The sequence below is a fragment of the Tangfeifania diversioriginum genome (assembly GCF_900141875.1).
Classification (GTDB): Bacteria; Bacteroidota; Bacteroidia; order Bacteroidales; family Prolixibacteraceae; genus Tangfeifania; species Tangfeifania diversioriginum.
Genome location: NZ_FQZE01000005.1, coordinates 115,344 through 173,014, shown reverse-complemented (window position 1 = coordinate 173,014; position 57,671 = coordinate 115,344). Strand labels below are relative to the sequence as shown.

Genomic DNA, 57,671 nt, shown 5'->3' with positions numbered 1-57,671 from the left:
GTTTTGCGTTTAATAATTTAACAAGTGGTTAATTTATTTTTAATGAAGGGGGAATGTGGCTGCATTTCCCCTTTTAAACATCCAGATATTAATCTGGTAATGGCTGGTTGTTTACCGTTTCACGTAATCAGTACCATAGGGATACCGCTGCGGCCGACTCAGCATGGAATTGGCCAGATCATTATTCACAAACCTTTCATTTTGAGGATCCCATTTCAAAATTCCGGGCGCTTTCATGGCAATGTGGCTGATCAAACAAACGGTGCAGGCACGGTGCCCAATTTCTACCGGTGAGATCGGTTGTTTGCGCGACTGCACACAGTCGAGCCAGTTGCCGTGTTGCTCTTCACTCACATATAAATGGATTTCATTTTCACCGATTTCTGAACGCAATATATCTTCACTACTGGCATCGAGTGCTTTTGTACTGCCTTCGGGAATCGGGTCACTGGCTGTTGCCCGGTATGCACCGCGGGTTACAAAAATCCAACCGTCGGTTCCTTCGTAGCGGATCCCGTTGGGGAAACCGCCGCTGGTATAAACCGTTATGCCGTTTTCGTATTCCTGTTTTACCATAAAATCGCCGTGTACGTTCCAGTCGCCAAATTTGGGAAACTGAGCCACTGCCTCCACTGAAACAGGACCTGTGTACTCGGTGTCCATTCCCCAGGCAGCTGAGTCGTAATGATGTTGCCCCCATCCTGTAATCATTCCGGCGCCGTAGTTTTCATGGCGCAGCCAACCCGGGCGACTATAGTCATTTTGCGGATGAACCAGTTTTTCTTTGTATTCTATTTCGGGAGTGGAACCCAGCCACATGTCAAAATTCAGGTTGGAAGGCACCGGGCCGGTTTCAAAGACAGGGCCGGAAGGATCACCCGGCAAACCAACTTTCACAGTGTGAACCTTACCAATTCTCCCGTTTCTTACCAATTCTGCAGCTCTTCTGAATTGTGGCGACGAACGTTGCTGGGTACCCACCTGCAGAATAGAGCCCTCCCGGTGAACGATGTCGCTTAGCAACCGGCCTTCGGTAACGGTGAGAGAAGTTGGTTTTTGCAGGTAGATGTCTTTCCCGGCCAGTGCAGCTTCAATCGCGGGTTGCGAATGCCAGTGGTCGGGGGTGCTGATTACAACTGCATCGATGTCCTGATTCAACAGCATCTCTTTGTAATCACCGTACATTTTTACGTCCACACTGTTTCCTTTTTCGTTGTAAAAATCTTCCACCAACTTTTTACCGTCGGCCATGCGTTTGCTGTCCACATCCGAAACGGCTACCATGCGGGCAACATCGTATTGCATCACTCCCGGCATATCATGGCTGCGGGCAATTCGTCCGCATCCAATTTGTCCAATATTAATTTTGTTGCTTGGCGCATTCTTGCCAAAAACAGAGGATGGTACAATGGTGGGAATTACCATAGCGCCTGCAGTTGTTGCGGCAGTGTTTTTTAGAAAATTTCTTCTTTTCATGATAATATTGTTTAAAGTTTAAAGTTCAAGGTTCAAAGTGTGGGTTTTATTTCCCCGTAAAATACTAATTAAATATCGCTCCACTTTTTTCATTCATTTGAATATTTTACAAATTCCTGTGCAATTTTAGCTTCTTCGTGATCTCCTGTATGCACTATTACACGGTACCGCAAGTTAATTTGTTCTCCTTTTTTCAGTATAATGTTTTTATCATTTTCCGGCCAGTACATGGGAGTGGGCGAGAAAAATCCGTAATCGCGGGTAAACCAGGGAGCCGGATACCAATCGTTCGACGGATGTTGCAAAATGGCCATTCCTTCGGTTTTACCCATTCGCTCTCCGTGATAATCCATCCAGGGCGAACGTTTGCCAAATGTTCCATCCTCGCTAATTTCACCTCTGGCGTTTATCACCGTTCCGCCGTTTACAACAGCCAAATCCATATCCATTCTTCCGCTGAAAAGGGAGTGGTTGGTTTTTTCGATCGTCACATCCATCAGCATCTCCATCGAAATTTCAAAATCGATTTGATATTTTTCGGATGATGGAACTGAAACACTGATTTTGCGTTTGTCTTTGATGGGCGCATCGGCACCGGGCCGTTTCCAGATGCATTCATTTTCAACTATGGCTTTTTCTCCGCCCGTTTCGAGAATATCGGCCCGCAGCGAAACAATCTGTCCGCGTTCCAAACCTTCCTGCCAGTAATTGCCGCCATTCACCTTGTCGCACCCAAAAAACAGCGAGCTGTGATGCGGATATAGCGAATTTCGCATGGAAGTAACATTGGCTTTCGAAGGGCCATTGACAGGAAAGAAAAACGGATATTTTTCATATTCTGAAATAATATAACTCGTAATCAAATTGCCATTTGCCCTAAACTCAATTTTATCGCCCACTTTTTCGGCGGTAACCTTCGGTTGTGCTGATGCTAAAGAAATTGTGGAAATAAGAACCAGGCAGAGTAAGATGAATTTTTTCATTTTATTTTTTGTTTTAAGTTTTTAATCTGTGAATCTGTGGCAAAAACAGGAGATGTTGCCACAGATTCACAGATTGTATTTCTTTTATGCAATGTCACAGATTATAAGATAACTCGTTTTGTTATTAATGAATCTTCTCCAAAATTTACAATTAAACCCAATTTACATTTCGATGCTGCAAGATAATTAATAACCCATTTGTAATGATTTTCAACAATTCCCTGTTGCGCTTTTACTTCAAGAATAATTTTGTTATAAACTACAAAATCGGCATAAAAATGATGAGGCAGAATAATGTCTTTGTACTCAATTTCATATTTCTTTTCACGCTCGTAAGGAATTCCTTTTTTTGTGAATTCATATTCCAATGCATCTTTATAAACAATTTCCAGAAATCCTTTTCCTAAAATCCGATGTACCTCCATGCAAATTCCGATTATTTCGTAACTCTCCTTTTGCAGCGGGTATTTTTTATCATCGTAGTTTCGGCTCATTTTTTTTTAATTCAATAACAATCAGACGATATTGCAATTAGTTATTAATCTGTGAATCGGTGGCTGTGATTTTTCTTTCGCCACAGATTCACAGATTTTTTTTATTCATCAATTGTAACTTGTGGCACAGTTGCAAAACTGTTCCAGTACATTTCGGCTGTCTCGGAATCCATTTTACCGTCGAAAACAACCATCCGGTATTTTAATGTGTAGTTTTGATTTGAGTTCAGTTTCCAGTCATCGTGCCTGATGGGTACAAATTCGAAATACATATCACCACGTCCGCCGTTGGCATCTAACGGCCAAACGCGCATGGGTTCGGGGTGCATCCGGTTTGACGGGTGACTCAGAAACAGGATTCCCGAGCGGCCTTCTTCGGTTTCCGATTCACCCTCAACAATACACCAGCGGGCGTACGAACCATCGGCATCTGCCCTGGTTTTTCCGTCGGAAGTCAGCACAGTACAATTGTCTTTGTGCCATTTTTCGGTGGCGCGGAAACCAATGCCCCCGCCGTAACGGTAAGCATCGAGCATAATTCCGTTTTCGAGCGGACTGTTCAGGGTGGTGGTGTAGTCGATTACTCGAATATCGTCTGAAATATTCCACACCCGCACGTCCAGGATTTCGTTCATGGCCACCTGGTCAGGCCCGTGTCCGCCAAAATCGATGTGTTGCTGCAACGCCTGAAATCCACTGAAAATTTCACCTTCCGATTCTGATAAAAAACCGGCAAACTTAACCGTGCCCTGTCCTTTCGCCAGGTTCCAGAAATCCACTTCCCGATCGCCAATGTGAGTTTTTGTCCACGGTCCCCAAATTCCGTAATGGTGGTAGTGGTCGGGTGGTTGAATGCGCGAAAGCACTTCGCCGCCGGGCGACCAAAGCGGATGAATAAAACCGGAACGCTTGAAAAGCGGATTCACTCCCTCGGGCGGGAAGGTGGTTTCAAAACGGTAATTTAAAATTGGTTTATCGTTTTGCAGTAAACTCAAATCTTTTTGATTTCTTTTTACTAAAACTTGTGATTCTGCGTTAATTGCTTTGTCCTCCTGCTTCAATATAAATTCGCGGGAAGATCCTTTTTTTGATTCCCCTTTTAAAAAAAACCAGAGTTTTGCCGAATGGCCGGGTTCAAGCTGACTGGCGATCAGTTTTTCTCCGCCGGGCGTTACTTCATAAAGCGTTAACTTGCCTTCATCGGTATTGTAGTTCAGTCCGTCGAGCGACAACGAAACCGGTGCATCGATACGCTCCTCATCAATATGAACTGAAAATTTTGTCAGCTTCTGTGCATTTAACTGCAAGCTAAAAACTACGAAAATCAAACAGAATATTTTTTCCATACTTTTACTTTTATGTCAATGATTCATTTAAAAGCCAATCATATTTTAACCACATAGGCACAATAGAGCACATAGGATGATTTTAAATTTCTAATGTGTCCTATGTGCCTATGTGGTTTTCTCTTATTCATTTTATTTCTTCATCAATTGTTTCCTTAAACGCTTTGATATTTTCGGTTGAAACACCGGGTGGCATTCCGCCGCCACACGACCAGATTACCCGGTTTTTGTCGCCGAAATCATGCACCATTTTACGGGTTTCTTCTCTCACATGCTCCGGAGTTCCGGCAGCCAGTACATCGCGGGGTGGCAGGTTTCCAATCAGCGCTACTTCAGGGCCGGCCAGCTCACGGATTTCTTTCATAGAATGTTCAAAACTGAAATTGAATAAATCAACACCCATTTCTTTCAGGTAAGGCGATGATACCAGTCCCTGCGCATCGTTATGGAAAAAGTTCAGTTTGGAATCGAAGGCATTGAAAATACGCTTGATATAGGGCACTGCAAATTCTTTGCACTCCTCTTCTCCAATAAAACCCACTATATCGTCAAGTACCAGAACTCCTTCTATTGACGGGAACATATCTTTCTGGTAATCAATCCACTGAACACTGAACCTGGTAATGGTTTCCAGCAGCTTATGGCTGTTTTCCGGATCCATCATAAATCCCATCATCAATTCAGTAGAACCGAGCAGAAATGAAGCAATATTCAGCGGGCCGCGGACCACGGCGAATTTTACTTCATGCCCCATTTCCTGTATCGGTTTGTGGTAATTCAACAGTCGCTGAATAATAAAAGGCAGCAAACCGTCGGTTTTCGGATTGGGAACTTTCAAATTTCCAGCCGCTGTAATTTCACTGATAATTTTGTTGGCATGGGGCAGGTTAAACTCGTTCCACACCAGTTTGGCACCAAATGCTGACGGTTCGGTACACATGCCAAACTCCGACCAAAATCCGGGGAGAAAAATGATGTCGGAAAAGATTTCAATGGCTTTTTTATTGGTTTCAAACCAAATTTTCTCGGAAGAATAAAACTGAAGTGTGGTCACTCCCGCCCATCCGGGCAGCCACGGACTGTCGATGATAAAACCGGTGACCGGTTTGTCCGGTGTTTTACCATTAACTGTTTCCAGCAGCAACTGCCATTGTTGGTTTGTCATAATTTCAGATTAGTTTTATTACCCAAATTTAGTTTTTTTGCCGTTGAAATGACAGTATTTTTTTAGCAGGTATTTGTACTGTTTTAACATTTTCAGTAATTTTATTTGATGAAAGTGATGCAGGAGCATATTGATTTCCCGCTTCGTTCGGCTGTTAAAGTGAAATGGCGGAAAATGCCGCATTTTACTTATCCCTGGCATTTTCACAGCGAATATGAGATTTTGTACGTGATTGAAGGTACAGGAACCAGTTTTGTTGCCGATAATGCCGAACAATTTGAGTCAGGCGATTTGGCCATGCTGGGCAGCAATCTGCCGCACTTTTGGCGAAGCGATGAAAAATACCACGCACCCGACAGCAATGAACTTATAAATTATATAGTCATTCAATTCCCCGGTGATCTGTTTCGCGCATCGCTTTTCGATTACCCGGAATTCCATGTCATCCAGGAGTTATTTAGTCGTTCGTCGCGGGGAATACGCTTCTTACCAAAGGTTGCTGAGGAAGCCGGCAAACAGGTGATTAAGATTGCCCAAAGCTCAGGGTTCGACCGTGTGATTCAGTTGCTGAAATTACTGCACGAACTGGCAAAAACCGAAGAATACAGGTTGCTGGCCGGCGAATTATACCATCAACAGAACCATGATTTTACAGATAACAGGCTGACTAAAGTGTTGCACCTGCTTACAACCCAATATCAGCAAAAAATTAAACTGGAGAAAGTGGCCGAAATTGCACATCTGCATCCGTCTGCCTTTTGCCGGTTTTTTAAAGAAAAAACAGGAAAATCGTTATCGGAATACGTAACCGATTTACGTATCAGCTATGCCTGCAAACTTATAATAGAAGGAAAACTCTCGGTTACCCAGGTATGCTTCGAAAGTGGTTTCAACAATTTGTCTAACTTTAACCGCACCTTCAAACGCCACACCCAAATGACCCCAACGGAGTATTTTCAGCGGTTTCATGAATAAAAAATTGTAAAACTGTGAAATTGTAAAATTGCTGAATGGCGGGTGAACTATAATCACTAATTTTATAGCTTTACTATCTAATATTAAACCTGATGTTATGAACCGTAATCTTTTTCTCACCCTGATTTTTTTATTTCTGAACGGAGTTGTTGTCCATTCCCAGGAAATTGAATTTCTTCCCGATGACTGGCAAAATCCTGCTGTTTTTGAAAAAGGGCAAACCGCACCACACGCTTTTCATGTGCCTTTTGCTTCAAAAGAAGCAGCGCTTGAGGACGATCCTTCGAAGTGTAAAAATCTTCAGTTGCTGAACGGCACCTGGAAATTCAAATGGGTAGAAACGCCCGGTGAAGTTCCCGAAGGATTTTGGAAACCGGATTTCAGTGTGAGCGAATGGGATGAAATTAAGGTTCCGTCCAACTGGCAAATGGAAGGCTACGGCCATCCGAAATTCCGAAATGTAGCGCTAACTTTTGAAAGTCAGCCTCCCAACATTCCCGATTATTACAACCCGGTTGGCTGCTATAAACATTCATTTAACTTGCCGCGCGATTGGGATGAAAAGGAAGTGATGCTTCGGTTCGAAGGAATAAAATCGGCCTCCTACATTTGGGTGAATGGCAAACGCGTGGGGTACAACCAGGGCGGTTTTGAGCCGGCAGAATTTAACATTACTCCGTTTATTAAAACCGGAAAAAACGATTTGTCGGTGCAGGTTATTCGCTTCTCCGACGGATCGTATCTCGAGAACCAGGACATGTGGCGGCTGTCGGGTATCTACCGCGATGTAAAACTGTATGCTCAGCCCAAAACGTTTACTCACGATTTTTATGTAACCACCGATTTGGATGAAAATTACGAGGATGCAAAGCTTGCTGTTGATTTGGATATTCTAAGCAAGGTCGAAGAAAATTCTGCCTTTTCAGTTGAAGTGGATGTGCTGGATGTTAATAATCGATCGATTTTAAACAACGGCATTCAGTCCATGAATTTTAAAATTGCCGAAAATGCATCACAAAAAGTAACCCTTTCATCTTTGGTTGAAAACCCTAAAAAATGGTCGGCGGAATTTCCGAATTTATATACACTGCTCATTCAGTTAAAAGATGAAAAAGGAGAAACCATCGAAGCCTTCACAAAAAAAATCGGCTTTCGCGAAGTGGAATACAAAAACCACATTTTAACAGTGAATGGCGTTCCGGTAAAACTGAATGGAGTGAATAGCCACATGCATCATCCTGACCAAGGGCAGGCGGTTCCGCTGGAAACCCTGAAAAAAGATTTGCTGATTATGAAGCAATTCAATATTAACAATGTCCGCACATGTCACTACCCGCCAACACCGGAATATTTGGAGCTGGCCAACGAACTGGGAATATATATTTTTGATGAAGTGGGCGATGAAGCGCATGCAAATACGCAACTATCGGAAAACCCGGCGTGGACAGAAATGTACAAAGACCGCAGTCGCAAACTAATTTACCGCGACCGGAATCACCCATCGGTGATTGTGTGGAGCGCCGGAAACGAATCAGGAAGTGGCGATAATATTAAAGCGGTGATTGAAACCGGCAAGGAAATCGATCCGAGCAGGCCCGCCTGGATGTATGGCGGCAACCAGTTTTTTATTCCTTTCGAAGATTTGGTGGGGCCGCGCTACTGGGTGCCCATCGATTATAAAAACCTGGCCGAAGGGAAAATTTTGCCCGAAGACGACAACCGGCAATCATACATGGATGAGTACCTGGCAGCTACCGGAAACGGTTTGGGCGGAATGGATGAATACTGGGAACTAATCCGAAAACACCCGCGATTGACAGGCGGCGCTATCTGGGATTGGATTAGCCCGGGGTTGACAACTCCCCGCTGGATTCTGCCCGATGCTTCGCCCGCAAAAAATGATGGCCAGATTATGGGTCGTCCAACATTTACCATTGGCAAAAATGGTCGGGGGCTCGAATTCTCGGGACATGACGACTGGGTGGAGTTTTACCGCGATCCCAGTCTCGATATTACCGACAACGAACTTTCAATCGGTTTTTGGGTGAAACCGTTTGAAATCCCCCAACCCAATGAGTTTCTGATGAAAGGAAAATATCAGTACGGAATCCGAATGGAAAATCCGGAAACGCTCGAGTTTTATATCCATTCCGGGAAGCGAATTTCAGCAAAAACAAAAGTAGGCGATGATTTTTACGGAAACTGGCACCACATTGCCGGAATTTACAACGGCGAAGAATTGAAACTTTTTATTGATGAAGAATTAGTTACTGAAACTGAATTCAGCGGAAATATCAGTTCCACACCTTTCCCGCTTTGTATTGGCCGCGAAGCTGAAACACAGGATCAGGGCGAACATTCTGGCCGAATGTCGAAAATGATAATCGACGAAGTGAAGGTTTTTAACAAGGTAGTTTCGGTTGGAGAATTTCAGATGGGGCACAACGATGCCGTGCTTGTGCTCGATTTTGAACAGGATGAAAAGGAGGGTGAATTTTACTCCGTTGGACTTGGAGGAAGAACCTACGGAATTATCTGGCCCGACCGCAAAATTCAACCCGAAATTCACCAGATAAAAAAATCGGGGCAGCCGGTTGGTTTTGAAATGGTTGATGCAAAAAAAGGATTGGTAAAAATTACCAACTACCATCATTTTAAAAACCTGAGTGAACTTGATGGAAGCTGGCAACTTCAGGTAGATGGTGAAGTTGTTCAGCAGGGAAAGTTGTTTATTGAACTGCCGGCACAGCAATCGGGCAAATTTGAAATTCCTTTCAATCCAACCAATTCGGAAAGCGAGAAAATATTGCTGGTGTCGTTTAAGCTGAAAGAAGATGAAAGCTGGGCAGATGCCGGACATGAAATTGCGTGGGAGCAGTTTGTTTTGCCATCGTCCGGTAAAACTGAAGAAAATGCAACCAAAACAGGTGAGGTTCAGGTAGAGGAAACGGAATTTGAAATCCTTTTGAGAGGAGATAATTTCAATTATACGATTGATAAAAATTCAGGAAGTTTCACATCAATTCAATTTGATGGAAATGAGTACATTGAGCAGGGACCTGAATTTATGGTGTGGCGCGCACCCATTGCCAACGATATTGACCCGTGGGGAAGCTACATGTTTGAAGAGGGTAAAATGACTCCCGGTTTTGGCCGAAGCATCGACAATCAACTCAGGACATTGGGTATGCGCGATTTGAAAGTGCAGGCAGATGATATTCAAATTAAAAAAGCGGAAAGTAATGTGGTGATTGGAATCAAAGCCTGGTCCAACTCATCGCTTCCGGCCAACCGCAGGTTAAACTGGGGAGGCAATTTTTCGGCATTCGAACGGAATGAAATCTGGACCATTTCGGCTGACGGAACCATTCACCTGGAACAGAAAATCATTCCACACGGCCCGATGCCCGACATGTTGCAAAAGGCCGGGCTGCAATTTCAGTTGCCAAAAGAATTTAGCAATGTGGAGTGGTATGGCCGCGGCCCGTTTGAAACCTACCCAGACCGCAAAACTGGTGCAAAAGTTGGCGTTTACAATTCGGATGTCGATGAAATGTTTGTGCCGTACATTATTCCGCAGGAATACGGCAACCGCACTGATGTTCGCTGGCTGAAAGTGGAGAATGAAAACGGAAATGGTTTGCTGATAAAAGGCGGTGAACTGCTAAATTTCAGTCTGCATAAATACTCAACCGACAACCTTTCGCGGGCAATGTACCAGTATCAGTTGGAAGAGGCGCCCAACACCATTTTAAATGTGGATTATGAAGTTTCGGGAGTGGGCGGAACAGCCATTCGGCAACTGCAACAATACCGGGTGATGCCGGGGGTGCGCAATTACAGGTTAACGATTAAACCGTTTTAGCTTTAATAAAATGTAAAATTTCCTGTAACCAGAGATATCTCATCATTTTTTATGGGGATGACAATTATACTTGCTGTAGGTTTTACCTACCTATTCAAAGAACCAATTATAAACCATAAAAAGTAAAGATGATGATTAGCAGAAGAAAATTTATTACTGCCGGGGCAGTGGGCCTTGGCGGTTTAGTTGTTACAGAAAGAGCCTTTGATTTTTTTTCAGAGAGCAAGGTTAAAGCGAAAATTGTAATTGTAGGAGGCGGTGCTGCAGGAATAACCATGGCCGCCTATCTTAGTGACCAACTCAGGTATGATGACATCACCATCATCGAACCCAACGAAATTCATCATTATCAGCCGGGTTACACTTTAATTGCTTCCGGAACTTTTACGCCGGATGAAATTTTAAAACCCACGAAGGAATTAATTCCCAGGGGAGTGACGTGGATGAAAGACAGGGTAACGGAATTGAACCCGGACAATAATTCAGTAATTACTGCCCAAAACGGAAAAGTTGATTACGACTTTTTGGTGCTTGTACCTGGTTGTGTTACAGATTATGAGCAAATCGAAGGATTGTCGAAAGAAATGCTTGGCGAGAGCGATGTTCATTCCATTTACGATTACAATGGAGCGAAAAAGTGTTATGAAGCGTTGCAAAAACTTACTTCAAAAAAAGAAGGAAGGCTCGTTTTCACGGATACCTACACCAAGTTGAAATGCGGCGGTGCTCCCAAAAAAATTACCCTTTTAACAGAGGATTTCCTCAAAAAGAAGGAGAGCAGGCAAGGTTTTCAGTTTGATTACTACTGCAATTCAACCAATTTAATGACACCTGCCATTTTTGGCGACCGGCTTCAGCATTTGTACGATGAACGCAAAATAGATGTGCACTACAAACGCCGGTTGGTTTCTGTGGACAGTGCAGCCCAAAAAGCAGTTTTTCAGGTATTGGAAGAACCCACCCAGGCAAAGTTGCCAATAAGTGCAGAAACCGAATTAGTTACAGTAGATTACGATTTTCTGCATGTTACCCCGCCTATGGGAACGCCGGATTTTGTGCGCAACTCACCGCTTCCGATTACCGAGGGCGAACTCCGCCACGGTGGCTGGGTAAAAGTTGACCAGGAAACACTGGTTCATCCCGATTATAAAAACATAATGGTTTTGGGCGATGCGGCAGGACTTGCAACCAGTAAAACCGGAGCAGCCATCCGCATGCAGGCCCCCATCGCTGCTGCAAACCTGGTTTCGATAATGGAAGGAAAAGAACCAACAGAAAAATACGATGGTTATACAGCCTGTCCCATTGTGACGGAATACGGCAAGGTGCTGATGTGTGAATTTGGCTACGGGAAAGAGCTGAATCCTACAATTCCGTTTATCGATCCCGGAGTGGAACGTGGCATGTGGTGGGTACTCAAGGCTCACGGCCTGAAACCAATGTATTACCAGGGAATGTTAAAAGGATTGATGTAACCGAAAGAATGCGCTGAGAACGATGAAGGATTATAGTGATTTTCAGGGTTCGCCCCCGCCAATCGCTATAATCCTTTTTCTTTCAGCAATAGTTCCATTTCCTGCTGAACCGCTTTGGCTGCTTCCCCCGCTTTTTTAGCAAAGTCTTTCTCGCCGGAAGCATAAATAATTCCGCGCGAGGAATTTACGAGCAAACCACAGTGGCTGTTCATGCCGTTTTTGGCTACCTCCTGCAAGCTTCCTCCCTGTGCACCCACTCCGGGAACCAAGAGGAAATGGTCAGGAACAATTTGCCGGATCTCTTTCAGCTTCTCGGCTTTTGTAGCGCCAACTACGTACATCATGTTTTCAGGCGTGCCCCAATTTTGGGATGTTTTCAGCACTGATTCAAAGAGCTGGTCACCAGATTCTTCATTTTTTAAATATTGAAAATCGGCAGCGCCTTCGTTGGAGGTGAGCGCCAGCAGAACCACCCACTTTTCAGTGTAGTTCATGAATGGTTTTACCGAATCCTCGCCCATATAAGGAGCCACGGTAACGGCATCGAAATCGAGCTTTTCGAAAAATGCGCGGGCGTATAAATCCGAGGTGTTTCCAATATCGCCGCGTTTGGCATCGGCGATCAGGAAAATTTCAGGATATTTCGATTTTAAATACTCCACTGTTTTTTCGAGCGTATGCCAGCCTTTCCAGCCCAAACTTTCGTAGAAAGCGATGTTGGGTTTATAGGCGACTGTATAATCCGCAGTGGCATCAATAATTTTTCTGTTGAATGCCAAAACCGGATCAGCCGCATTCAGTAAATTTTTCGGTACTCTTTGAATATCGGTATCGAGACCTACACAAAGGAAACTACGTTTTTTTTGGATTTGTTGGAAGAGTAGTTCGTTATTCATTTTTATGAAATTTAAGTCAAAGATTCAATTCTATCGTGGAATACGTTAATGAGTTTATGATTATCCAACTCTCCTAAAATTGTAGGCCAAACCCGATTCAGAAAAGCATGTAATTCTTTCATTTTCATGTTCCCAATCTTCAGGTGAACGACTTTGGGTGGCGGAGTTTTATAAAGAATTTTATTTGAAAAGTCGCCATCTTTTGTGACAATCACCAAATTTTCTTCTTTCGAATACTGCCAAATATCTTCATCAGTAGAAATTCCAGGTAAATCATGCACATGGATGCAACTCTTGTTATTCCAAAGTTCAAAATAGTAAGGAAGATTTGCATCAATAAGAAATTTGAACATCAGGCAACTGGTTTTATAGAATAGCTTTTCCCCAGCAAAGTTGCTGCAAATTTTAGTGACGCCTGAATGTCTTCCAACTCAATAGAAGGATATTGCTTTAAAATATCTTCAATAGTGTCACCTGCCGAAAGAAATTCCAGTAAAGTTTGAACTGTAATTCTAGACCCACGAATGGTCGGTTTCCCATTACAAATTTTTTCGTCAATTGTTATTCTTTCTGAAATATATTCCATTTTCCTCTTTTTAACAAAGCTAATGAATCATCACTCCAATTGCAATTTATTTTAATACCCTCCAATTGGGTCCAGTTTGCAATTTCAGATTAAATCTCCGCTTCCTTCAGTTTCTGGGCGTTCTCTTCAATCATCAGTTTTTCGATGATTTCGTCGATGTCACCATTAATAATTGCCTGCAGGTTGTACATGGTCAGGTTAATGCGGTGATCGGTAACGCGTCCCTGCGGCCAGTTGTAGGTGCGGATTTTTGCCGAGCGGTCGCCGGTAGAAACCATGGTTTTCCGCTTCGATGAAATTTCGTCGATATACTTTTGGTACTCCATGTTGTAAATACGCGTACGCAATTCGTTCATTGCCTTGGCCAGGTTCTTTAACTGCGACTTTTCATCCTGGCAGGTTACTACAATACCAGTGGGAATGTGCGTTAACCGGATGGCCGAGTAGGTGGTGTTTACCGACTGTCCGCCTGGCCCGGAAGAACAGTACGTATCTTTTTTAATGTCGGATTCTTTCAGTTCCACATCGAACTCTTCGGCTTCGGGCAAAACAGCCACCGTGGCAGCCGATGTGTGCACACGTCCCTGGGTTTCGGTTTGCGGAACGCGCTGAACCCGGTGCACACCCGATTCGTATTTCAGAATTCCGTAAACTCCGCTTCCGCTCACCTTGGTAACAATTTCTTTGTAGCCACCGGCTGTTCCCTCGTTTATATTTGTGACTTCCATTTTCCAGCCTTTTTTCTCGCAGAATTTGGAGTACATGCGGAACAGGTCGCCGGCAAAAATGCTGGCTTCGTCGCCGCCGGTACCGGCACGGATTTCCAGAATGGCGTTTTTATCGTCTTCAGGATCCGAAGGCACCAGTAACATTTTTATCTCCTGCTCTTTTTCCGGTATTTTTTCTTCGGCTATTTCCATTTCCTCGCGTGCCATCTCGCGCAGTTCTTCGTCCGATTCTTCGGCGAGCATCTCTTTTCCTGACTCAAGGTTGTCAATCAGGTTTTTATATTCTTTAAAAACTGCAAGTAATTTTTCCAGGCTTTTATATTCCTGGTTCAGTTTTACATAGCGCTTCATGTCAGCAATAATTTCCGGATCGGTAATCATTTGCTGCACCTCTTCGAAGCGGTGTTTTATCGATTCATGTTTTTCTAATAATGCGTATTCTGCCATAATTCACTCCTTTTCCTCATTCCCGCGAATGCGGGAATCTCTTGTTTAAAACCATTCTGCTGATAAATCAATCCAATCCGGATTTTCTTTTTCTATTAATTGAATTTTCCAGTCACGGTTCCACTTTTTCAATCTTCGCTCTCTTAAAAATGCTTCTTCATAAGTATCAAATTCTTCAAAATAAACTAATTTATCAACATTGTATTTATAGGTAAATCCTTTTAATATTTTGTTTTTATGTTCTCCCAAACGTCTTTCCAGTTCATTTGTTACACCTATGTATAAAACTCCGTTTGGTTTGTTTGCCAATATGTAAACATAGAAATTTGCCATGTTTGTTAATATCCGCTTTTTTAAGATTCCCACTTTCGTGGGAATGCATTCTTAGTTACTTTGTGCTGGTCATTCTCCGGCCTCATTCCCGCGCAGGCGGGATTCTCTCGCTATTGAGCAGAGATTCCCATTTTCGAGGGAACGCACTAATAATCAAACTTTCCCATTTTATTTTCAATCGTCAATTTTTTACCTTCGAAAGGTTCAACTCTGCCCACAATTTGTGCTTCAATGTTGAACGATTTAGAAATAGAAATAATTTCTTCAGCCACATCCGGACTGGTATAAATTTCGAACCGGTGGCCCATGTTAAACACCTTGTACATTTCCTGCCAGCTTGTTCCCGACTGCTCCTGAATAATTCTGAAAAGCGGCGGAACCGGAAACATATTATCCTTCACCACATGCACATTCTCCACAAAATGCAGCACTTTGGTTTGCGCGCCTCCTGAGCAGTGGATCATCCCTGAAATATTTTTTCTGAATTTTTCCAGTACTTTTTTAATCACAGGAGCATAAGTCCTTGTTGGCGATAAAACCAGTTGGCCGGCATCTAAACCTATTCTTTCAATTTTGTCTATCAATTTGTATTTTCCGGAATAAACCAGTTCCCCGGGAACTTCCGGGTCGAAACTTTCGGGATATTTTTCGGCGAGGTAGTTGGCAAAAACATCGTGGCGTGCCGATGTGAGCCCGTTGCTGCCCATACCGCCATTATAGCTGTTTTCGTAAGTTGCCTGCCCCGAAGAGGAAAGCCCGATGATGACATCACCTGCCGAAATTTTATCAGCAGAAATTACATCATCGCGTTTCATCCGGGCAACTACCGTGGAATCCACAATAATGGACCGGACTAAGTCGCCCACATCGGCTGTTTCGCCTCCGGTTGACCAGGCTGAAATTCCCAGTTCCCGCAAATTCGCGAGCAGTTCTTCGGTTCCGTTAATAATGGCGGAAATCACTTCGCCGGGAATTTTGTTTTTGTTCCGGCCAATGGTTGACGAAACGAGAATATTGTCGGTTGCGCCCACGCACAGCAAGTCGTCGATGTTCATTATCAGCGCATCCTGGGCAATTCCTTTCCACACCGAAAGGTCGCCGGTTTCTTTCCAGTACATATAAGCCAGTGCCGATTTAGTGCCGGCACCATCGGCATGCATGATGTTGCACCAGACCGGATCACCACCCAAAATATCGGGCACAATCTTACAGAAGGCATTGGGAAACAATCCTTTGTCGATGTTTTTTATGGCGTTGTGTACATCTTCTTTCGATGCTGAAACTCCCCTGTTGCTGTATCTCGATTCTATAACCATTTCTTTATTCGGTTTTTGCGGGTACAAAATTAACAAAATCTGCTCATCTAAAATAAAAAAGGAAAGCCGCATCGTGACTTTCCTTTTTTTCTTTAGCGCTAAGCGTATAAAAACCGTTTAATTTTTTGCGTTGGCGTTTTTTCAAACGGGCTGGGCTGAAGAACAACACGTTGAAGCCTTGAGAATTTATTCACCTCTGCATTTACTTTATTGTGAATTTCTTCCAGGACATCATCATATTTGTCAGAAAAATATTGTTGTGCATCGGCTCTGAGATTTTTAAAATGCTGCTCAACTTCGTCGGCATTCAGGTGAACCATTGCTACCAGTTTTCCCTTCTTTTCGATAACCAGCGACTCGAGCACAAATCGCATTTTATTTATTACTGACTCAATTTCTTCAGGATAAATATTTTCCCCACTGGCACCCACAATCATGGTTTTAATGCGCCCTTTAATATAGAGGAAATTATTTTTGTCGAATTTCCCTTTGTCACCGGTCTTAAACCAGCCATCTTCAGTAAACACTTCTTTTGTAATTTCCGGTGCTTTGTAATACCCTTCCATTACGTTGTTGCCTTTGGCCTGAATTTCGCCTTCACCGGTTGCCGGGTCAACATCGCCCAGGCGGAGCTGAACACCATCCATAGCAATTCCGGTTGAGCCTAATTTCCTGTTTTTGCCAACAGCTCCAGCAAGCAGCGGTGATGTTTCGGTAAGACCGTACCCAATGGCGTATGGGAACTTTCCTTCGTATAAAAACCGTTCAACCGTACCGTCCAGCTTTGCCCCGCCAATTCCAAAAAAGCGAAGTTGGCCGCCAAAAGTCTGGTATAGTTTCCGGGCTGCCACACGGTGTAAAACCTTCCGGATTGCCGGAATGGAATAGAGCGTGCGCATGGCTTTCGATTTCTGGAACTTAGGATTTATTTTTGCTTTGAATACTTTTTCGATAATCAGCGGGACCACCAGCATAATTGTGGGTTGAACTTTTTTGAGCGCCGGCAATAACACCGATGCAACCGGAGGTTTTCTCAGGTAGTGTACCGAAGCTCCAAACCTCACAGGAAAAAGAAAGCCAAGTGTATTTTCAAAGGTGTGCGACAGCGGCAATACTGAAAGGAAACGGTCGGTTTCACTAATATCCTGCAGGGTGTAACTTTTTTCGGAGGTCCACATCAGGTTTTTATGAGTGAGCATTACACCTTTTGAGTTTCCGGTAGTTCCGGAGGTATAGATTATGGAAGCCAGATCTTCTTCGTTTACTTCTGCCGGCAATAACTCAGCTGTTTCGGGTAATTCAGTTTCAAATGATTTTAATTTTTCTTTGGGAGTTCCTTTCGGTATTAAAGCAAAACAATCGACCAAAATAATTTTTCCGAGTTTGTTAATGGTGTTTTCATTCAAGCTGCTGTACAATGATTCTGAAACGAAAAGCGTTTTTGTTTCTGAATGCTCGATTATCGATTCAATTTCGTTTGAATGAAAATCGGGCAAAATAGGCACTGCCGTAGCACCAATCCATGATATCGAGAAAAAAGCAATTCCCCAGTTGGGCATATTGGGGCTTAAAATGGCAACCTTGTCGCCCGGTTGAACACCATGTTTTTTTAGCAAAGCGGCAACCCGTTTCACATCTTCTCCCAGCTCCTGGTAAGTATATTTGCTTTCACCTGCATAAACCAGTGAAATTTTATCAGCGAATTTACTTACCGATTCCTGCAGCATTGCGGGGATAGTATATTTTGTTGTATTATTCATCTTTTTACGGGTATTTAAATTCCTGCGTATTAATAAAATAACGCCGTCCCTCTATTGTTGTTTCCGGTCAAAAGTAACAATAAACCTGCCTGAAAGTTCTTTTACGGGAATTTTAAACTATTTTTAACATCTTGCAAAGAAATATTTTTTATTTGATGAAATAACAATCAAAGTTCAATAATTTTATATCCGGACTGATTTTGTTAATTTGGTAAATCATTAATTAACCTAAATATGAAAATAGACCATATTGCAATCTGGACATTTAACCTTGAATCGTTGCGCAATTTTTATGCGCATTATTTCGATGCTTCTTCCTCTGAAATTTATTACAACCACTCCAAAGAATTCAGGTCCTATTTTCTCACATTCGGTGGCGACTGCCGGCTTGAAATTATGGAAATGCCCAATATTCCAAAATCGAAAAACGACCCGGCAAAACAATATACAGGCCTGGCTCATTTTGCAATCAGTGTGGGCTCAAGACAAGCAGTTAACCAATTAACTGAAGAACTGCGAAGCGATGGGGTCAGAATTGTTGGCGAACCCCGCATCACCGGTGATGGCTATTACGAAAGTGCTGTGCTCGACCCGGACGGGAACCACGTGGAAATTATCGAATAGCAGGGATGAATTAATACCCCCGCTATTCGATAATTTTATATCAGGGAGTATAATATATCGGCCCTTCAATTCCCAGAGGAAGTTTGGCCCAAATCCACACCAGTAACATTGGTATTCTGACTAAAGCAAACGCTATGGCATAAGGCAACATCATGGAAATGAGTGTGCCAATGCCCACCTTTTTTACATATTTCTGTGCAAAAACAATGACCAGCGGAAAGTAGGGTAACAACGGTGTCAGAATGTTGGAGTACGAGTCGCCTATACGGTAGGCTGCCTGTGTTGTTTCAGGGGAGTAACCCATAAGCATGAGCATGGGCACAAATATGGGGGCCAGCAGGGCCCATTTTGCAGAGGCACTTCCCATTACAAGATTTACCAGCGACGACACAATTATAAAAGCGACAAGCAGCGGCCCTCCGGTAAAACCAATAGCCTTGAGACCATCGGAACCTTTAACGGCCAGCACGCTTCCCAGGTTCGACCAGTTGAAATAAGCTACAAACTGAGCTGCCACAAAAGCAATAACAATGTACATTCCCATGGTTGACATGCTTTTAGCGGTCATGTCGGCCACATCTTTATCGGTTTTAATGGTTTTGGCAACAATACCATAAACCAAACCGGCCACAAAAAACACAATAAACATTATGGGTACCAGCGAGTCGTAAAAAGGTTGGAAACTCCTGGAGCCGGTTTCAGGGTCAACTTCCCCCCGCAACAATCCATCGGCGGGAATGATTGTAAGCATGAACAGTGCAAGCACTGCAAGGGTAGCTGCAAATGACCATTTCAGTGCTTTAACTTCTTGCCGGGTGATGGGAGTTTCTTCATCAATTTCCAGGTCGGAAGAAGGTTTGTACGGCCCAAGCCGCGGCACCAGTATTTTTTCGGTAACCCACGTTCCAATAAGCCCGATAAACGGAACTGATGCAGCCATAAGATAGTAGTTGGAAAGCGGGTTCACGGTATATTCCGGATCGATAATTTGGGCCGCCGGCTCGGTAAAAGCGGCAATCATTGGGTCGAGCCCGGTGGGGAGAAAATTGGCTCCGAAAACTCCCGAAAACTCCGGCGAAAGCGGCTCCTATACCTGCCAGCGGATGTCGCCCCATTCCCAGAAAAATGGCTCCACCGAGCGGAATCAGCACAACATAACCTGCGTCGGCTGCCACAGAGCTAACCATTCCTGCAACCACAATAGAGAAAGTAATAATTGTTTTGGGCACTTTTGAAACAAAAAGGCGCAACCCCACCGATATCATTCCGGTATGTTCAGCAACACCAATGCCCAACATTACTACAAGCACTAACCCAAGGGGCGGGAAGTTGGCAAATGTTTCAACCATTCGGGTAAAAATCATTTGTACTCCATCGCGCGACAGCAGGTTTACAACATCTATTTTATCCACGGGGTCGCCATCGGGGCCAATCATTCCAGCTTCTTTGCCCGGGTGATCGACCGAAACGCCTCCAAAAACAAATGAAAGCAGAAGGGTTATTATCATCAGCAGGGCAAACAAAGTCACAGGCTGTGGCAGCTTATTGCCCACAACTTCAACTTTATCTAATATACGCTTGAAAAAATCATTTTTTTTCTTCTCGCTCTTTGCCATAAAGTCTGTGTTTTAACAATTTGTTACTCGCTCATTTTAGTAAAAAAGTGATTTATAGAAAACCACTTTTATCAGGTAATTTAATTGCATCAAATCACAAAAACAATAAATTTTTGTTCTGGCAAAACAAAAGTATTCGATTCATGAATATTTAAGTGCAGAAAGTCCTTTAAAAATCCATTTTACATCATTTCATGTATTAATTTTTTGGTTTCTTCCCAATTCGTTAATTTTGAATTCATTTCAACTAAATCAATTTGCAGCATGAAAACTAAAAGCCTGACCTTTGGTTTCCTTTTTTTCATTGTACTAATATCGGCTCAATTTTCAACCGGTTGTGGGGAAAAAGTACCTGAAGAACTACCCAACATTTTGTGGCTGACCAGCGAAGACAACAGTCCGTTTTTAGGCTGCTACGGCGATGAGTTTGCCACCACCCCCAACCTCGACAAACTAGCTTCTGAGGGATTTTTATACACACACGCCTACGCCAATGCGCCTGTTTGCGCCCCGGCCCGAAACACCATCATTACCGGTGTATATGCCAATTCGGGCGGAAATCAGCATATGCGCAGTTATTACCCCATTTCTGAAGCCATAAAAACCTATCCTGATTTTTTACGCGAAGCCGGCTATTACTGCACCAACAATTCAAAAACCGATTACAATACCAACAGTATCGATCCGGATGAAATATGGGACGAAAGCAGCCGCGATGCACACTACAAAAACCGGGAGCCGGGGCAACCTTTTTTTGCTGTTTTCAATACTACTATTTCGCATGAAAGTTCGCTGCACGATTCCATTCCCAACGAACAACTAAGGCACAACCCCGAAGAAGCACCAATCCCGCCACATCATCCGACCACACCGGCCATGAAACACGACTGGGCACAGTACTACGACAAAGTGGAAGATATGGATTCCCAAATTGGGAAATGGCTGCAGGAGCTGGAAGAGGCCGGACTTGCTGAAAACACCATCGTTTTTTACTACGGCGACCACGGTGGCGTTGTTGCCCGCAGCAAACGCTATGTTTACGAAACCGGAACGCGTGTGCCGTTTATTGTTCGCATTCCCGAAAAATACAAACACCTGTTTTCTGAAAAAAAACCTGGTTCAAAAGTGGACCGGCTCATCAGTTTTGTTGACCTTGCGCCAACTTTGTTGAGCATTGCCGGAATTAAAATTGCCGACTGGATGCAGGGCAATGCATTTTTGGGCAACCAAAAAACAGAAGATCCAGAGTATGCCTATATGTTTCGTGGACGCATGGACGAACGTTACGACATGAGCCGCGCAGTGCGTGACCAAAAATTTCGCTACATCAGGAATTATATGCCCTACCGGATTTACGGCCAGCACTTGGAATACTTGTGGAGAGCACCTTCCATCAGGTCGTGGGAGGAGGCATATAAAAATGGCGAATGCAACGAAACACAAAGCCGTTTTTGGGAGCCGAAACCTGCTGAAGAATTATACGATACGGAAAACGATCCGTGGGAAATCAATAATCTGGCCGGAAATCCGGAATATGAAAAGGTGCTGGAAAGAATGCGCAGCGCCAACAAAGAGTGGATGACCCGCATTTACGACACCGGTTTTATCCCCGAAGCTGACCGCGTGGAACGCGCCGGCGACCTTTCGATGTACGACTACATGCGCTCCGGGAAAATTGAACTCGAACCAATAATTGAAGCTGCGGAAACAGCCACCCTCGGCAAACCGGAAAATCTGGAGGTGCTGAAATCTTATTTAAAAAACAAAGAACCGGCTATCCGGTACTGGGGAGCAACCGGACTTTTAATTTTAAAAGAGGATGCCCGGCCTGCACTTCCTGAATTAAAAGAGGCGTTGAACGATGAATCGGCCAGCGTAGTTAATGTGGCCGCTGAAACGCTTTATAATCTGGGAGAAAATGAGGCTGCGAAAAAGGCATTGCTTTCAGTTCTGAAAAATCCCAATGAATTTGCACGGTGTCATGCATTGAACGTGATTGACTGCATCGGGGACAAAAGCCCTGAAATTGTGGAAGGGGTTGTACAAATGATTCACAAAGCAGAATCGAATACCCGCAACAAATACGATATGCGTTCAGCAAAATGGCTAATTGAAAAATGGGGACTGGATCCAGATGAATTTGATGTTGAATTTGCCTGGTAACTGCGACTGCCAAGGCAAACGAAAAATGACAGTTTATAGCTGACTCCTCTCTCAATCGTCATAAACGGTAAACACAACACGTGTTTCAAATTGCCGGGCCCCCATAGTAAGAGATGCACCACTCAATTTTAAATTCAGTGGGATGTTTAAAACACCATAACGCCCTCGAAAAAAAAAGCTGGGATTGTTAGTTATAGTTTGATAGTTTGTTCCACTGGTTACTACCGGATTAGGGCCCAATATAGAAGCTCTGCTTCCATTTCCATCTCTCAGGATTTGCAGGTCAAGATTGTTGTTCCATTCAAGATCTGATTTATGTATAAAAATCTGCCATGGGATATCACGCCCAAAAATACCATCCCAAATACTTCTGTAATTGAGAGAAAGATATATTGATGAACTACTGGTAATCGACGACGGGAAATCTTCGCCGGCCTCGGTAACAACATATTGGGCATTTTCGAAATTGGCGTCCCCTGAAACTTCAATTCTCAAATCCTGCCCCAAAATATAATTTGCCGTAAAAATAAACGCTACTAAAAGAATTGTCCTTTTCATTATGATGAGCTGTTTCATTAAAATAATCAATTATCGGTAATCGTGTACAATACAACAAAGCTGGATTCGTCAACTGAATAAACCCTTGAATAATCTGAAACGTCGATGGAAAATGAAAGCCGGTGCCCGTTATTTATCCCATCACCTGTGTAACAATTTCCGATATTCGTAATAATTGGCCGTGGCTGGCTGTTCAGTTCAATTCTCCCGGAAGGCTGCCCAACCTGGCCTGAACCTCCGGCACCGGAAAAGGTTGACGCTTCCAAATAAAATCGTATTCCTTCGGGAATATCGCCCTGCGAAATTTCAGCCACAATGGAGCGCGAATTTTGGGCAGTTGTCAGCGAGGAAGAATAATTTATCCACAAATCATTGTTTGCCGGCAATTCCAAAAAAGGAGACTCGCCCGATTCGGCCGATGTATTTACGCTGAAATGTATGCTGTTGTCCAAGTCTGGTTCAATATCAACGAGCGCAACCTGAGGGAGTTCAAAGTAAACATTAGCCTCTGCTTCTTCCACTTGCGCAGATGCTTTGGCACTCAGCAACAGTAAAAAATATGCGAACCAAATAAAAAATGACACTTTCTTCATTTTATCAGATTTATTCATTCCCATCCCAGGGAACAACTTTATTGTTTTCTATAATAACTATAAATGGATTCCTAAAGAATTTCTCCAGCCTTTTTCTTTCTTTTTCAGCCTCTTCAACTGAGTTGAACTTCCCCTTAAAATATTTATGAAAGTTATCAATTTGTTTCACGAAATCAAATTGTTCTTCTTCGAAATAACCTGAATCATCCGGCACTTTTCGGCTAAAAGCAGCAATTTGTACAGAATAAAACCTCGATTCTTTCTTTTCCCGAAGCTGATGGTCACTTTCATTTTTCGCTGAAGGAGAAGTTTCTTTACCTGGAGTAAGCGGGGTAAGCGTACTATCAGTCGATTTAAATATTATATTTCTCTTTTTTGATTTCAATTTTATTGGCAATTCCATTTTTTCTCCGGGTTGAAAATCCAGCTGATAGACTGATTTCTCAATTTCATATCCTCCCGGAATTGAAGTGGTGTAAATTTTGAAAGTCCATTCCCCGGGCCTGACGATGGGGAACGAAAAACGACCATCGTTGTTGGTTGTAATTCGGTATTCTTCAAAATCGTTTTTCAATTCTACAATAATATTTCCTGTTTCCACCTCTTCGTTTTTTAATACCGAAATACTACTTTTTTGTACCTCAAAAGAACCAGTTAGCTTTGCACCTTCAGTAATTTTAAAGTTCAGGCTAATAATTTCGTCCTCAATAATATCCACTTCAATCGGCAGAGGAATATTGGTAATCTCATTAATTTTCATTTTATCCCGATTGATTGAAAGCAGGGCACGTCCGGGTTGAATGGTTCGGAACCAGAATTCTCCATTTTCGTCGGTAATGGTTGTTTTATTACGCAAATTCAAAATAACTCCTTCTGCCGGTTCGCCGTTTTCGTATGTAATCCGGCCTTTAAGGTCGCCTGCCCTAATTATCTGTTTTAAGGGCACACCCAGGTTGAAAGCATAATTCAGAGAAAATGTAAAATCAGGATTTTCAGTTTGTTGTCTGAAAAGTGTATAAAAACTGCGCAACGAAAGTGTATGTTTCCTCAGAAAAGTATAATCCAGATTCAGTTGCATTAAATTCCGGTTTCTGAAATAATCGTCAATATTATAGGCATTTTGAAGGTAAAAGTTGGCATTGAAATTTTTCCCAATCTGGCTCGTAACCGAAAGACCGGCAGTCAGATTGCGTTGCTCCCCGGTAATAAAACTGTTTACATTCGACCAGCTTCCAAAAGCCCTCACTGAATGAGAAGGATTAAACTGGTAAGCAAAATTAGCTGAAGCCCGGTAAGTTTCCTGCCGGTTTTCGCCATCTCCCTGCAACAAGTTGGTGGTTTCACCAAATTCGCCAAGCAAGCTGTAATTTATTTTTCTGAAACGATGACTAAAACGGGTGTTTAAAGAACGTGTTCTGTAATGAAATTTATCCTGTACCAAGCGGTCCTTCCTTTCATACTCGCGCAGATAAAATTTTAAATGTGCACGGGTTGCAACATTGTAATTTAAAAAAGTTTGAAACGATTTCGAATAGGGTGCAGTAACAAAAAAAGTATCGAGGGCCGCATTTCTGAAATCTTCTTTGGTGTAAACACCCAGACTCAGCTTATCAGTGAGGTTGGCCGACAAATTTCCTGAATAAAAAGTGGAATTCGAATAATAACCGGGATAATTTTTACCAGTATAAAAATAGTTCCCCGACAAACTAAAAATTGAAAAATGGGAATTCACATTGGCACGGAATGCATCATCTGAGTTTTCCGGAGAAATCCCCTTTGAATATTCCAGATCGAAGCTCACGCTTTCAAAAGGTTTTAAGGCAGCTGAAATACTTGCCAACTGAACCGATTCGGGGCTGTCCTCCATCTTTTTCGAAATGTAATATCCCCTGAATTCATTGTCATCATTTATTTTATACCCAGTATAACCGGCAATTTCACTTTCAATTTTTTCGTAGTAACGAGGCTTCACCCATAAAAAGCCGAAAAACAAGCCGTTATTGAAAATTATTTTATTTTCGGCACCCATCCCAAATCGGGACGACTCAGTAAGCGGTGTAAACGAGTAGGCTCTTTCGCCCACAAAAAACTCCAGATTTTTATTTGAATAACCAATATAATACTGGTCATACAATCCCAAAAAACTGAGGTTTGTATTATTGGGGCCGCGCGCCAAAAACTCAAGGTGGTGGTTCCCTTCAGGATCGAGTGCACCTTCTCCCTGAAGCTCGAACTGCCAGGCCTTTTCATACTTTTCATTTCGATTAGAAGCCAGGTAAGTAGCAGAGGCAGTTACAGGATATCGGAAAAATAAATCTTTCCTTGTTGTTTTTGAAGGAAAAACTTTAAACGATCGGAAAACACTTTCTGCAATCTCTCCTGATAGTAAAGCCCGAACAGTGTAATTTATTTCTCGGGGCTCCAAAAGCTCTTCGGAAGTTAAATTGTAAACAGTAAACGGAACCGACTGCCCGGGTTCTACCTGAATTTCTGCGGAACCTTTCACGTCACAATTATAAGTATCGATGTACACCTTTTTAGAAGTATTGCCATTGTTTTGCAGGAGGTAAGTTGCTTCAAGCTGTTCCCCTGCAACAATTATCTCAGGTGCCTTTACAAAATGCAGCGACACGCTTTCTATCTCATTTACCTTCAATACATTTCGCCTGACAGAAAGCGTATCGTCACTACCTTTTTCAATAGCATATAAATCAATGGGGTGCTCTCCTACGGGGAATCCAGATGGAACCTGGATGGAAAAAATCACCAGCTTTTTTGCTGATGGTTTTAATGAAATCTGCTGAATCTTTTGTATTACTTTCCATTCGTCGGGAACCTGCAATGAAATTGCTAAATCCTTTTCAGCTTCTCCGTTATTGGCAATAAAGTAGGTTTGATTAAAAATCTCTTCCGGCTGTAAATGGACATCATCTTTTAACGACTCAATTGCAATAATTTCGGTTTGCTGAGCATTTAATGAATGCATCCCCAGCAAAACAAAAAAAAATATACTAAAAAACTTATTCAACATTTACATTAGCTCAAACGAAACGTTTGTACCAAAAACATGATCCTCATCGCAATCTGCAACAAGTACCCCAGTGTATTTCCCTGGTTTAATCCCCTCTAAATCAATTGAAATTTCAACTGAAGTGCCGGGATAAACTTTTCGTGCATCAGCTTTAACAATGCCTGCCGAGTTTCCCGCTTCATCGAATAATTCCAGTGCCAATTCAGGTCGTAATAACCGTTCGCCTGTATTTTCAATAAAAACATCCAGTATATTATTTTCGTTTTGGCGGGCAACATCCAATCCAAGGAATTGAATATCGCGGGTTCCTGAATTACCGATATTTGTAATAATCTGAACTGCATACCTGATGGCTGTGTTTATTGTAACGCCTGTTTTCCGCGTAGTATCAGGCTTTGTTATTCCTTCTACCATTATCACGCTCCAGTATGTCCCAGTTAAAGAATCATTCTCAGGCACCTGCACCTCAAAATCAATTGTTGCTTTTTCTCCGGCTCCAAGATTTAGCAATTCAGGATTGTAATTGATCCAATTGGCATTCGACCGTTCAAGCGTACCTCCCGGGTCGTGTCTGCTTTCTCCCGAATAAGAAAACCAGTAGTCCCGTATGTAAACTCTTACTCCCTTTTCAGCATTGCCGGTATTTTGCACTTCAATTACCCCCCGGTAAGTTTCCCCGGGCTGAACCTGATTCTCGTGGGTTAACCCATTTAAAACAACTATAGTTGCATTGAGCATTGCAACGGGAGCAAATAAAAAGATAGCGATAAAAATAAACCTCTTAACGATATTTTCGTCCATTTTAAAGATTTTACGGGATTTTACCAATTAATAAATTATTGCTAAAATATTAATCTTTAGCATTAATACAACAATAATTCAATAACTAATTATGATCGGTTAGGGTATAGATCACATTAAAAGTGGTCGGTTCTGTACTTAATCCGGCATAAGTTGGAGAGTCCTGGTCGTATTCCAATTCATAGGTAAGTACATGGCCATTATTGACACCTTTACCGGTGTAGCAACTTCCAATACCGGAAATGATTTCGGCGGGTTTATCCGAAAGGAGGATTTCCCCGGCAGGATGCCCCAGTTTACCTTTACCAGAACCTTCTGCTTCTGAGGCTTTCACTTTTAAATGCATACCTTTGGGCATTTCCCCCTGCACAAATGCAACAATTTTCCGGCGATGGGTTGAATTATTAATAACAGATGAATAGTTCAACCAGATATGATTGTTTTGATTCTTATTATTGTGAAAATCAATCGCATTTCCGGCTTCGGTTGGCGAGGAAGCAGAAAAACTAATATCGGAAGCGTTCTCTGAAACCAATCCAAGAAGAGCAACTTCAGGCACCTCGATATTCAGCTTATGACTGGATACATTGTCTTGTGCCACCAAAACACCTGTATAACAAACCATTAAAAATAAGACCAATATGCGCTGCACGATTTTCATATCCAAATTTAAGCAATTGAACATATAATCGCAAAATATATTGTGCCTAAATCAGGGGTATAAAATTCTGATATCGTGCCTGCTAAAATACTGATAGGTTCGTCAGAAAAACAGAAAACCCCTGCAGCTACGCAGGATTAAAGCACAAAAAAGGCTGCCCGGTGCGGACAGCCTTAATTATGTTGTTATTTTTTGCTTACTCCTGAGTTGGTACATTTGCTGCATCGCCAGTAATTGTGTATGTAACTGTTACAGTTGAAGAGGCAGCTTCCAAAGTTGAATACTTACTGTCATTAACTTTCAGGTTGTACGTTAAAGGATGCCCTTTTTTATTACCTATTCCAGTGTAAACACTTCCAATTCCGGTAACAATGCTTTTACTCTCCTCCGAAGCTGCCAACTCGATTGTCCGTCCTGTTCCAGGATTGCCAACAGCACCACTAAATATACCTCCTGCTGTTATTTCCAGACTTAAACCCGTTGGAAGATTATTGCTAATTCCTACTGTAATATCGCGGGTTTCACCGTCTTCTACAATTGAAGTATAATTTAATGCTAAATCCGAATTGGTGGCTCCTGAAAAATCGACAGCTGCTCCTGCCTCCATTTTGGTAAGACTGGGAGTTAAGGTAATCGAATTTGCTTCGCCATTAGAACCTTCAATATCTACAAGGGCAACCTTTGGGATATTTAATGTTACCTGATGTGACGCTTCGTTTGTGTCATTATTATCAACCTGTGCGTTCACTACGTTTCCTACTCCAAAAATAAATACTACTGCGAAAATTAATGATAACTTTTTCATGATTTTGTGTTTTTTAATTGTTTATAAAAAATTTTAGTTTGTAATTTCAATCTTCAAGCGTACCGACAACATTACAACGCCAATGCCAAAAACACAAACCACTGATTACTATCTACTTACCTGCATGCCAAAAATAGCTCGCTGTTTCATTTCGGGACAACCAATCCAAAATTTGGAACCACAGCCAATAAGAGACCGCCCTCTCTTTTTTTACCCCCGGCTATTTTGATTAAAAATTTAAAAAGAGAACGTTATTCTTATCCGGACTCAATAAAAACAAAACCAAAGTTCATGATTTTTTGAAATTTTTAACAAAACCCCGGCCGGATGCAATCTCCCTAATGTTAAAAAGCTGATTGCAAATTAATTTAGCATTGGTCAGTTTTAGTTCACCTGGACAAACAGCTGGTTATTTTGGAAATTTTAAAGCGTAATTCTATTTGTGTAATTTGAAGGAACACTGAATATCCTTATATTTAACGGATTTTTGTAAATTAGTTTTAGGAATAAATAGTACCTATCCAATTAAAACTTTTATTTGTTATGGAAAAGAATTCAAAAAAGAGTGCAGTATCGAGGAGAGCTTTCCTTGGTACCACAGCTGCAGCTGCAGCAGGATTGACAATTGTTCCGAGCCATGTAGTTGGCGGACTGGGACACAAAGCACCGAGTGACAAACTCAACATTGTTGGTGTTGGCGTTGGCGGAATGGGTTTTGCTAACCTCAAAAACCTCGAGTCGGAAAACATTGTCGGACTGTGCGATGTTGACTGGGGATACACTGCAGGCAATGGCGTTTTCGATCGTTATCCGAATGCCAAAAAATACAAAGACTGGCGCCGGATGTTTGACGAAATGGGAGATGATTTTGATGCAGTAGTAGTAGCTACCGCTGACCATACCCACGCTATTATTGCGTCCCACGCTATTACTATGGGTAAACATGTGTACGTTCAAAAACCATTGACCCACTCGGTTTATGAATCGCGTTTGCTTACCAAACTAGCCGATAAGTACAAAGTGGCTACCTCAATGGGTAACCAGGGATCATCAGGTGAAGGTGTAAACCTTACAACCGAATGGATTGCCAACGGCGAAATTGGTGAAGTAACCAAAGTAGAAGCATTCACTGACCGCCCGATTTGGCCACAAGGACTCAATACTCCTGAAAATGGAGACTGGGTTCCTGAAACACTTGATTGGGATCTGTTTACCGGCCCTGCAGAAATGAAACCATTCAACCACATTTACCACCCATGGAACTGGCGTGGCTGGTGGGACTATGGAACAGGTGCTCTTGGTGATATGGCCTGCCATATTTTGCACCCTGTATTTGTTGGTCTGCAACTGGGGTACCCGACTAAAGCTCAGGCGAGTTCAACATTGTTACTCGAAGAATGTGCGCCAAATGCGCAGTCGGTTAAACTGACTTACCCGAAAAGAAGAGCTAAAGGACCATGGAAAGTCGATCTTCCTGAAGTAGATGTTCACTGGTACGATGGTGGTATCAAATGGGATCTGCCCGAAGGCTGGCCTGCTGGTAAAAATCCGAATGACAGCGGCGGCGGCGTTATTTTCCACGGCACAAAAGACAAACTCATTTGCGGTTGTTACGGAGTAAATCCATGGCTGCTTTCAGGACGTGAACCCAACGCGCCAAAATTCCGTCGCAGGGTAGAAACCAGCCACGAAATGGACTGGGTACGTGCATGTAAAGAAAGTGCAGGGGACCGTGTTCCTACCGCTTCCGATTTCAGCGAAGCAGGACCATTCAACGAAATGGTTGTAATGGGTGTACTCGCTGTTCGTCTGCAGGCACTGAACAAAGCACTCGAATGGGATGGTGAAAACATGGAATTCACTAACCTGAAAGATGACGAAACAATCCGTACAGTTATCAAAGATGGTTTTGAAATTCATGATGGTCACCCAACGTTCAAGAAAACATGGACCGACCCGGTTTCAGCAAAAGAATTTGCAGCCGAACTGGTTAAGCATACTTACCGCAAACCATGGAGTTTGCCTAATATGCCTTAATCCACGGTATAAGAATATTATTAAAAAGGGTGTCCCCTGCGGGCACCCTTTTTTCATTGAATAGCATTCATGCTCTATATTCCAATAAACTACCTGTTCTGAAATTTTGTTAAAAATCTTTCAAAAGAATAAAATTATAGGTTTAACCTGATATTTTTTCTAATTTGCACGCAACCTTTAATCCTCCATTTTAAACTATTGAATGAATGAGCAAAACGAATAATTTAACACGACGTTCATTTTTGGGTGCTGCCTCTTCGGCGGCAGCCGGATTTATAATATTGCCTTCGAATGTAGTAGCCGGGTTGGGACACAAATCACCAGCCGACAAATTAAATATTGCCGGAATTGGTGTTGGCGGACAAGGCTACAGCAACCTCAGGAACATGGAGTCGGAGAATATTGTGGCACTTTGCGATGTGGACTGGGATTATGCAGATAATACATTTAAACGCTGGCCGAAAGCAACTACCTACAAAGATTACCGCGTAATGTTTGAAAAGCAGAAGGATATTGATGCGGTGATGATTGCAACCCCCGATCATTCGCATGCACTGCCTGCTGTGATGGCCATGCGCGAAGGAAAACACATTTATCTTGAAGCGCCGCAGACCCATTCGATTTATGAATCGAGAATGTTAAGCGATCTTTCAAAAAGATACGGCGAGGCCACGCAAATGGGAAACCAGGGAAACTCCGATGAGGGAATTCGGCGCATTTGTGAATGGATTTGGGCCGGTACAATTGGTGAAATAACCCACGTGGATGCATGGACCAGCAGGCCTTTCCGGCCGCAGGCGCTCGAACGCCCCAACAGGGGAAGAAGAGTGCCCCGCTACCTCGACTGGGACTTGTTTGTGGGGCCTGCCCCGTGGCGCGATTATCATACGGAATATCATCCATGGAAATGGCGCAGCTGGTGGGATTTCGGAACCGGTGTCCCCGGCGATATGGGATGCCACGTGCTCGACCCGGCATTCAAGGCCTTAAAATTAACCCACCCCAAAACGGTTCAGGCCAGTTCTTCTGTGTTCAATACTGAATCGCCACCAAATTCGGAGTTTATAAAATATGAATTCCCACGCCGCGATAATTTACCCAAAGTGGCCATGCCCGAAGTTACGGTGCATTGGTACGACGGCGGACTGATGCCTCCCCGGCCCGACGAACTGAAAGACGGCGAACCAATGGGCGACGAAAACGGCGGGTGTATTTTCCATGGCACCCGGGGCAAAATAATGTGCGGCGCTTATGCCCAAAATCCAACTCTGCTGCCCACCAGCGAAATGGATAATTTCCAGGAGCCTGAAAAATCCATCCGGCGTGTTTTCAATGCACTGGAAGGTGGGCATGAACAAGACTGGATACGTGCCTGCAAAGAATCTTCAGAAAACAGACTGGAAGCATCATCAAATTTTGATTATGCCGGTCCGCTTACTGAAATGAACTTGTTGGGTGTGCTTGCAGTGAGAATGCAAAGCCTTAACCGGAAGCTCATTTGGGACGGCCCCAATATGCGGTTTACCAATATTGATCCTACTGATTTACTGCGCATTCTTTCTACTGAAAACTTCGAGGTGGAATATGGTAACCCACGTGTAAACAGGGAATATGTTTCCTTACCTGCAATTGAAACGGTTGAGGAGTGGATCAGACACACTTATCGCCAGGGATGGGAACAGTTTTAAAAGGAAAATCCGATTATGGAAAACTTTACCAACTCCATTGTTTTACCCGGGAACCTTCCCGAAGTTGATCCGGTTAAATTCACCGGATTAAACCGGAAATACCTGACGGTTTTATATGCCCGGATCCTGATTGTATTTCTGATTTTAGCAGGCGGGCTGATTGCTTTTGTTTCCCTCGCTGATGAAACCGTTCCCGAAAAATTTATTTACCTGATTGCCGGAGCAATACTGCTCATCATTGCATATTCTGCAATAATCACCACGTTGGGATTTCCTAAAAAAGGGTACCTCATTCGCGAAAAGGATGTCTCTTTTCAACGCGGACTGATTACCTACAAAGTTACTTCTGTTCCGTTAAACCGCATTCAGCATGTGGAAGTCAACCAGGGAGTGCTGGGCAAAATGCTGCAACTTTCTTCCGTGAAAATTTACACTGCCGGCGGCACTTCCAGCGATTTAACCATTCCGGGACTTTCAAAACCGGAAGCCCGAAAAATGAAAGCTTTTCTGTCCGGAAAAATCAGTGAGCATGAATAGCATTGATTTAACAACGCCCACACGGCAGTCGGCACGCGGATTGGTCCTGATTTTCCTGTTCAGTTTTCAAAAATTTGTCCGCGCTTTCTGGCCGTTATTTCTGGTTCTTGTTTTTCAAAACAATATTTTTCAAAACCAGCGGGTTATTTATATTTCCATTTTAGTTTTTGTTGTTTTACTCGCTGCTCATACCATATTATATTACCTCAATTTTTATTTTTATGTGGTCGGCGATGAATTTATCCTGAAAAAAGGATACCTGCGCAAGCAAACCCTTTCTGTTCCGCTCGAACGCATCCAAAGTGTAAACACCAAGCAAAACCTCATTCAGCAGGTACTCGATGTGGTTACGCTCGAAATTGATACTGCCGGAACCGTTGGCAAGGAATTGAAAATTCATGCACTCAGCAAGGCCTATTCCAATGCACTTCAGGAGAAACTGCAAACTGAAAAAAGCACGAAAAAATGGGCAGAAGAAACCACTGCCGAAGAAACAGAAAAAGCAAAGGAGGAAACTCTTCTGCACCTAAGTCCGACAGATTTGCTGCGAATCGGAATCAGCCAGAATCACATCCGTGCCGGACTGATTATTATTGCTTTCGGGATGCAATTATTCAACCAGGCACAGGATGTTTTTCAGGAACAGGCCGATAAATATTCGAACGAGTTTATTGAATTCATGTCACACTCGAATTGGGCGCTTATTACTTTTCTGGTAATTTTCTTCCTGTTGGTTTCCATCCTCTTCTCACTGCTTCGGACAGTACTCAAATACTTTGATTTTAAACTTTTTAAAAGAGCTGAAACCTATCGGATTGAATCGGGTCTTTTGAATAAACGAAACGTAATTATCCCACATCAAAAAGTGCAGGAACTGAACTGGGAAACGGGCCCGTTAAAAAAAATTTTTGGTATCTACCACCTGGTTTTCAAGCAGGCAGTAAGCGGCCAAAACCGGCGCCAGCAACAACAACTGGTGGATGCCCCCGGATGTTTGAAACACCATTTGGAAAGGCTAAAAAGTGATTTATTTGGAGAAGACAAACTGAATGAAGCTCCCCGCATTTACACCAATAATTTTTATTTCAGAAGACTCTGGTTGTTGTTTGGCTGGATTCCCGCGATCCTTGCCTCTCCGTTTTTTTATTCTGATTGGATTTTCTGGGGGGCTGCCCTGGTGTGGTTGCTGGCTGCCGCCGGCTACTGTTACCTGATAATCAAAAAACGATACTTCCGGGTGAAAAATAATCAAATACGAATTTCAAAAGGCGCCATTTCGCACAAATGGGAGCAAATGGAGTTACATAAAATTCAGGCTGTGGAATTCAAGCAATCCATATTTCAGAAAAGAAGATCGCTGGCCAGCCTCGATTTAATGAACGCTTCAGGAACAATTACTATCCCTTTTATCGATGAAAAAATTGCCAAACAGCTCTACAACTACCTGTTGTATCACACCGAAATCTCAAAAAGAAGCTGGATGTGATAAGTTGAAATTAATTTTCAAAATAGGCCGGAAATCGTATATTTGTGTTCAAACCTTTTAAAATGAGAACAATGCATAAAACAACAATTTTTCTTTTTGTGGTTTTGGCCCTGGCATCCGGCTGCAGCAATAACAAAAAGTCATCGGAAAAATCGGCCGAAACTGCTGATACCACAGTTACTGAATCGAAGTTTCTGAATGAACCACTGGTGGAACATATATTTACTGCCGACCCGTCGGCGCATGTTTTTGAAGGGAAAATTTTCATTTTCCCGTCGCATGATATTGATGCAGGAATTCCTGACAATGATTTGGGCGACCAATACGCCATGCGCGATTACCATGTTTTTTCGATGGAGCAACCCGGCGGCGAAGTTACCGACCACGGCGAAGTGCTGTCGGTTGACGAAATTCCGTGGGCAGGCCGCCAGCTTTGGGCTCCCGATGCGGCACATGCCAACGGAAAATACTACCTCTATTTTCCGATGAAAGACAAAAATGATGTATTCAAAATTGGCGTAGCAGTGAGCGATAATCCAGAAGGGCCGTTCACTCCTGAGCCCGAACCCATTGCCGGAAGTTTCAGCATGGATCCGGCAGTTTTCGAAGACGAAGACGGTTCATATTACATGTATTTTGGCGGAATTTGGGGTGGTCAGCTGCAACGCTGGAATGGCGGTGAATATGCCCCGGATGGAGAAGAACCCGCTGCCGACCAGCCAGCGCTGAATCCGCAAATTGCCAAAATGGACGATGACATGCTCAGCTTTGCAGAAACGCCAAAAGACGTGCAGATTCTGGATGAAAACGGCGACCCGCTGCTTGCAGGCGACAACGAACGCCGGTTTTTCGAAGCCGCGTGGGTACACAAATACAACGGAACTTATTATTTCTCGTATTCAACCGGAGATACACACAAAATTGTGTATGCCACGAGCGACAATCCATACGGGCCGTTTACCTACCAGGGCGTTATTTTAAAACCGGTGCAGGGATGGACCAATCATCACTCGATTGTGGAATTCAACGGAAAATGGTACCTGTTTTATCATGATACACAACTCTCAGGAAAAAACCATTTGCGCAATATTAAAATGACAGAACTGACACACAATGCAGATGGCTCGATACAAACAATCGACCCGATGAATAATTAAATTTTCAATTCAACAGAATAAAAACAACAGGCCGGTTAAAACAACCGGCCTGTTTTACGAATACATAAAACTGAAAGTCAATTGTTTCTGCTGTTAAGTCTGTTTCTGTTTAATTGTTTTCCTGGCTGTTTTCTGTTTCTAATTCTTTTACTTCCACTTCAGTTTTATTCTCGTTTTCTTCATTTTTCTCCCTGATGATGACGATCTTTTCGCGCCCTCCGCTTTTATCTTTCTTTTTATAGGAAATGATTGCCGGGTCGCTCAGGTCAATAATGTTTTCACCTGAGTTGCTTTCGAAACGAAAAACATGAGGAACGTTGGGTGGTTCTGGTGCATCGGGCGGCCAGAAAAATGGCGTATCAAAATCAAAATTTTCGTCTTTTAAAAAAACGGTGATTTCTTCTTTCAATGAATCCAGGTTGGGAAGTTCGGGCATTGCAAACTGAAAATCTTCAACTGTGCCAATCGTGTCGCCGTTCCACACAAAAATGTTATTGCCTTTAATTATGGTGTCGAGAACGGTTTTTTTGCCGTCTTCCACTTTTATCAGTTTTATGTGGCGTTCTGACTTTTCGCCAAGTGGCGGATCCTGCGGATGTTGGCGTAACGAAAAAGAAGATAACAACAGGAAACCAGCTAAAAATACTCCCAGAATAAAAAACATGTTCTTCATGACTTTACTATTTTAATGATTTAATTTCTGAAACAAATATACTCTACCTTCACACTTTCAATGAGTTAAGGTGTGGTTAAAAACAGTTAAGGAAAAGTTAAAATTTAAAACAAAGGCATCGAAATCCTTATATTTGAAGCATGAACCGAAAAATTTTTACCGGATTGGTTGTACTGATGGGGATTTCCATACTCGGAATTATTGCCGTTCAACTGGTTTGGATGAACAATGCCATTCGCGTAAAAAATGAATTGTTCAGCCGAAGTGTGAACGAAGCACTGAACAGCACCGCCGAAAAACTGGAAGAACGCCACAACCTGGGGATTGTCAACCAGATGATTTTCAGCAGCGATTCTGCTTTTCGGTTTGAAGATATAAACGAATTTGAGTATCATTTTCAAGTTCCGGAACCTCCGCCTCCGCTACCGAAAAACATGCCCGATTCGTTGAAAATAAAAAGATTGCCGCGTGTAAAAGTTCCGCCTGTAACTATTTCCCGAAAAAAGAGATCGAATGATGGCAGCAAAAATATAAGGATTGAATTGGAAACAAGTTCCGATTCCGGAGAAACAACCACGCGTTTTGGATTGAATGGCGAGGCGCAGGTTTTTTCGGATGAGTTTACATTTCGTCACGGAAAAGACACTACAAAACAACAAATTTTCATCCCCGATGCAGAATCTGTCAGCACAAACCTCGATTCTTTATTTTCAGCAAGCGAAATTAAAATGGACTCTTTGTTTCAAAACATTAATTTCGAACATCTCGATTCTTTGTATTCAATAAGTGCTGTCAAAATCGATTCGATGATGGAAAACCTCGACTCGGCATGGCATGTTTCTCCCGATTTCTCGAAAAGGGTAAAAAATAAAGCCGGAAACCTGAAACGTACGGCACGTCAGTTTGTTACCGAGATTGTGTCGTGGGATGCCAGCGAAATTGATACTTCGCAGCTCCAAACCATATTAACCGGCGAACTGAAAAACCGCGATATTCCCATCAATTTTCAGTTTGGAATTTATTCTGATACAATTTTGTATGCCCATTCTGAGGCTGCTGATTCCTTCAAATTAGCAAATTCCGAATACAAAGTGGAACTTTACCCGAATGCCATATTTGACCGAAACCTGCAGTTGTCGGTGCTTTTCCCTGAGCGCGGAAGCTTTATTTTCCAATCGCTCAACTGGCTGTTGGTGGCATCACTCATTTTTTCTTTGTTTATTTTAACCGCCTTTTCGCTGAGTATTTTTTATATACTCCGGCAGAAAAAGATTTCTGAAATGAAATCGGATTTCATCAACAATATGACGCATGAATTTAAAACGCCCATCGCCACCATTTCGGTGGCCACCGATTCAATAACCAACGATAAAGTGATACACAAACCGGAGCGCATAAAATATTTTGCCGGAATGATTAAAAAAGAGAACGCCCGTATGAACCTTCAGGTGGAAGATATTCTCACCATCGCCCGGCTCGATCGGAAAGATTTCGAGTTTAACTGGGAAGCCCTCGATGTGCATGAACTGATTCAGGATGCCATCGAGGGAATCAGGATTCAGGTTGAAAAACGAAAAGGTAATATTGAAACACAACTCGATGTAAAAAATCCAATCATCACAACCGATAAGAAACACTGCACCAATTTAATTTACAACTTGCTGGACAATGCCATGAAATATTCTGCCGACTCACCTGAAATAAAAGTGGCAACACAGAACAAGGCAAACGGTGTTGTTATTTCGGTGCAGGATACTGGCATTGGAATGAGTAAAAGCGTACAGGCAAAAATATTCGAGAAATTTTACCGGCAAAGCAGCGGGAATATTCATAATGTAAAAGGATTTGGGCTCGGATTGAGTTATGTAAAAGCTGTGCTCGAAGCCAATCGCGGAAATATCTCGGTTCAAAGTGAACCCGGCAAAGGAAGTAAATTTGATGTATTTTTACCGTTTGTGAGGGAGTGAAAATGAAATTAGTTTGTCATTTCGACGAAGAATGAGGAGAAATCTTTCTCAAAAAAGCAGATTTCTCACCTGAATACAGGTTCGAAATGACATTTAAAATGAGGCTTTGATGAACGAGAAACAACATATTTTTCTTCTGGAAGACGACCTCAGTTTCGGGGCGGTTTTGAAATCGTACCTGGAGTTGAACGACTATGAAGTTACCTGGGTTGACGACGGTAAATTTGCAGCAGACAAATTCCGAAACGGGATTTACCATATTTGCATCCTCGATGTGATGCTGCCCCATGTGAACGGCTTTTCCATTGCCCGTGAAATCCGTAAGCTAAACCAGGAAATCCCGTTGGTTTTTCTTACAGCCAAAACGCTGAAGGAAGACATTCTGAAAGGTTACAATGTGGGAGCCGACGATTACATTACCAAACCGTTCGATACAGAAGTGCTGCTGTGTAAAATAAAAGCAATCCTCAACCGGAAAGGGGAAGGAATCTTTTCAGAAAAAGAAGTTTATGAAATTGGAACTTACCGGTTTTATCCGAAAAAGCGGACAATAATTCTTGAGCATCATCAGCAAAACCTGTCGCCCAAAGAGGCTGAATTATTAAAACTCCTTTGTCAGAACCAAAATGAACTGCTGCCCCGCGAAACCGCGTTGCGGAAAATCTGGGGCGAAGATGGCTATTTCACCGCCCGAAGTATGGACGTGTTTATCACAAAGTTGAGAAAATACCTCTCTTCCGACCCCAATATAGAAATCAAAAATATCCATGGGAGCGGATTCATTCTGGAGGTAAGCAGCGAATAAACAATTTGCAGTCTAATTCCTTAAAAGAAAATACAATCCTTTTTACAATTGTATCCCGAAAATAATTGGAATGAAAAATCTTTTGCACGAAATAGCAAACTGCAGGGTATGCGAATCGTTTCTGGAATTCGGTCCGCGCCCCATTGTAACGGCGAGTGAAAAGAGCCGGATTGTAATTGTGGGGCAGGCACCTGGTCTTGCAGTGCATCAATCCGGTATTCCCTGGGACGACCCCAGTGGCGACAACTTGCGTAAATGGATGCAGGTAGACAAAACGACCTTCTACAACCCCGAAAAAATAGCCTTAATTCCTATGGGTTTTTGTTATCCGGGAAAAGGAAAATCGGGCGATTTGCCCCCAAGAAAAGAATGCGCCCCGTTGTGGCATAAAAAACTTTTCGACAAAATGCCCCATGTAAAACTCACTATTCTGGTTGGGAAATATGCACAGGCCTGGTATCTGGATGGCAAACACAAAAAGAACCTGACTGAAACCGTTAAAAACTTCAACGATTACCTTCCCCGTTATTTCGTTTTGCCCCACTCCTCTCCGCGGAACAACATCTGGCAGGCAAAAAATGAATGGTTTGGGAAAGTGGTGCTTCCCGAGCTTCAGAAAAAGGTTCAGGAAGCATTGAAATAAAATACTTCAAACAACTTTCCGGTAACCGGCATCGCTTCAAACGGTTATCCGGCAGTCGGCATTTGCAGGGCATTTCTTTTTCTCCCGTATATCAAACCGAATCCCGTTTCCAGTGTTGAAAAAGAAACAACAAATTAATAATTTCAAAGCATAACAGCATGGACGAATTTTTGGCCGCCCGGATGCAGATGGGCGTTTCGTTGGGATTTCATATTGTTTTTGCATGTATTGGCATGGTGATGCCGTGGTTTATGTTTGTGGCCGAATGGAAGTGGTTAAAAACAAACAACCCGGTTTACCTCGATCTGGCCAAAGCATGGGCAAAAGGAGTAGCCATATTTTTTGCGGTGGGCGCTGTTTCGGGCACGGTGCTTTCGTTTGAACTGGGTATGCTCTGGCCTACCTTTATGGAGCATGCCGGGCCTATTTTTGGGTTGCCGTTTTCGTGGGAAGGAACTGCCTTTTTCCTGGAAGCCATTGCATTGGGACTGTTCCTGTACGGCTGGAACAGGCTCAACAAATGGGTTCACCTTTACACCGGACTGGTGGTGGGAATTGCCGGAGTGCTTTCCGGCATTTTTGTAGTTTCAGCCAACGCCTGGATGAATGCGCCCGCCGGATTTGACTGGGTAAACGGGCAGGCTGAAAACATTGACCCGGTGAAAGCGATGTTTAACAAAGCCTGGCTTGCACAGGCACACCACATGACCATTGCTGCCTTTTCGGCCACTGGCTTTGCGGTAGCCGGCGTTCATGCCCTACTCTTTCTGAAAAACAAACTGGAAATTCATGCCAAAGCCATAACCATTGCTCTTTCGTTTGCCGCTGTGGCCGCTTTGCTGCAACCCATCAGCGGAGACCTTGCAGCCAAAAATGTGGCCAAACTGCAACCGGCAAAACTGGCTGCTTTCGAATCGCATTTTAAAACAACCAACCGGGCGCCGCTAATCATTGGTGGTATTCCCGATGTTGAAAATGAGGATGTGAAACATGCCATTAAACTGCCCGGATTCTTAAGTTTTCTCGCACACGGTGATTTTAATGCCGAAGTAAAAGGCCTGGAGGAATTTCCCCGCGAGGAATGGCCGCCAATCCCCATTGTCCACTACTCTTTTCAGTTGATGGTTGCTATTGGAATGTTCCTGGCGTTGCTCGGTGTAATTTTTCTGGCCGGAAGTTTCAAATGGAAACACTGGCTGGGCAAAAAATGGTGGATGAAGCTGCTGACAATAGCTACACCGTTGGGTTTTATTGCGGTGGAAGCCGGTTGGATTGTTACCGAAGTGGGCCGGCAACCCTGGATAATCTACGGCATCATGAAAACCCGCGATTCGTTAACACCAATGCCGGGAATTCAATATACATTTTACACCATAACCGCTGTGTATCTGCTGCTGAGCTTTATTGTTATCTGGCTGCTGAGCCGGCAGATTAAAGTGTTACAATCAAAATATTTGTCCCATGACTGAAATAATTTTTACGATACTTACCATTAGCCTGCTGCTTTATGTTTTGCTTGGTGGAGCTGATTTTGGTGGTGGAATCCTGGAACTGCTCACCCATGGAAAAGCCTCGGGCATTGTAACCAGGGCTATCGCACCGGTTTGGGAAGCCAATCACATGTGGCTTATCCTGGTAGTTGTCATTTTGTTTGTAGGTTTTCCAACTGTTTACTCTACTGTATTAACTGCTTTGCATATTCCGGTTTTGCTGGTATTGATCGGCATAATTTTTCGGGGTTCGGCATTTACTTTCCGCCATTACGATATTGAAGAAGTAACACCAAAAGCAATTTATTCGGCCATTTTCAGGTATTCCAGTCTTTTCACCACCTTCTTTTTGGGTGTAACCCTGGGGGGAATCATACTGGGAGAAATTTCACTCGATCACAACAATGGATTCTACGCCATTTACATTCACCCGTGGCTGAATCTTTTTTCTTTCAGCCTCGGGATTTTCCTGGTCGTCTTATTTGCTTTTCTGGCCAATATTTACACCCTGGGTGAGATTAAGGAAGAAGTTCACCTGAGGCGATTTACAAGACTTGCAAAAAGAATGATCCTGGTATTGGTTTTTGCCGGCGCTTTGGTTTTTGTAGCCGCAGAACTCGACGGGCATCCGCTGTTTTACGAATTTTACCATTCCCCTGTAAGTACTGTAAGTGTGGTGCTTGCAACTATTGCCCTGCCGTTTTTATGGATCAACCTGAACAGAAACAACCGTACATGGGTTCGTATCACTGCCGCGTTTCAAACCATAATGATTGTGGCCGGTTGGTTTGCCATCCAATTTCCGGTAGTTGTGAAAATGAAAGAAGGGCCAGATCTAACTATTCAAAATGCAGGCGCCCCTCCTGAAACGCAATTTTATTTGCTGATTGCACTGGTTGTTGGCGTATTGATTGTTTTCCCGGCAATGGGCTACTTGTATAAAACATTTAAGTTCAAAAAAGGAATTTCATCAGAAATCTGATTTGCCAAACTCAATCTGCATATTTTTTGAGACCTCTCTTTGTATTTATTCGCGGGATGATTAGATTTAGATTTTCTGTTTCATAATCAAATTTGAATAAGAGATGCAGAAAAGCAACAATAAACAGGCATATCATGATTAAAAGAACAGCTATTATCACAGGCGCATCAAAAGGAATAGGAAAAGCCATTGCTATTGGTTTGGGAAAAATGAACTACCAGACGGTTTTGATTGGAAGAAACCAGGATGATTTAAAAAAAGTTTCTGATGAAATTGCAAACACTGGTGGTTCGCTGCCTTCGCGGTTTTCAGTGGATATTACCGATTCAAAAAAAGTAAAAAAAACAGTAAATGAAGTGATAAAACAGTATGGCCGGATTGATATCCTTGTGAACAATGCAGGCACTCATTTTGGCGGCTCACTCGATTTGCCGGAGCAGGATTTTAAATCGATGCTGGAAACCAACCTGGTGGCGCAACTTATTTTTACGCAGGAAGTAGTTCCGGCTATGAAAAAACAGCAATCGGGCTACATTTTTAATGTGGCATCACGCTCAGGCAAAGTTGGTTTTGCAGGAAACGGAGGATATGCAGCTTCAAAATTTGGGTTGATTGGATTGAGCGAATCGTTGTACCGCGAACTCACGCCACAGGGAATAAAAGTTACGGCGCTTTGCCCGGCGTGGGTAAATACCAACATGGCGCAGGAAGCCGGGACTCCTTTGGAAACCGAAGAGATGATCCAGCCCGAAGATTTGTTTGAAACCATCCGCTGGCTGATCAATTTGTCGGCTGGTGCCTGCGTAAAAGAGGTGGTAATTACCAATCCGAAGAGTTTGTAAAAAAATCGCAATCACGCTTTTATAATCATATTATATGTGATGATGAAGAATTTCAGCGAAAAAAAAATATTTCCAACAATCCTTCCAGTTGGAAGGATGATAAATTTTCCGGATAAAAAAAGAAAAGCATGGAATCAATTCGCGTACATTTTGAGGAAATGAAAACCACATTCAGCCAAATTCTGCTCAAGCATAATTTCACGGAAATAAATGCCGGAAAATGTGCGGAGGTTTTCGCCGGCAACAGTTTAGAGGGCGTTTATTCGCACGGTGTTTACCGCTTTCCACGGTTTGTGGATTACCTGCAAAAAGGTTACGTAAAACCGGATGCCGAACCTGAACTGGTTCACTCTGCCGGAGCCCTCGAGCAGTGGAATGGAAACCTCGGTCCCGGAATTTTAAATGCCGGATTTTGCACCGACCGTGCTATGAAAATTGCGGCAGAAAATGGAATTGGCTGTGTTTCCATTGCCAACACCAACCATTGGATGCGTGGCGGGACATACGGCTGGCAGGCGGCTAAAAACGATTTTGTTTTTATTGGCTGGACCAACACCGAAGCAAACATGCCGGCATGGGGCGCCAAAAACAGCCGGTTGGGAAACAACCCGCTGGTTTTTGCGGTGCCTTACAAAAATGAAGCAATCGTGCTCGATTTTGCCATGACCCAGTTTTCGTATGGAAAAATGGAAGCGACCGAACTGGGAAACAGCGAACTGCCTTTCCCGGGTGGATTCGACAAAGATGGCAAACTCACCTCCAGTCCTTCGGAAATTCTGGAAACAAGACGGGCGCTTCCCATCGGCTACTGGAAAGGTGCCGGACTTTCACTTTTGTTGGATATTTTGGCAACCATTTTATCGGCAGGGCGTTCAACAAAAGAGCTCAGTGAACTGGAAGCTGAATATGGAGTTTCGCAGGTCTTTATTGCCATCGATACAAAAAAACTCAGCAATTTCCCGGCAATTCAAAGTACCATTTCAGCAATCATCGAAGATTTAAAAAATTCAGTTCCCGATGAAACCCACTCAGAAATCCGATATCCCGGCGAAAGAGTACTTCAAACCCGAAAAGAAAACCTGGAACTTGGAATTCCGGTAATTCATAAAATTTGGAAAGAAATTTTAGTTCTGACGCAACCCAACCTGGATTGACAACATCTTAACCCGAAAGATTAAAAATAATCGGATCCGGAAAAGAGTTTCCTGGTTCTATTGAACTTTTCTTTTTACTAATTTTGAAAACTAAAATTGAAGTTAAATAATCAAAGCAATTAAAATGAGAACAACACGATTAGGTAAAATTTTATTGATGGCATTTGCCCTGCCATTTGTTTTTTGGGCATGCGACGATGATGATGCCCCCCTGGAGTTTGAGGTTTATGCCGACGCTTTTGTGATGAAAAAAGTAATTGACAACGAAGTTAAATACGGAGTTTCTTACTTTGCTTACGGCAACAAAAGCATTTCGTCGGCAACAGTAACACCACCTGCAGGCGAGCCATTTGAACTGGTGGTATCGGAAGAATCCGCCTTCACGTTCCTGAAAGAAACTTCGGAAGAAGAGTTTGTAAGCAGTTTACCTCAGAATGGCAGCTACTTGTTTGACGTGGAAAGCAAAGATGGCGAAACTGTCCAGGTAACTGAAGTGGTTGAGAACGGCACTCTCGAAATTCCTGTAATTACAGAAACTACCTACCACAGCGAAGATGCAACAATGACTGTTGAGTGGGAAGAATCAGAAAATGCCGATGGTTTTGTGGTCAGGTTATTAGATGATGAGGGCAAAGTTAAATTTTTAAGCTATGCACTTAACCCAACAGTCGATGAGTTTAATATTAATTCAAGTTCAGGAAGCTGGGCAAATCAGGCCTACTCCGGTGATGAATTGACGCTGCAACTCCAGGCTTTTACTTACGAAGCGGACGTGCCGCAGGAAGAGCTCGTTTACAGCATTAAAGAAATTTCGGTTGCAGAAACCCAGGTTACCTGGGGACAATAAATAATTTCTACAAAAATTAAAATACCATAATGCCATGACTGTCAGGTTGTGGCATTTATTTTCCTGCGCCCTACTAAAAAAATAGTAATAATTTTATAAAAATAGTTTTACTTCTAAATAATTAGTACTATATTTGTAGTAGAAAAAAATACTATCAATGAAAACACTTACAAAAGCTGAAGAGCAAATCATGCAAATCCTCTGGAATTTAAAAGAGGGGGTTGTAAAAGATGTGGTGGAGCGGTTTGAAGAGCCACGGCCCGCCTACACAACGGTTGCCACAGTATTGAAAGTGCTCGAAAACAAGGAATTTGTTTCGTGCCGGAAGATCGGTAATACCAATCTTTTTTCTCCGGCAATCAGTAAAAAGGAGTATGCGCGTAACCGGTTCAGTTTATTTCTGCAGGATTATTTCGGTGGTTCTTTTCCGAAACTGGCCACTTTTTTTGCCAAAGAAAATAACCTGAGTATGGAAGAATTGGAGGAGATGATGCGTATAACGGAAAAAGAGCTTAAAAAAGACAACGAAAAAGAGTAAGCCATGGAAACACTTTTTGAATTTCTGCTAAAAGCTTCGGCCGGAATCGCACTTTTTTACCTTGTTTACTGGGTATTTCTGCGACACGAAACATTTCACGCAGCCAATCGCTGGTTTTTGTTATCGGCTTTGTTGCTGTCTGTTTTGTTGCCGTTGTTCCCTGTGCATTATGCGGTAATGATTGAAGCACCTGAACGAACAACTGTTTTTCAGGCCATGGGGGAAACTTTTAAAAATGCCCGGTCAGTTTCCGGCAGTTCAGCACAAAATTCCGTATCGCTAACCTGGCAACAAATAGTTTTGGCCATTTATTTAACCGGCACCTTTTTGTTTTTCGTGCGGCTTTTGGGGCAAACCATTTTGCTGGTGCGGCTACTTCTGAAGCACAAAATCAAATCCATGAATGGAATCCGTATTGTGGAGAACGAAAAATACGGATTGCCTTTCTCTTTTTTTAACATCGTTTTCATCAATCCGAAATTTCATAAACAGGAAGAACTGCCGGAAATTCTGACTCACGAAAAAGTGCACATTCGTGAAAATCACTGGTTCGACCTGCTGATTACAGAACTGTTAACAGTCATCTTTTGGTTCAATCCATTTATATGGTTTTTTGAACATTCCATTAAACAAAACCATGAGTACCTCGCCGACAAAGGTGTTCTTGCGCAGGGACACAGCACCGGCCGGTACCAGGCATTATTAGTAAACCAGTTGATGGGCTTTCAGGTGTTTGGTGTTACCAACAACCTGAATTTTGCACTCAACAAAAACCGATTAAAAATGATGACAAAAAAGAGAACACCCCGGGTACTCGGGATCAAATTTGTGTGGGCGTTGCCTGCACTTGCACTGCTGCTTTTTGCCTTTGCCGAACCACGATACAAAGTGGTGTCAACTGAAACTGAAAATCCAACTTCTACGAAACAAATAAGTGACAATGAACATGTAATCAGAGGAAAGGTTATCAGACAAAAAAACGAAAAACCACTTCAAAATGCCACAGTAATTATAAAAGGAACGACTGTGGGTACAATTACCGATGAAAAGGGTGAATTTTTACTAACCAATCCAAATCCTGAGACAGAGCCTGAATCCGGAGAATTAATTACCGAACTTGAAATTTCAAATGTGGGATATGAAACGATAGTGGGGCAAGTCGGGTTAACTGCCAAAGGTTCTGTGGAGGAAACGTATTCCATAACAGGATTCACCGGCAAAAATAACTCAGTTTATCCTTCGGTAGAAAACAGCAGTTATGTTTTTAGAGTCCGGGAGGGCGATGTTACTCAGAAGAAAAATCAGATTAAAGGGAAAGTTGTGAATGAAAACGGAGAACCGATTCACGGGGTTTCAATTGTTATTAGAGGAACCACAAACGGTACAGTCAGCAATGAAGATGGTGAATTTGAACTTTCAGCTTCAGAAGATCAACAGGTTATTTTTTCATTTGTGGGAAAAGAGACGGTTGAGGTGGAAGTTTCTTCGTTTAATCCTGCTACGAAACAGGAAATTACGCTGAATGAAGGCGTTTTTCAAATCATTCCGAAAAAACACTTTAAGGAAGAAATGCCGCCGCCACCTCCACCTCCACCGTTGCCATTAAAGGATAACGATGAGGAAGTGTTTTTTGTGGTGGAAGATATTCCCAAATACCCCGGTGGGTTTTACGCACTCGGCCAATATGTAGAGGAAATGCAGAAAAAATTTGCGAAATCTGATAACATAAGTGGAAAGGCAGTGGTTGGTTTCACTGTTTCAGCAACCGGGAAAGTGACTGATATTAAAATTGTGGAACAGGATAACGAGGATGTTGGATGGGCAGCTGCCGCCATTGCAACCAACATGAAAGACTGGAAACCCGGCATGCAGCGCGGAAAACCTGTTCCGGTGAAAATGACCTTGCCGGTAGAATTCTGAAGATTACACAAAAAAGGTGCGCAAAATATTGTTGCTATTTTATGCACCTTTTTTGGTCGTTTAACATCTGCCAAAAAATGGAATTATGAGACCATGTCAAAAAACAACTTCTTTTGCTCTTTCATTGCACTGATTCTGTCTTCTGGAGATGTTCTCGCTTCGAGCAATATCCAGCCCTCATAATTCATATCTGAAAACAGGTTCATGAGTTTTTGGTAAGGATAATCCCCGACATTCAGTTCGCGGATATGAACAGTGTCGCCAAACCATTTTTTCACTGAATTAAAGTTGGCTTCCAGGCCCGGAGGCAGTAAATCCTGATCATTGCAGTTCCAGCAAATTTTCACACTGTCTTCTGTTACCTGATCAAAAATCGCCTTCATATTTGGCAATTGCTGGGTTAATTTACCGTGTACTTCAACACGAATAAGCTGGCCCATATCGCTGGCGGCTTTTCCGCATTCGTTTAACGAGGCTGCAATCTGGGCAATTGTTTTTTCTTTGGGAACCTCAGGCGGCAATCCATTTGGTTTTACCTTGATCCCTGTTGCCCCGATATCCTTGCAAAGTTTCAGGTATTCAATTGTGCCTTTAATGTTCTCTTTAACTTTACTTTGATCAACATTGTGATACTCGAAGTTCGATCCGTATCCCACGCAGGTAACCGGGCTGTCGGCAAACCGTTTTTTAACCTCTGAGCGTTCACTTTTACTGAGCGAAGTCTCCACTCCATGCGCATGCTGGGTGCGCAATTCAACGCCAAGCAACCCGGTTTTTTCACAGTTGGTAATCAGAGTAGGTAAATCCCAGTCTCTTCCCCACTGGTAGGTTACCAGCCCCAGCTGCATTTTTGATTTCTTTTGCATTGAAAATGCAGACAAAGGATTAAGCAATGTTAAACCTGTGCCGGCCACCAGGCTTTTTTGTATAAAACTTCTTCTTGAATGATCCATTTTACTGATTTTAAATTCTTTAAATCTCACATTGAAGCATATTCATCGGCCAGTTCATTGATTTTTTCATCAGAGAGCTCGCCGGAAGCAACTACAAATCTGTATTTAAAAGTTGTAGTTTCCCCCTCGGTTAAACTGAAATTCAGTTCATTTTCGCCATCAGAAAATATTTTCTGACCGAGCGTATTAGCTGCGAATAATCCATAGCCACGAGCATGCCAGTAGGTTGGATACCCCACATTTGACGGGTGATCGATAATAACAAGTGCCACTTTCTCGCCGTTAATTTCGCTCGAAAGCTTCATCCACCTGGCCCTGGTTCCCCAAACTTCAGCTCCCTCAATTCCTTCAGAGCTTCTGTAATCTCCTTTTACTTTGGAATTATCCATCTCCTTCACTTCCGTAATATTGCCATGCGAGTCCATAAGTTTTGTGGGACTATCCGAGGGAAGCTCTAGTTCGCGTGCCACGCGGATGGCAAACATTCCTTCTTTGTTATCGGTAAATTTTACTTCATCTATTACAGCTTCCAATGTAGTAGTTCTGTCGATAATACGAATATTTTCATCTTTCTGGCTGAATGTAAAATTGGTCTCTTCATCCAGCATTTTTGTACCATCCGGAGCCTTCCATTCGTTTTCAACAACCAGTTCGGCTTTGTTTTTGCCACTTTCCGCTTTTTCAACCGATGTGTGATAAATCCGCCCGTAATCACTTTTCCTCTCTTCCGGGATTGCTTCGGAATTGTTCCAGAAATCAAGTCCGTTCACATCTCCATAGTTCAACCAAACGCCCACATGATGCGGATGATCGGTTCGGTCGCCCGCTTTATTTTCCATTGGGTAACTCCGGGTAAGAATGTTCCCGGCAGGTGAAACTACCGGCCAAAGCACCGGTTTCATAATATTGTCGGGGTAGATATAAGAAGTAAAAAGTTGTCCATCAAATAAAACATCCACTTTTTTATCCGACTCGCTTACTTTTAATTCAATTTGCTGATTATTTCCACACTGGCAAAACAGGATTGTTGTGAAAATCATTGCGATAGTAATAAGTCTATTTCTGAAATTCATTCTTTTATACATTATTTGTGGTAAAAAAAGTTTGGAAAAGAAGCATTTGACACAACCGCTCAGCCATCATATAAATGCTTCTTTTATAATTAAAAGCATTCCCAGGTTACACTTTATTGGGAACAACATAGTTGGCGCGGTAGTTCCTGGTAAGCATTTGATCAGCTTCCGGATCATTGACAAATTTTTCCGCTTTGGGATCGAAGTTTAAGACTTTACCCAACCGGTAAGCAATATTGCCGAGATGCGCCAATCCGGAAGAAAGGTGTGCTGTTTCAGCCGGGGCATTCAAAATACTCGCATCGTGCTTGCGCACAGCTTCAATAAAGTTGGCAAAATGTCCGTCGGTTCCTCCGGCGCCTCTTTCCATTCCGGTGGCTTCTTGTTCTCCGTCGTCACCCGAAATTCCAGGCTCCCGGTCTCTTCCCAAATAGGTTTTAAACTTGCTGTATCCATCAACTACAAGGATGCCTTTTTCGCCGTAAAAAATATTGCCCACGGTAACACCCTGCTCAGTGTTTGTTGCCCACGGCCTCACTTCAAACTGGATAATTTTGTTCTCTTCAGGATAATTGTAAACAGATGTAAGCACTTCAGGTACTTCCTTTGCATCGTCCCAAAGGAATTTACCTCCCATGGATGTAATTTCAGTGGGCAATCCCACATCCAGTCCCCACATACATAAATCAGTTTCATGAATTCCCTGGTTCCCCACATCGCCGTTTCCGTAATCCCAGTGCCAGTGCCAGTTATAATGAACCAGGTTTTCAGTGAACGGACGTTTGGGTGCTGGTCCGGTCCATAAATCATAATCCAGGCCTTCCGGGACCGGTGAAAACCCCTTGTCGCCAATACTGGGACGCCAGCGAAATACTAATCCGCGTGCCATGTAAACCCTGCCAATATAACCTTCGCGAAGGAGCTGAATGGCCTGATTAACTGCCGGAGAGCTTCTTAGCTGAACTCCATGCTGCACAATTCTGTCATATTTCTGGGCAGCTTCCACCATTTTTCGTCCTTCCCAAATGTTATGCGAACCGGGTTTTTCGACGTAGGCATCTTTTCCAGTCTGGCAGGCCCAGATAACTGACAATGAATGCCAGTGGTTTGGTGATGCAATACTCACCACATCAATGTCTTTGTCGTCCATAACTCGTCGAAGATCTTGCTCCAGATTTACATCCTGGTCGTAAGTCTCTTTGAAGTCATCTTTTCGTGTTTTTAAAATATTCATGTCCGGATCGCAAAGTGTTGTGACCTGAACATTATTCTGCTTCATTAAACCTGAAACATGACTTTTCCCGCGGCCATTGAGGCCTAATACCGCGGCATTAATCCGATCGTTTGCACCAAATACTTTTGCAGAGATGAAAGTTGGAGCAACAATTGCTCCCGTACCTGCAACAGCAGATTTTTTGATAAATTTTCTTCTTGTTTCTTTCATTTTTTATTGGTTTTATATTGTTAAATTTAATAAGCTACACAATTAAGTAAGCCAGGTACTATTTCTTGATACATATAATCCAGGTATTCATTATCCATAATTATAAATTTTATTAGGCTATTTCTTTTACGTGGTTTTATCCAGTATTAATTTCTAAAAATTTTAATGACTGAATTTAAAAATATATAGATCTTTTCGATTGCCGTGTACGTTACCGGAAAAATACAACATTAATAATTGTAATAAAAATAAAAATTCATGTTATAAATCAGATTTGTGTTTAAAGTGGGGTTATAGCGATTTAGACAAAAAAGAAAAGGCTGTCTTTTGACAGCCTTTTTGTCCCTTTCGGGACTTAACCTAAACCAACTAAACCTAATAAACCACAAACTTGCAAAGATGCAAGCGAGATGATTTTTCTTAAATATTTTCGTTCTGTTTTTTGAACTTAGGGATACTTCCCTCTTGTTTTATCAGATGCAAAGATATCAATTTTTTTAACCTGAATAATTTTCCTTTGTTAAAGGAGGGTTATTTTTTCTTTTTCCCAATCGCTTCCAAAACATTATTTACCGATCCATGTATAAGTAGCAATCTGCGGGCTTTCTTTTCATTGTAACCCAGTTCTTCCATAATCATCCGGGTTCCACGCTCCACCAGTTTTTGGTTGGTTAACTGCATGTTAACCATCCGGTTGCCTTTCACACGGCCCATTTGTATCATCAGGGTGGTGGTAATCATGTTCAGGATTAATTTTTGTGCTGTTCCCGATTTCATGCGCGTGCTGCCTGTAACAAATTCAGGCCCCACAACCGCTTCAATGGGGATATCAACATTTTGTGAGAGCCCCGACCCCGGATTGCTGGTAATGCATCCCGTAAGGATTCCGTGTTTACGGGCATTTTTAACGGCACCTATCACAAATGGAGTTCGTCCCGAAGCTGCAATTCCAACAACCGTGTCCAATTCACCAATATTGTATTTTTTCAATTCTTCCCACGACAGGTTTTCATCATCTTCAGCCGCCTCAATGGCTTTCCGGATGGCTTGGTCGCCGCCGGCAATCAGCCCGATTACAATGTCGTAGCCAACGCCGAAAGTTGGTGGTATTTCCGAGGCATCCAAAATCCCCAGCCGCCCGCTGGTGCCCGCACCAACATAAAACAAGCGGCCACCTTTTTTCATCTTGGGTACTATTTGGGTGACCAGTTTTTCGATTTGCGGAATGTTTTTTTCAACAGCAGGAAGCACTTTTTTGTCTTCGTTATGAATACCTTCCAGCAACTCGCGAACACTCATTTTTTCGAGGTTGTCATATGGCGAACTCGATTCAGTTATGCTATTCATCTTTAGAATTTTGTAAATGGTAGTGCAGCAAATTTAGCAAGGGTTCTTTAATTATGGTTCCGGGGGTGATATTTTTTTCATCAAGCACCTCCAGCAGTTGTTCCTGGAAATGAAAGGCAATTGAACCCACAAAGCAAACCGAAAGTTGCTGGTAGCCTTTGTACTTAGCTACATTTCGGGTGATAAAATCATCAAATGCATTCCTGACAATTTCGTCGCAGTATTCTTCTTCGATATTTTCTTTCAGAAAAGGTACAAACCCGGCAAGGAAACGGTTGGGCTTTTCTTCTTTGTAAACACTTTTCAGAAAATTGGCATATTGAAGTGGAAATTTTTCTTTGAATTTTGCCGAGAGATTCCGGGGCATGATTCCTTTTAAATAGTCGCCTACCAACTTGCGGCCTAAAACGGCACCACTTCCTTCGTCGCCCAAAATAAATCCCAAAGGAGGAACGTGTGCCACAATTGCTTTTCCGTTGTAAAGGCAAGAGTTGGAGCCGGTTCCTAAAATGCAGGCAATTCCGCTTTTGGCACCAAGCGTCGAACGGGCAGCAGCCAGCAAATCGCTTTCCACTTCAAGTGCGGCACCGGGAAAGAGTTGGGAGAGCGCATTTTTTATCACGTCGGCTTTCTCCTCATTTACCACTCCGGCACCGTAAAAATACACGGTGCTAATTTCCTTTTTTAATTTTGGCAGGAGATCTTTTCTGAGCTCGGCTACAATGTCTTCCGTTGTCCTGAAAAAAGGATTAATTCCATTTGTTGAATAGAATTTTCCAGTGTTATCTGAATCAGAAACACACCAGCTTGTTTTGGTGGAACCGCTGTCTGCAATTAATAGCATTTGTCTATTCTTTTGTCTCGAACAAAATTCTGAGATTATTGGGGTTTTGCCTCGTGTCAAAAATTCTCACAATCTCAACCCTCTCATTTTTCACCCTGTAATAAATGGTGTTTTGCTTTGTTAAAACGCATCTTCGTATTCTTTTTTTGAAAGAAAAAATTGGGTATTGTTTCGGATTTATTGCTATTTGGGTTACCATTTTTTCCGTATGAAAAAGAAACCTGGAAGTAATCGCAATCCCCCAACGAAACATCAGATAGTCTAAAATATTTTCCAGATCTTCTTTTGCTTCCGGCGACCAGATTATCTTCTTTTTAAATTCCATACTTTTTTTTCAGTTCTTCCATAACCATATCATGGTCGAGGCCTTTGTTCTGGTCTAACTGGTTGATTCCCAATTCAATTCCGGCTTTTTGGATTTCAGTAAGATTATCCCAATTTTCTGACTCCACTTTTCCATTGATGAAATTCATTACTATGCCGTATAATTCTTTAACATTTTTGTTGTCAAGAGAATCTATTTCTTTAATTAGCTTTATTTTAATGTTTGTTGTGTCCATAACTGTATATTTTACTCAAAAATAGAACTTAATGAGCAATACTCAAAGTAGATTTCTGAATTTTTCAATGGCTGCTTTAAGCTGTATTTTAAAATAAATATCTTTGTTTGAACCAAAAGAAAAACTCGAAATGAAGTATATTCTGTCGCTGATTGTTGTTTTTGTTTTATGCTTATCAGTTTATTCGCAGCCGTTTTATCCAAAACACGAATTCCGTGCAGTTTGGGTGGCCACGGTGGTAAACATCGACTGGCCATCGGAACCCGGACTTTCAACCGAAGGACAGAAACGTGAGGCAATTGAAATTTTGAATATGCACCAGCGCTTGGGCATGAATGCCGTTATTTTGCAGGTACGTCCGGCAGCCGATGCTTTTTACCCGTCGGAACTGGAGCCGTGGACACGTTACCTGACCGGCGTGCCCGGAAAAGCACCCGACCCATTTTACGATCCGCTGCAATTCTGGATTGAGGAGAGCCACAAACGCGGCATGGAACTGCACGCCTGGCTGAACCCGTTCCGGGTGGCTCAGAATGCTGATCAGCCGCTGGCTGCTAACCACATCGCGTTCGATCACCCGGAGTGGATTTTGAAGTATGGCAATTTATTGTACTTCGACCCGGGATTGCCCGAAACCCGCGAATTTGTGGCCGAAGTGGTAAAAGATATTGTGGCCCGCTACGATGTGGATGCCATCCATTTCGACGATTATTTCTATCCGTATCCGTTGGAAGAAGAATTTCCCGACACCGCTTCGTTTGCCCGCTACAACCGCGGATTTTTCCCGGAAAACAAAGCCGACTGGCGCCGCGAAAATGTGGACATCATCATAAAAAAACTGAACGAAACCATTAAAGCCACCAAGCCGTGGGTCAAATTTGGCATCAGCCCGTTTGGTGTTTGGCGAAACAAATCCGACGACCCACTGGGATCCGATACCCGCGCGGGAGCTACTAACTACGACGATTTGTATGCCAATATTATTAAATGGCAGGAAATGGGGTGGATTGATTACACCCTGCCACAACTTTACTGGCAGATTGGGCATCCGCTGGTCGATTTTAAATTACTCTGCCGCTGGTGGAGGAACCATGCCTATGGCCGTGCTATGTACATTGGCCATGGCGTTTATAAGAGCAATGTGAACTCAAATGTACCAGAATGGACCCAGCCCGGTGAACTCCCGGCTCAAGTCAGGTATTTGCGTACCATTCCCGAAATTGGCGGATCTGCTTTTTACAGCAGCAAGCATTTCAAACGTAACCTGCAGGGATTTCAGGATAGCCTGACCTTCGATTTGTACCAGCGTCCGGCAATTGTGCCACCAATGCGGTGGATCGACAATCAACCGCCGGCTCCTGTGGCAAAATTCAAAAAACGCTGGTGGAAAGGGATAAAATGGGAAACTGCGGAAGCTCAAAATGAAATGGATAAACCGTGGCGTTATGTAATTTATATAAATGAAAAAGAAACCCGCTTCGATTCCTCCAATCCGGATTTTATCTATACCATTATTCCCGCCAAAGACGACAAATTTAAATTCGGGCGGATCAATGAAGATAAAAAGGAATATGAGGTGCGTATGTCGGTGCTCGACCGGCTGAACAACGAAAGTGAGCTGAGTGAACCGGTGATTTTAAAACTCTAATAAGATTGAAAACGAAATGCATTTAAAAAATTGATTTCTAAAACCAATCAGCTAAATTTGCAGCTTTTGCGGCTTGTAGCTCAGTTGGCAGAGCAGCTGACTCTTAATCAGCGGGTCCAGGGTTCGAGCCCCTGCAAGCCGACAACAAAAAAGGCAACAACCGGATGGCTGGCTGCTGCCTTTTTTTAAAATGCAATTCACTTGCAGTTTATGACTTCACTGATTTTTACAAATTCAACCTTAGTTTATCCAGTTCTTCAGTAATAAATACCAGTTCCTGTTCTGTTAAATCAATATCCATTGCTTTGGCATTCTGAACCGCCTGCTTTGGATTGCGTGCCCCGGCCAGAGCAATGGTAATTCCCGGCTGCTCAACTGTCCAGCGAAGCACTAACTGCGCCAGCGTAGCATTTTTATCGTTGGCCAGCACTTTTATTTTTTCCAGGAATTCATTCGTTTTTTCAATGTTTTCGTCGGTAAAATATGGAAGGCCTGCCCGGTGGTCACCTTCTCCAAATTGATACCCCGGTTTCATTTTGCCGGTAAGCAAGCCACGCTCGAGCGGGCTGTAAGCCAGTATCGACTGGTTGTTTTCAATAGCATGCGGAACAACTTCTTTCTCAATATCGCGTTTCACCATGCTGTAGGGTACCTGGTTGGAAACAAGGTCAACATATCTTGACGCTTCTTCCATCTGTGCGGCATTATAATTACAGACGCCGGCATACCTCACTTTTCCCTCTTTTATCAGTTTATTCACTGCTTCCATCGTTTCCTGGATTGGCGTAGTGGAATCGGGCCAGTGAACCTGATACAAATCGATGTAATCGGTACCCAGTCGTCGCAAACTGTCTTCGCACTCTTTCACAACGCTCTCTTTGCCGGCATACTTGTAAATTTCAATATCTTTTCCACTATTATTTTTACTGTGAAAGGCAAAATCGCCTTTCTTTACATCCCAGCGCATTCCGTATTTGGTGAGAATCTGAACTTTGTCGCGCGAAATATCTTTAATGGCTTCACCTACAATTTCTTCGCTGGTGCCTTGTCCGTAAATCGGGGCAGTATCGATGGATGTCACGCCCAATTCGTATGCTGCTTTAATGGCGTTCACCGAATCGTTCTGTTCGGTACCACCCCACATCCAGCCACCGGCAGCCCATGCGCCAAATGTAATGGTTGATAATTCCAAATCTGATTTTCCAATTTTTCTGTAATCCATGTTTTGTAACTTTAAGTTAATTTTTGGTATGAATTCGTTTTCTTGTTAATTTGGACAAATGTGCCGCAAAAATGTTTTAAGTTCCCGGCGTTTTTTGGTTCTTTTTTGCCATATCAAATTTATACCTTTGTTAGGGATTTCACAAGATTGTTGGCCATTTTCAATCAGTATTAAAAACTCAATTTTTCAAAAATGAAAGAAAAAATAAATTGCTTTATTGCTTATACAAACAGCACGGAAACGCTTAATACTGTCAATCAACTGCTCAATTCGGGATTAACCAACCAGGTGTTTGTGTTATCGCCCGATGAAGTTAAAATTGAGAATGTACAAACACTGATTTGTGAACAACCGCTGTCAACCGCAGCCATGAAAATAATTGCTGAAAAAAGTTCAACAACCTATTCATTGATTGCCCTGCAGAATACACGCCTGGGAGTTGGCCCGTTTGCCCTGGAGCGGATGGTACAGGTGGCAGAAAATACCGGCTCGCCAATGGTTTATTCCGATTATTTTGAAATAACAAACGGGGCACTGTCGGCCCATCCGGTTATCGATTATCAGTCGGGCAGTTTGCGTGACGATTTTAATTTCGGTCCGGTGCAACTGTTTCGCAGCGATGTGTTGAAATCGTTCGAAGAAGACAGTTTTCAACAGGCTGGCTATTATGCACTGCGGTTGCATGCCTCGCGACTGGGAGAACTCACCCGGATTCCCGAATTTCTTTTCACGATGGAAGAAACCGACACGCGGAAAACGGGCAAAAAACAGTTCGATTACGTAAGCGGAAATGCCCGCGACAAACAAATTGAAATGGAAAAAGCCTGCACGGCACATCTCAAAAAAATTGGCGGTTTGCTGCGGCCACCGTTTAAGGAAATCGATTTTTCGAAAACAGATTTTCCCGTAGAAGCGTCGGTGGTAATTCCGGTAAGGAACCGCGTAAAAACCATTAAAGATGCTGTGGAGTCAGTGCTCATTCAAAAAACAAATTTCAACTTTAATATAATTGTTGTGGATAACCACTCCACCGACGGCACAACGGAAATTCTTCACGATTTTGCCCGTGGCGGAAAACTGATTCATGTTGTTCCCGGGCGGATTGACCTGGGAATTG

The 57,671-nt window shown here is 42.8% G+C and carries 50 protein-coding genes, 1 tRNA gene and 1 pseudogene (1 of these 52 only partly in view); 23 read left to right on the top strand and 29 right to left on the bottom strand.

The annotated features are described in order from the left end of the window. Window positions 1-111: 111 nt before the first annotated feature. The 5 genes from BUC07_RS05165 to BUC07_RS05145 form a co-directional block, all read right to left on the bottom strand. Complete coding sequence (locus BUC07_RS05165) at window positions 112-1,476, bottom strand: Gfo/Idh/MocA family protein (protein WP_073166569.1); 1,365 nt, start codon at window positions 1,474-1,476, stop codon at window positions 112-114. Between the two features lie 89 nt (window positions 1,477-1,565). Further along, window positions 1,566-2,459: a DUF6807 domain-containing protein gene (locus BUC07_RS05160; RefSeq protein WP_073166566.1), complete on the bottom strand. Its 894-nt coding sequence runs from the start codon at window positions 2,457-2,459 to the stop codon at window positions 1,566-1,568. Window positions 2,460-2,560: 101 nt separating this feature from the next. After that, on the bottom strand, window positions 2,561-2,953 hold the full coding sequence (locus BUC07_RS05155) for a GxxExxY protein (RefSeq protein ID WP_073166562.1): 393 nt from the start codon (window positions 2,951-2,953) through the stop codon (window positions 2,561-2,563). Window positions 2,954-3,054: 101 nt separating this feature from the next. After that, a complete protein-coding gene (locus BUC07_RS05150; RefSeq protein ID WP_083578101.1) occupies window positions 3,055-4,299 on the bottom strand; it encodes a DUF6807 domain-containing protein in 1,245 nt (414 codons plus the stop codon). Between the two features lie 127 nt (window positions 4,300-4,426). Then, the gene (locus BUC07_RS05145) at window positions 4,427-5,464 is read right to left on the bottom strand and encodes a uroporphyrinogen decarboxylase family protein (protein ID WP_073166559.1); all 1,038 of its coding nucleotides are present in this window, start codon (window positions 5,462-5,464) and stop codon (window positions 4,427-4,429) included. 108 nt (window positions 5,465-5,572) lie between these two features. Between BUC07_RS05145 and BUC07_RS05140 the strand changes: the two genes are divergently transcribed. The 3 genes from BUC07_RS05140 to BUC07_RS05130 all read left to right on the top strand — a co-directional run bounded on the left by BUC07_RS05140 (window position 5,573) and on the right by BUC07_RS05130 (window position 11,779). Continuing rightward, entirely contained in the window at window positions 5,573-6,439 is an 867-nt protein-coding gene (locus tag BUC07_RS05140; protein WP_073166556.1) for an AraC family transcriptional regulator, read from the top strand. A gap of 97 nt (window positions 6,440-6,536) precedes the next feature. Then, window positions 6,537-10,304: a beta-galactosidase small subunit-related protein gene (locus BUC07_RS05135; RefSeq protein ID WP_073166552.1), complete on the top strand. Its 3,768-nt coding sequence runs from the start codon at window positions 6,537-6,539 to the stop codon at window positions 10,302-10,304. A 131-nt stretch (window positions 10,305-10,435) separates the two neighbouring features. Beyond that, the gene (locus tag BUC07_RS05130; RefSeq protein ID WP_175552465.1) at window positions 10,436-11,779 is read left to right on the top strand and encodes an NAD(P)/FAD-dependent oxidoreductase; all 1,344 of its coding nucleotides are present in this window, start codon (window positions 10,436-10,438) and stop codon (window positions 11,777-11,779) included. Between the two features lie 65 nt (window positions 11,780-11,844). On the opposite strand, the gene pyrF is transcribed toward BUC07_RS05130, so the two are convergent. The 7 genes from pyrF to BUC07_RS05095 all read right to left on the bottom strand — a co-directional run bounded on the left by pyrF (window position 11,845) and on the right by BUC07_RS05095 (window position 17,845). Continuing rightward, complete coding sequence (gene pyrF / locus BUC07_RS05125) at window positions 11,845-12,675, bottom strand: orotidine-5'-phosphate decarboxylase (RefSeq protein ID WP_073166544.1); 831 nt, start codon at window positions 12,673-12,675, stop codon at window positions 11,845-11,847. Window positions 12,676-12,686: 11 nt separating this feature from the next. Further along, window positions 12,687-13,028: a DUF5615 family PIN-like protein gene (locus BUC07_RS05120; RefSeq protein ID WP_073166541.1), complete on the bottom strand. Its 342-nt coding sequence runs from the start codon at window positions 13,026-13,028 to the stop codon at window positions 12,687-12,689. After that, complete coding sequence (locus tag BUC07_RS05115) at window positions 13,028-13,261, bottom strand: DUF433 domain-containing protein (RefSeq protein WP_073166539.1); 234 nt, start codon at window positions 13,259-13,261, stop codon at window positions 13,028-13,030. Before BUC07_RS05115 ends, BUC07_RS05120 begins: the two co-directional genes overlap by 1 nt. An 89-nt stretch (window positions 13,262-13,350) precedes the next feature. Next, entirely contained in the window at window positions 13,351-14,436 is a 1,086-nt protein-coding gene (prfA, locus tag BUC07_RS05110) for a peptide chain release factor 1 (RefSeq protein ID WP_073166536.1), read from the bottom strand. 45 nt (window positions 14,437-14,481) lie between these two features. Then, window positions 14,482-14,769, bottom strand: coding sequence for a GIY-YIG nuclease family protein (locus BUC07_RS05105; protein ID WP_073166532.1), 288 nt, complete (start codon window positions 14,767-14,769; stop codon window positions 14,482-14,484). 146 nt (window positions 14,770-14,915) lie between these two features. Further along, entirely contained in the window at window positions 14,916-16,085 is a 1,170-nt protein-coding gene (locus tag BUC07_RS05100; RefSeq protein WP_073166640.1) for an AIR synthase related protein, read from the bottom strand. Window positions 16,086-16,183: 98 nt separating this feature from the next. Next, window positions 16,184-17,845 carry an AMP-binding protein gene (locus tag BUC07_RS05095; protein ID WP_073166527.1) on the bottom strand — a complete coding sequence of 554 codons (1,662 nt, stop codon included), beginning with the start codon at window positions 17,843-17,845 and terminating at the stop codon, window positions 16,184-16,186. Window positions 17,846-18,079: 234 nt separating this feature from the next. On the opposite strand from BUC07_RS05095, the gene BUC07_RS05090 reads away from it, so the two are divergent. Further along, window positions 18,080-18,469, top strand: coding sequence for a VOC family protein (locus BUC07_RS05090; protein ID WP_073166523.1), 390 nt, complete (start codon window positions 18,080-18,082; stop codon window positions 18,467-18,469). A gap of 40 nt (window positions 18,470-18,509) precedes the next feature. Here the strand turns inward: BUC07_RS05090 and BUC07_RS21425 are convergent, their stop codons facing one another. Next, window positions 18,510-19,490: an AbgT family transporter gene (locus tag BUC07_RS21425; RefSeq protein ID WP_262509488.1), complete on the bottom strand. Its 981-nt coding sequence runs from the start codon at window positions 19,488-19,490 to the stop codon at window positions 18,510-18,512. 106 nt (window positions 19,491-19,596) lie between these two features. After that, window positions 19,597-20,085: pseudogene (locus tag BUC07_RS21420) on the bottom strand (AbgT family transporter); the annotation flags it as partial. A 264-nt stretch (window positions 20,086-20,349) separates the two neighbouring features. On the opposite strand from BUC07_RS21420, the gene BUC07_RS05080 reads away from it, so the two are divergent. After that, window positions 20,350-22,248, top strand: a complete 1,899-nt coding sequence (locus BUC07_RS05080; RefSeq protein ID WP_073166517.1) for a sulfatase-like hydrolase/transferase — start codon at window positions 20,350-20,352, stop codon at window positions 22,246-22,248. 51 nt (window positions 22,249-22,299) lie between these two features. On the opposite strand, the gene BUC07_RS05075 is transcribed toward BUC07_RS05080, so the two are convergent. From BUC07_RS05075 to BUC07_RS05050, 6 genes are all read right to left on the bottom strand, one after another. Further along, window positions 22,300-22,806, bottom strand: a complete 507-nt coding sequence (locus BUC07_RS05075; RefSeq protein ID WP_139279479.1) for a hypothetical protein — start codon at window positions 22,804-22,806, stop codon at window positions 22,300-22,302. 26 nt (window positions 22,807-22,832) lie between these two features. Further along, the gene (locus BUC07_RS05070) at window positions 22,833-23,399 is read right to left on the bottom strand and encodes a hypothetical protein (protein ID WP_139279478.1); all 567 of its coding nucleotides are present in this window, start codon (window positions 23,397-23,399) and stop codon (window positions 22,833-22,835) included. 10 nt (window positions 23,400-23,409) lie between these two features. Then, window positions 23,410-26,430, bottom strand: coding sequence for a hypothetical protein (locus BUC07_RS05065; RefSeq protein WP_073166505.1), 3,021 nt, complete (start codon window positions 26,428-26,430; stop codon window positions 23,410-23,412). Beyond that, window positions 26,431-27,231 (bottom strand): COG1361 family protein, encoded by an 801-nt coding sequence (locus tag BUC07_RS05060; RefSeq protein WP_139279477.1) that lies wholly within the window; start codon window positions 27,229-27,231, stop codon window positions 26,431-26,433. 85 nt (window positions 27,232-27,316) lie between these two features. After that, on the bottom strand, window positions 27,317-27,892 hold the full coding sequence (locus BUC07_RS05055) for a hypothetical protein (RefSeq protein ID WP_139279476.1): 576 nt from the start codon (window positions 27,890-27,892) through the stop codon (window positions 27,317-27,319). A gap of 196 nt (window positions 27,893-28,088) precedes the next feature. Further along, window positions 28,089-28,697: a hypothetical protein gene (locus BUC07_RS05050; protein WP_073166496.1), complete on the bottom strand. Its 609-nt coding sequence runs from the start codon at window positions 28,695-28,697 to the stop codon at window positions 28,089-28,091. A gap of 543 nt (window positions 28,698-29,240) precedes the next feature. On the opposite strand from BUC07_RS05050, the gene BUC07_RS05045 reads away from it, so the two are divergent. From BUC07_RS05045 to BUC07_RS05025, 5 genes are all read left to right on the top strand, one after another. Further along, window positions 29,241-30,734: a Gfo/Idh/MocA family protein gene (locus tag BUC07_RS05045; protein WP_073166493.1), complete on the top strand. Its 1,494-nt coding sequence runs from the start codon at window positions 29,241-29,243 to the stop codon at window positions 30,732-30,734. Window positions 30,735-30,940: 206 nt separating this feature from the next. Continuing rightward, complete coding sequence (locus BUC07_RS05040; protein ID WP_073166489.1) at window positions 30,941-32,422, top strand: Gfo/Idh/MocA family protein; 1,482 nt, start codon at window positions 30,941-30,943, stop codon at window positions 32,420-32,422. Window positions 32,423-32,437: 15 nt separating this feature from the next. Further along, window positions 32,438-32,959 carry a PH domain-containing protein gene (locus BUC07_RS05035; RefSeq protein ID WP_073166486.1) on the top strand — a complete coding sequence of 174 codons (522 nt, stop codon included), beginning with the start codon at window positions 32,438-32,440 and terminating at the stop codon, window positions 32,957-32,959. Continuing rightward, window positions 32,952-34,445 (top strand): PH domain-containing protein, encoded by a 1,494-nt coding sequence (locus BUC07_RS05030; RefSeq protein WP_073166483.1) that lies wholly within the window; start codon window positions 32,952-32,954, stop codon window positions 34,443-34,445. The genes BUC07_RS05035 and BUC07_RS05030 overlap by 8 nt, the downstream gene beginning before the upstream one ends. 71 nt (window positions 34,446-34,516) lie before the next feature. Continuing rightward, window positions 34,517-35,602: a glycoside hydrolase family 43 protein gene (locus tag BUC07_RS05025; protein WP_073166480.1), complete on the top strand. Its 1,086-nt coding sequence runs from the start codon at window positions 34,517-34,519 to the stop codon at window positions 35,600-35,602. A 109-nt stretch (window positions 35,603-35,711) separates the two neighbouring features. Here the strand turns inward: BUC07_RS05025 and BUC07_RS05020 are convergent, their stop codons facing one another. After that, complete coding sequence (locus BUC07_RS05020; protein ID WP_073166477.1) at window positions 35,712-36,275, bottom strand: hypothetical protein; 564 nt, start codon at window positions 36,273-36,275, stop codon at window positions 35,712-35,714. Window positions 36,276-36,415: 140 nt separating this feature from the next. On the opposite strand from BUC07_RS05020, the gene BUC07_RS05015 reads away from it, so the two are divergent. The 10 genes from BUC07_RS05015 (at window position 36,416) to BUC07_RS04970 (ending at window position 47,463) form a co-directional block, all read left to right on the top strand. Next, window positions 36,416-38,242, top strand: coding sequence for a sensor histidine kinase (locus tag BUC07_RS05015; RefSeq protein ID WP_073166473.1), 1,827 nt, complete (start codon window positions 36,416-36,418; stop codon window positions 38,240-38,242). A gap of 109 nt (window positions 38,243-38,351) precedes the next feature. Beyond that, on the top strand, window positions 38,352-39,047 hold the full coding sequence (locus tag BUC07_RS05010; protein ID WP_073166470.1) for a response regulator transcription factor: 696 nt from the start codon (window positions 38,352-38,354) through the stop codon (window positions 39,045-39,047). A 70-nt stretch (window positions 39,048-39,117) separates the two neighbouring features. Then, window positions 39,118-39,690, top strand: coding sequence for a uracil-DNA glycosylase family protein (locus BUC07_RS05005; RefSeq protein ID WP_073166467.1), 573 nt, complete (start codon window positions 39,118-39,120; stop codon window positions 39,688-39,690). Window positions 39,691-39,848: 158 nt separating this feature from the next. Next, a complete protein-coding gene (locus tag BUC07_RS05000) occupies window positions 39,849-41,159 on the top strand; it encodes a cytochrome ubiquinol oxidase subunit I (protein ID WP_073166464.1) in 1,311 nt (436 codons plus the stop codon). After that, window positions 41,152-42,162 carry a cytochrome d ubiquinol oxidase subunit II gene (locus BUC07_RS04995; RefSeq protein ID WP_073166461.1) on the top strand — a complete coding sequence of 337 codons (1,011 nt, stop codon included), beginning with the start codon at window positions 41,152-41,154 and terminating at the stop codon, window positions 42,160-42,162. Before BUC07_RS05000 ends, BUC07_RS04995 begins: the two co-directional genes overlap by 8 nt. Before the next feature lie 134 nt (window positions 42,163-42,296). Continuing rightward, entirely contained in the window at window positions 42,297-43,004 is a 708-nt protein-coding gene (locus BUC07_RS04990; protein WP_083578100.1) for an SDR family oxidoreductase, read from the top strand. A 128-nt stretch (window positions 43,005-43,132) separates the two neighbouring features. Next, a complete protein-coding gene (gene yiaK / locus BUC07_RS04985) occupies window positions 43,133-44,158 on the top strand; it encodes a 3-dehydro-L-gulonate 2-dehydrogenase (RefSeq protein ID WP_175552464.1) in 1,026 nt (341 codons plus the stop codon). A gap of 124 nt (window positions 44,159-44,282) precedes the next feature. Continuing rightward, window positions 44,283-45,005 carry a hypothetical protein gene (locus tag BUC07_RS04980; RefSeq protein WP_139279473.1) on the top strand — a complete coding sequence of 241 codons (723 nt, stop codon included), beginning with the start codon at window positions 44,283-44,285 and terminating at the stop codon, window positions 45,003-45,005. 157 nt (window positions 45,006-45,162) lie between these two features. Further along, window positions 45,163-45,543, top strand: a complete 381-nt coding sequence (locus BUC07_RS04975) for a BlaI/MecI/CopY family transcriptional regulator (RefSeq protein ID WP_073166454.1) — start codon at window positions 45,163-45,165, stop codon at window positions 45,541-45,543. 3 nt (window positions 45,544-45,546) lie between these two features. Next, window positions 45,547-47,463 carry a carboxypeptidase-like regulatory domain-containing protein gene (locus tag BUC07_RS04970; RefSeq protein WP_073166451.1) on the top strand — a complete coding sequence of 639 codons (1,917 nt, stop codon included), beginning with the start codon at window positions 45,547-45,549 and terminating at the stop codon, window positions 47,461-47,463. Between the two features lie 83 nt (window positions 47,464-47,546). On the opposite strand, the gene BUC07_RS04965 is transcribed toward BUC07_RS04970, so the two are convergent. From BUC07_RS04965 to BUC07_RS04935, 7 genes are all read right to left on the bottom strand, one after another. After that, window positions 47,547-48,416, bottom strand: coding sequence for a sugar phosphate isomerase/epimerase family protein (locus BUC07_RS04965; protein ID WP_073166448.1), 870 nt, complete (start codon window positions 48,414-48,416; stop codon window positions 47,547-47,549). A 26-nt stretch (window positions 48,417-48,442) separates the two neighbouring features. Next, on the bottom strand, window positions 48,443-49,489 hold the full coding sequence (locus BUC07_RS04960) for a DUF6807 domain-containing protein (RefSeq protein WP_083578099.1): 1,047 nt from the start codon (window positions 49,487-49,489) through the stop codon (window positions 48,443-48,445). Window positions 49,490-49,595: 106 nt separating this feature from the next. Then, window positions 49,596-50,933, bottom strand: a complete 1,338-nt coding sequence (locus BUC07_RS04955) for a Gfo/Idh/MocA family protein (protein WP_073166441.1) — start codon at window positions 50,931-50,933, stop codon at window positions 49,596-49,598. A gap of 531 nt (window positions 50,934-51,464) precedes the next feature. Then, complete coding sequence (murQ, locus tag BUC07_RS04950; protein WP_073166438.1) at window positions 51,465-52,280, bottom strand: N-acetylmuramic acid 6-phosphate etherase; 816 nt, start codon at window positions 52,278-52,280, stop codon at window positions 51,465-51,467. Continuing rightward, entirely contained in the window at window positions 52,273-53,124 is an 852-nt protein-coding gene (locus BUC07_RS04945) for a hypothetical protein (protein WP_073166435.1), read from the bottom strand. Before BUC07_RS04945 ends, murQ begins: the two co-directional genes overlap by 8 nt. A 4-nt stretch (window positions 53,125-53,128) precedes the next feature. Continuing rightward, window positions 53,129-53,449 carry a type II toxin-antitoxin system RelE/ParE family toxin gene (locus BUC07_RS21595; protein WP_073166432.1) on the bottom strand — a complete coding sequence of 107 codons (321 nt, stop codon included), beginning with the start codon at window positions 53,447-53,449 and terminating at the stop codon, window positions 53,129-53,131. Further along, complete coding sequence (locus BUC07_RS04935; protein WP_073166429.1) at window positions 53,439-53,684, bottom strand: hypothetical protein; 246 nt, start codon at window positions 53,682-53,684, stop codon at window positions 53,439-53,441. The genes BUC07_RS21595 and BUC07_RS04935 overlap by 11 nt, the downstream gene beginning before the upstream one ends. A gap of 130 nt (window positions 53,685-53,814) precedes the next feature. Here BUC07_RS04935 and BUC07_RS04930 point away from each other — a divergent pair, with 130 nt between their 5' ends. Both BUC07_RS04930 and BUC07_RS04925 read left to right on the top strand, forming a co-directional pair. After that, window positions 53,815-55,332 (top strand): glycoside hydrolase family 10-like protein, encoded by a 1,518-nt coding sequence (locus tag BUC07_RS04930; protein WP_073166629.1) that lies wholly within the window; start codon window positions 53,815-53,817, stop codon window positions 55,330-55,332. A gap of 69 nt (window positions 55,333-55,401) precedes the next feature. After that, window positions 55,402-55,474: transfer RNA gene (locus BUC07_RS04925), tRNA-Lys, on the top strand. Window positions 55,475-55,558: 84 nt separating this feature from the next. On the opposite strand, the gene BUC07_RS04920 is transcribed toward BUC07_RS04925, so the two are convergent. Then, entirely contained in the window at window positions 55,559-56,554 is a 996-nt protein-coding gene (locus tag BUC07_RS04920; protein WP_073166426.1) for an aldo/keto reductase, read from the bottom strand. Window positions 56,555-56,746: 192 nt separating this feature from the next. Here BUC07_RS04920 and BUC07_RS21095 point away from each other — a divergent pair, with 192 nt between their 5' ends. Then, window positions 56,747-57,671 carry the 5' portion of a glycosyltransferase family 2 protein gene (locus BUC07_RS21095; RefSeq protein ID WP_073166423.1) on the top strand. It continues 512 nt past the right edge of the window, so 925 of the gene's 1,437 nt are visible here — the first part of the coding sequence; it begins with the start codon at window positions 56,747-56,749; its stop codon lies off the right edge, out of view.

Coding starts and splice junctions, on each gene's coding strand:
- BUC07_RS05165 (WP_073166569.1), bottom strand. CDS start 1,476: ATGAAAAGAAGAAATTTTCTAAAAAACACTGCCGCAACAACTGCAGGC.
- BUC07_RS05160 (WP_073166566.1), bottom strand. CDS start 2,459: ATGAAAAAATTCATCTTACTCTGCCTGGTTCTTATTTCCACAATTTCT.
- BUC07_RS05155 (WP_073166562.1), bottom strand. CDS start 2,953: ATGAGCCGAAACTACGATGATAAAAAATACCCGCTGCAAAAGGAGAGT.
- BUC07_RS05150 (WP_083578101.1), bottom strand. CDS start 4,299: ATGGAAAAAATATTCTGTTTGATTTTCGTAGTTTTTAGCTTGCAGTTA.
- BUC07_RS05145 (WP_073166559.1), bottom strand. CDS start 5,464: ATGACAAACCAACAATGGCAGTTGCTGCTGGAAACAGTTAATGGTAAA.
- BUC07_RS05140 (WP_073166556.1), top strand. CDS start 5,573: ATGAAAGTGATGCAGGAGCATATTGATTTCCCGCTTCGTTCGGCTGTT.
- BUC07_RS05135 (WP_073166552.1), top strand. CDS start 6,537: ATGAACCGTAATCTTTTTCTCACCCTGATTTTTTTATTTCTGAACGGA.
- BUC07_RS05130 (WP_175552465.1), top strand. CDS start 10,436: ATGATTAGCAGAAGAAAATTTATTACTGCCGGGGCAGTGGGCCTTGGC.
- pyrF (WP_073166544.1), bottom strand. CDS start 12,675: ATGAATAACGAACTACTCTTCCAACAAATCCAAAAAAAACGTAGTTTC.
- BUC07_RS05120 (WP_073166541.1), bottom strand. CDS start 13,028: ATGTTCAAATTTCTTATTGATGCAAATCTTCCTTACTATTTTGAACTT.
- BUC07_RS05115 (WP_073166539.1), bottom strand. CDS start 13,261: ATGGAATATATTTCAGAAAGAATAACAATTGACGAAAAAATTTGTAAT.
- prfA (WP_073166536.1), bottom strand. CDS start 14,436: ATGGCAGAATACGCATTATTAGAAAAACATGAATCGATAAAACACCGC.
- BUC07_RS05105 (WP_073166532.1), bottom strand. CDS start 14,769: ATGGCAAATTTCTATGTTTACATATTGGCAAACAAACCAAACGGAGTT.
- BUC07_RS05100 (WP_073166640.1), bottom strand. CDS start 16,085: ATGGTTATAGAATCGAGATACAGCAACAGGGGAGTTTCAGCATCGAAA.
- BUC07_RS05095 (WP_073166527.1), bottom strand. CDS start 17,845: ATGAATAATACAACAAAATATACTATCCCCGCAATGCTGCAGGAATCG.
- BUC07_RS05090 (WP_073166523.1), top strand. CDS start 18,080: ATGAAAATAGACCATATTGCAATCTGGACATTTAACCTTGAATCGTTG.
- BUC07_RS21425 (WP_262509488.1), bottom strand. CDS start 19,490: ATGATTGCCGCTTTTACCGAGCCGGCGGCCCAAATTATCGATCCGGAA.
- BUC07_RS05080 (WP_073166517.1), top strand. CDS start 20,350: ATGAAAACTAAAAGCCTGACCTTTGGTTTCCTTTTTTTCATTGTACTA.
- BUC07_RS05075 (WP_139279479.1), bottom strand. CDS start 22,806: ATGAAAAGGACAATTCTTTTAGTAGCGTTTATTTTTACGGCAAATTAT.
- BUC07_RS05070 (WP_139279478.1), bottom strand. CDS start 23,399: ATGAAGAAAGTGTCATTTTTTATTTGGTTCGCATATTTTTTACTGTTG.
- BUC07_RS05065 (WP_073166505.1), bottom strand. CDS start 26,430: ATGTTGAATAAGTTTTTTAGTATATTTTTTTTTGTTTTGCTGGGGATG.
- BUC07_RS05060 (WP_139279477.1), bottom strand. CDS start 27,231: ATGGACGAAAATATCGTTAAGAGGTTTATTTTTATCGCTATCTTTTTA.
- BUC07_RS05055 (WP_139279476.1), bottom strand. CDS start 27,892: ATGAAAATCGTGCAGCGCATATTGGTCTTATTTTTAATGGTTTGTTAT.
- BUC07_RS05050 (WP_073166496.1), bottom strand. CDS start 28,697: ATGAAAAAGTTATCATTAATTTTCGCAGTAGTATTTATTTTTGGAGTA.
- BUC07_RS05045 (WP_073166493.1), top strand. CDS start 29,241: ATGGAAAAGAATTCAAAAAAGAGTGCAGTATCGAGGAGAGCTTTCCTT.
- BUC07_RS05040 (WP_073166489.1), top strand. CDS start 30,941: ATGAGCAAAACGAATAATTTAACACGACGTTCATTTTTGGGTGCTGCC.
- BUC07_RS05035 (WP_073166486.1), top strand. CDS start 32,438: ATGGAAAACTTTACCAACTCCATTGTTTTACCCGGGAACCTTCCCGAA.
- BUC07_RS05030 (WP_073166483.1), top strand. CDS start 32,952: ATGAATAGCATTGATTTAACAACGCCCACACGGCAGTCGGCACGCGGA.
- BUC07_RS05025 (WP_073166480.1), top strand. CDS start 34,517: ATGCATAAAACAACAATTTTTCTTTTTGTGGTTTTGGCCCTGGCATCC.
- BUC07_RS05020 (WP_073166477.1), bottom strand. CDS start 36,275: ATGAAGAACATGTTTTTTATTCTGGGAGTATTTTTAGCTGGTTTCCTG.
- BUC07_RS05015 (WP_073166473.1), top strand. CDS start 36,416: ATGAACCGAAAAATTTTTACCGGATTGGTTGTACTGATGGGGATTTCC.
- BUC07_RS05010 (WP_073166470.1), top strand. CDS start 38,352: ATGAACGAGAAACAACATATTTTTCTTCTGGAAGACGACCTCAGTTTC.
- BUC07_RS05005 (WP_073166467.1), top strand. CDS start 39,118: ATGAAAAATCTTTTGCACGAAATAGCAAACTGCAGGGTATGCGAATCG.
- BUC07_RS05000 (WP_073166464.1), top strand. CDS start 39,849: ATGGACGAATTTTTGGCCGCCCGGATGCAGATGGGCGTTTCGTTGGGA.
- BUC07_RS04995 (WP_073166461.1), top strand. CDS start 41,152: ATGACTGAAATAATTTTTACGATACTTACCATTAGCCTGCTGCTTTAT.
- BUC07_RS04990 (WP_083578100.1), top strand. CDS start 42,297: ATGATTAAAAGAACAGCTATTATCACAGGCGCATCAAAAGGAATAGGA.
- yiaK (WP_175552464.1), top strand. CDS start 43,133: ATGGAATCAATTCGCGTACATTTTGAGGAAATGAAAACCACATTCAGC.
- BUC07_RS04980 (WP_139279473.1), top strand. CDS start 44,283: ATGAGAACAACACGATTAGGTAAAATTTTATTGATGGCATTTGCCCTG.
- BUC07_RS04975 (WP_073166454.1), top strand. CDS start 45,163: ATGAAAACACTTACAAAAGCTGAAGAGCAAATCATGCAAATCCTCTGG.
- BUC07_RS04970 (WP_073166451.1), top strand. CDS start 45,547: ATGGAAACACTTTTTGAATTTCTGCTAAAAGCTTCGGCCGGAATCGCA.
- BUC07_RS04965 (WP_073166448.1), bottom strand. CDS start 48,416: ATGGATCATTCAAGAAGAAGTTTTATACAAAAAAGCCTGGTGGCCGGC.
- BUC07_RS04960 (WP_083578099.1), bottom strand. CDS start 49,489: ATGAATTTCAGAAATAGACTTATTACTATCGCAATGATTTTCACAACA.
- BUC07_RS04955 (WP_073166441.1), bottom strand. CDS start 50,933: ATGAAAGAAACAAGAAGAAAATTTATCAAAAAATCTGCTGTTGCAGGT.
- murQ (WP_073166438.1), bottom strand. CDS start 52,280: ATGAATAGCATAACTGAATCGAGTTCGCCATATGACAACCTCGAAAAA.
- BUC07_RS04945 (WP_073166435.1), bottom strand. CDS start 53,124: ATGCTATTAATTGCAGACAGCGGTTCCACCAAAACAAGCTGGTGTGTT.
- BUC07_RS21595 (WP_073166432.1), bottom strand. CDS start 53,449: ATGGAATTTAAAAAGAAGATAATCTGGTCGCCGGAAGCAAAAGAAGAT.
- BUC07_RS04935 (WP_073166429.1), bottom strand. CDS start 53,684: ATGGACACAACAAACATTAAAATAAAGCTAATTAAAGAAATAGATTCT.
- BUC07_RS04930 (WP_073166629.1), top strand. CDS start 53,815: ATGAAGTATATTCTGTCGCTGATTGTTGTTTTTGTTTTATGCTTATCA.
- BUC07_RS04920 (WP_073166426.1), bottom strand. CDS start 56,554: ATGGATTACAGAAAAATTGGAAAATCAGATTTGGAATTATCAACCATT.